The following is a 41,788-nucleotide window of genomic DNA, read 5'->3' on the forward strand; positions in this document are numbered from 1 at the left end:
GCGGGGGAGGGAACGGTGTCAGCGGCGGAGACGGCGGCGGGGGAGGTTTTGCCGCCAACCATGGAACGGGATCAACCACCGCAGGCGCCGGCGGAGCAGGTGGCAACGGCACCACCGGCACCGGCGGCAAGGGCGGTGCCGGCGGCGCCGCGACCAACGCCGGAACGGGAGCAGCCACCAGCGGCGACGGCGGAGCCGGCGGCGATGGTGCCAGCGGCGGGGCCGGCGGAGCCGGCGGCAACGCGGCCGTCAACAACGACACCGCGAATGCCGCTGTCACCGGCGGCGCCGGGGGCGCCGGCGGGCACGGCAGTACCGGCGCCGGCGGTAAGGGCGGCGACGGCGGTAGCGCGTTCACCATCGGAACCGGTGCTGCCACCGCCGGCGGCGGCGGCGCCGGCGGCGGCGGCAGCACCGGAGGCACCGGCGGCCAGGGCGGCAACGGTCAGATCGGCAATGTCACGTCTGCGGCTAACGCCACCGGCGGCGCCGGCGGGGCCGGCGGCGCCGGTGGCACCGGCGGGCTCGGCGGCCGGGGCGGTGAGGGCATCACCAGCGGACCCGGGTTCAGTTTCGGCGGTAAGGGCGGCGTCGGCGGTGATAGCTCGACAGCGGGTGTCACCGGCGGCAACGGCGGCAATGGCGGCGACGCCCACGTACAAGATCTGGTCAAAGCAAAACCGGGCTTGGGTGGAGCAGGTGGTGCTGGCGGCGCGGGCGCCGGCGCGGGCGCAACCGGCATCGACGGTCACGCGCTGTCCCCGTAGCGGGCGCTTAGCCGCGTAGTCGGGTCGGCTGTCCCGCTTAGCGGGCTGGCGCGATTAGCTGCGTTGTCCCGCTTGGCGGGCTGGCGCGATTAGCTGCGTTGTCCGGATTAGCCGGGTTGGCCCGGCGCACCGTCGTTGCCTTGGATGCCGATGTTTCCCGCGGAACCGTTCAGATTGCCGCTGCCACCGCCGCCCGCGGCTCCGTAGGCGCCGCCCGCGCCGCCGAAACCACCGGCACCGCCGGAGCCGGCGCCGCCGTCGGCCCCCAGCGACCCGATCATTCCCGCCGCGCCACCTGTTCCGGCCGCGCCGGCCGCGCCGCCATTACCGCCGTTACCCCCGGCTCCCCCGTTACCGCCGTCGCCTCCGTTGCCACCGAGGACAAAAATGCCGCTTTCGGCATTGCCTCCGTTCCCACCGGCGCCGGCCGCTCCCCCGGCGCCGCCGGTACCACCGGCCCCGCCGATGCCCGCATCACCACCAGCCCCGCCATTGCCGATGAATCGCGCGCCGGCGCCGCCATGCCCGCCCGCACCACCGTCGCCGCCGCTACCGCCAGGACTCCGCGCATCAGCTCCGTTACCCCCGTGACCACCGGAAACGGTGGAAGCATTGGGATCGGTGCTGTATGGATAGCCATAGGAGTTGAAGCCGCCGGCGGCGGTGCCGCCGGCTCCGCCGTCGCCACCGGCACCGCCCGGGGCGCCGGCACCACCCGCGCCGCCATACCCGCCCTGGCCGCCGGCACCCCCGTCGCCGAACAGCAGCCCGGCGTTGCCGCCATTGCCGCCCGCGCCTCCGGCTCCCCCGTTGCCACCCGCAATTCCGCTGGGGGCGCCGTCGCCGCCATTTCCACCGACTCCGGCATACGCGTCGCCCTGCGACGCGTTGCTTGAGCCGCCCGCGCCTCCAGCCCCGCCCGATCCGCCGGGGCCACCACCGTTGCCGCCATTACCCCCGTTGCCGCCGAAGGCGTTGACCCCGAATTGGGTGGGGGTATTGCCGGTGATATTCCCGACGCCGCCGGCTCCGCCCGCTCCACCGGCGCCGCCACCGGCACCGCCGGAGCCCCCATCGGCGCCGTTGCCGCCAGTCGGCGAGGCGCCGCTGGTGTAAACACTGCCGCCGGCGCCACCGGCGGCCCCGTCCTGACCATTGGCGGCAACCGCCCCCGGCTGGCCGTTACCGCCGGTTAGGGAGGGGGCATCCTGACCGTCGGGATTACCCGGGGTGCCATAACCGGTTCCGGTCTGGCCCGCCGAGCCGTTCGGGGTCGCAACGGGATTGACGCCGTCGGCGCCGGCCAGGCCGTTGCCCCCGTGCCCTCCGCTCCCGCCGGCACCGATCAGATAGGCCGCGTCGCCGCCGTCGCCGCCGTTGCCGGGGTTACCGCCGTTGACGCCGGCAACCGCCGCTCCGCCTTGACCCCCGTTGCCGCCGTTGCCGTACCACCACCCACCATTGCCGCCGTGGCCACCGGTCGCGCCCGTGCCGCCGGACCCGCCGTCTCCGCCGTTACCCCACCATGGTCCGGCGCTGCCGCCATGACCGCCGGGGCCGCCATGACCGCCGGGAATTCCCAGCCCACCCTGGCCGCCGGTCCCGCCATTGCCCCACAGCCAGCCACCGTTGCCGCCGATACCGCCCGCCGCGCCGGCTCCGCCGGCGCCGCCCACCCCGCCGCTGCCTAGGAAGCCGGCGCTTCCGCCGTTGCCGCCGGCCTGGCCGGCCGTGCCGGACCCACCGTTGCCACCGTTGCCGAACAGCAATCCGCCGGGCCCGCCGTCGGCTCCACTGCCTGGTGCGCCGTTGACGCCGTTGCCGAACAGTGGTCGTCCCAGCAGCGCCTGGGCGGGCGCATTCACTAGGTTGAGGAGCTGTTGGTTGCCGGCTTCCGCGCCGGCATATGTGCCGGCGCCGGCGTGCAAGGCCGCGGCAAACCGCTGATGAAACAGGTTGGCCTGAGCGCTGAGCGCTTGATATTCGTGCGCATGCGCGCGAAAAAACGCGGCTACTGCGGCCGATACTTCATCGCCGCCGGCGGCCAGCAGCGTGCTGGTCGGCGCCGCGGCGGCAGCGTTCGCCTCGCTTATCGACGCGCCGAGGCCCTTCAGATCACGTGCCGCCGCTATCACCGCTTCCGTCGACACGTTTACCGACGACATCTGTGTTCCTTCCACGGCGGTGCAAAGTCCATGCGCTGCTGAGTTACAACGGCACGTTAGGCCGGGCCTATACCGGCGTCTAGTAGAAATTTCGGAACAAATCGTTGTCTCTAACGCAAGCAAGAGCTGCAGGTGACCGGCCGCAAACTCGCCGGAACGCTCCCGAAAAGCGGCTCCGCAGGCTTATCGTGTGAGCTCAGGACCCTTGTCCCCCGGAGACCGATTGACGATGTCAACCACCACAGCACGCCGGCTGGTGTTCGGCGTCACGATGGCAAGGCTTCCGCTCGCGCTTGCGTTCTTGGTCTGCTCGCAGGTCCCCGACGGCCGCGCGCGCTGGTCGATGGTCGTGCTTGCCGTGCTCGTCGAACTCAGCGACGTTCTCGACGGCCAGCTTGCGCGGCGGCTCGGCGTGGCGACGCCACTGGGTGCGATGGCCGACAGCACGGTGGATCACGTGGCGCGCACGACGGAGGCGGTGGCCCTGCTCGGCGTCGATGTATTTCCCGCGCCCCTACTCGCGGTGATGATCGCGCGCGATGCCGCCGTCTCGACCGTGCGGCAGCTCTCTCTCCGCCGGTCGGGCTGTGACGGCGGAACGCGGTGGAGCGGCAAGTTGAAGGGAATTGCTCAGGGTCTTTGCATCGTGACCTTGACGCTCTACTACGCCGCCGCGCCGCCGCCATCGGTCGGCTGGCGTGCGGTGACGTCGGTGGTCATCGCGCTGGCTCTGCTCGTCACGTCGATTTCGCTGCTCGACTATGCCGGTGCGTATTGGCGATCGAAGGAATCTTTGCATCGGCTCGCGCAGCTGCCGGAGCCCGCGCTGCCGGTTCGCCACCGGGTCCGGCCCGCCGACATCGTGGGCGATCCGGCCACCCACTGAACACCGCAACGGCCCATCAGCGCTGGCCAACCGGAAACGCCGCCACCGGCATTTCCGCCGATCCGCCACACGGGCCGCCGGAGATGTCGGTGTGCCAGGTGCCCCTTAGCGACCCGTCCGGCTGCGGCGTGTAGAACGCCCACGAGCGCGCCGGCGCCCACACCTTCGAAACCCCTTCGCCCATATAGCAATCCCATTGAAAATCGAAATGCTCGACCCATTTCGTCCCGTCCCAGGCGTAGTGCGATGGAACCGGCAGTGTCGGGTTCTTCGGCGTGGGTCCGTTGGTCGCGGTGGCGACACACTGGCCTGACGTACACGCGGTGACGAAAACGTAGTCGGCACTGAACGTCGGCTCGGCCTGGCTTGCGGCCACGCTGCTGCCAGATTTGTCGACGGCATACCTCACCAGCGAGTACTTACCAGTCCACGCCGGACTCGCCGCCTGCACGCACACCGTGGGACCGCCGAACGCCGCGACGGCAAGCGCGCCGAGCATGACAGCCACTCGCATGTTCATCGTCTTCATGGTGTTGGTTCGACGACGCGACGAGATATCGGCGCGGCTACGATCCGCGCGCAAGGTTTCTTCAAGAATTCACCAAGCGGCCCGCGGATAGTGAGTTTCGTGCGGTTGTTCTGCTTTCATCACGCCGGAGGCGGTGGGCTGGCATTCAACGCCTGGGGCAAGGCGTTGCGGCCGGCCTTCGACGTGATCGCGGTAGAAGTCGCCAACCGCGAACGGTTCACCACCCTGCGCCACCTCGTCGACGAGGTGAACGATCAGCTGGGATCCGGGCTGGACGAGCCGCACATGTTCTTCGGCCACAGCTTCGGCGCGCTGCTGGCATACCGGTTGACCTGTCTGCGGGCGACGGCGGGTTCGGCCCTGCCGCGGGCGGTTTTCCTATCCGCTTACGCGCCACCACATCTGCGGCCGCCGATCCACGTCGTGGATCTGCTCGACGACCATCAGCTCGCCGCTTTCCTGTCCGATCTGGGCGGGATGCCGTCGGGACTGCGGCGATGGCCCACCCTGCACGAGCGGGCCGTCGCGGCTACCCGCCACGACCTGCGGCTCTGCCTAACCGACGAGGAAACCAACACACCGGAGCTGCCCTGCCCGATCCATGTCTTCGGCGGCAGCGAAGACCCGCTGGTCAGCGAATCCGACTTGCACCAATGGCGTTCCCGGACAACGGCCGACTTCTCGGTGCAGATGCTGCGCGGTGGCCACTTCTATCTGCGGGACCGCCACCGGCTATTCGAAACGCTTCGCCCGCTGATGGCCACCATCACATGACAAGCCGGGTTCATCGCCTCCGCAGAAGGAACAGCCCGTAGGCAGCGATCGACTGCGAGTCGACTATCACTTGCGTGCGCATCATCTCCTCGACATCTTCCCGCGCGAACCACGCACTGCGCATGTCCTGCTCCTCATGCTCGCGCTGGGCTGCGCCCTCGGCGATGCCCGTCGCCAAGAACACCCACCCACGCTGACTGGTCAGCCCGGGCGCGGTGTCGATCTGGCCCAGCGCCTCGAACGAAGTCGCGCGTAGCCCGGTCTCCTCACGCAACTCGCGCCTGGCCAGCTCAACCGGCTCGGCATCGGCCAGCCCGGGCGCGGTGCCCTGCGGAAACTCCCAACGGCGCGCGCCGACGGGATACCTAAACTGCTCGACCAACCGAAAACGCTGCCCGTCGTACGGCATCACCAGGGCATACGTCGGCTTGTCCACCACCCCGTAGATCCCGGGGCTGCCGTCCGGGCGGCGGATGTCGTCCTCGCGCAGAACCATCCACTGGCTCCGGTAGATCTCGCGGGAGGCGATGCGTTCGATAAAAGGCACGCCGCCAGTATCGGCCCGTGTTTCACTAACGACATGCCGGATGCTGTTGAACCTGGCCTATCACCAGAGGAAGTACACGACTGGTCGGTGCACACTCGCAGCGCCGCGGCGCTGGGGCAAAGCGACGGCAGTCTCTACCACTACACCGACGTCAGAGGCCTCAAGGGCATTCTCGACTCAGCCCACATCTGGGGCACTCACGTCGCCTACCTCAACGACTCGCAGGAATTCTCCTACGGCATGGAAGCCATCTGCGCGATGATCGAACAGCATGGCCAGGAGGTGGAGTCCCCCGTGCGATCCTCGACAATCCTCGGGCTGTGCCGAAATGTGTTGCGCACCAAGGACGTCCTGGAAGAAGACGTCGGCCCATTCGTGACTTGCTTCTCGATGTTCGGCGACGAATTGTCCCAATGGCGCGGATACGCCAACGGCGGCTACGCGATTCGCTTCGACAGCGCGGTCATGGAGGACTCCGTCCGGCAGGCCACGGTTGCCGGCGACCTGCCGATCTCGGCGGCCGCGCCGACGCCCGAGCTGCACCCGGTGGAGTACCTGCCGGCAAAACAAGGCGCCCGAGTGGCACAGCTGGTGGACGAACACGTCGAGGAGTTGATCGACGCGGCCAAGATCGGCGCCGCAGTCGACCTCCGGCCCGCTCATCAGCGCCTGCTGCGACACATCATTCCGCTGGCGGCTTCGATGAAGCACCGCAAGTTCGTCGGCGAAGCAGAACAGCGGCTCATCTCGCACACGTCGGAGACGTTCTATTCCGCCTCACGCATCGGCCTGGTCCCCCGCGTCAGATTCGAGTTCGACCGCAGCGCCGTCACCGGGGTGTTGGTGGGGCCGAGCGAGCACTGCGACGTCAAGGAGCTGTCGCTGTATCGCTATCTGCGGCGTAACTATCCCGGCGCCGAGGTGATTCGCTCCAACGTCCCCTATCGCGACATCTGATCCGGCGTTTCGGCGGCCGCTTTGATGCGGCGCAGTGTCTGCTCGATGCCGCGATTCACCTGTCGTCCCCGCGGGATCAAGACTTCGGCCAGTCTGTTGGGCACCGAGCACCACAGGAATTCAAACGACTCGGTGAGCAACGTGCCCGACGGCGACTGCGCCATGGTGTAGCGCCACCGGGTTTCCGCCCGGTCGGCGTCGTCATTGACTGTCGTGAAAGCGAATTCGCGACCGCGTTCGGCGGTGTCGATCACCACGGTTCGCTGCCAGCGCATCGGGCCGAGCCGGTTGTACCCGCGAAACCGCTTACCGGGGGCCGCAGCAGTGGCGCCGTCGAGCCACTCGCAGCGGTAACACTCCGGACTCCATTCACCCATCCGGCTGATGTCGGTGATGAGGTCGTATACGAGTTCGGGGGCTGCGACGATGTCGATGCTGTGTCGGCCGTGCCGGGCGGTGGGCATGCCGCGAGTATTGCACTGGCACATCTGGGTACGGTGCCCGATAGTCATAACAGCCAGCGGCGGCACTAAGGGGTGGGCATGCCGGATAACCGGGACGCATGACCATGCGTCGTCACATTGTGGTCAGCGGCGACGACGCACTGGCGACGACCATCGTCGATGAGCTGCAGGCCGGCGGCGAGGACATCGTCAAGCTGTCCGGCGACGAGCTGGTCGACGCCGACCTGGCTCCCGCGAGCGCCATCATCTGCGTTGGGGACGACGATGCACAAAACCTCGAAATCGCTTTGCTGGCAAGGAAAGTCAACTCTCGGGTGCGGGTGGTGGCGCGACTGGCCAACGACGTGCTACGCGAAGCGATGGCCGCCGACAACGGGCCCGGCGCCATTCTGGACGTCGCCGACCTGGCGGCGCCCTCGGTCGTCGAGGCCTGCCTGTCGGACAACACCCACCCATTCGAGGCGGCCGGAATCCAGTTCGTGGTCTGGGGCGCGGAGGCGCCGCGCGACGCCACCCTGCGCGAGATCTATGGCGACCTGGCCCCGGTGGCGGTGATTCACGGCAAGAATTCCCCTCGTCCCGGCGAGGTGGTGACCTGCCCGGGGCGCGATCTGGCGGTGCATGCCGGCGACTGGACGGCGATGATCGGCACCAAAGACGAGTTGTCCGCGCGCGGCATCAAGCTGCCCCGGCCGGCGGCCAAGCGCTACCACCGTCCCCGGCTGCGGCGCGTATTCGATTCCGTTCGCACCGTGCGCGACGACGTCAACCCGATGTTCTATCGCGCGCTGGCCGCCATGATCATCCTGCTGATCGGATCGACGATCCTGCTGCGCGTCTGCTATCAGCTGCCCGGCATGACGTGGATCGACGCGCTGTACTTCAGCACCGAGACGATCGCGACGGTGGGCTACGGGGACTTCAGTTTCATCCACCAGCCCACCTGGCTGCGATTGTTTTCCATCTCGCTGATGTTCGCGGGCGTGATCACCACCGCGGTGCTGGTCGCCTTCGTCGCCGACCTGTTGCTGTCGCGCCGCTTCGCGAACTCGGCCGGTCGCCGGCGGGCACGTCATCTGCGCAACCACGTCATCGTCGTCGGGATGGGCTCGTTCGGCATCCGGGTGGTCAGCGATTTGATCGCCGCCGGCTACGACGTCGCGGTGATCGAGCGCGACGAGAACAACCGCTACCTGTCTTCGGCCGCCGAACTCGACGTCCCGGTCATCTTCGGCGACGCGACAATACGCCAGACGCTGGAATCGGCCCGCGTCGTGCACGCCCGCGCCATCGCGGTGCTCACCCAGGACGACATGGTCAACATCGAGACCGGGATCGTGCTTCGCGAAATGTTGAGCGGCAACTCACGCCCGCATGTTCCGGTGGTGCTGCGGATCTACGACCGCAGGCTCGGCAGTGCGGTGGCACAGCGTTTCGGTTTCGACAATGTGCGCTCGACCGTGGAGCTTTCGGCGCCGTGGTTCATCGGCGCCGCGATGGGCTTGCAGGTGCTCGGGACGTTCTCCGTCGGGCAACAGTCGTTCATGGTCGGCGGAATGCACGTGGCGGCCGGCAGCGAACTGGACGGGCTGCCGATGCTCGAGCTGTCGACCCAGACCCGCGTCATTGCGATCACCCGGCCGGACGCGCCCGTGCGGCTGCACCCGCGCCGCGATGCCCGGTTGGCGGCCGGCGACACCGCCTACCTGGTCGGCCCGCACCGCGAGCTGCTGGCGACGCTGCGCAAGGGACAGCCGGCGCACAGCTAGAACTCGGCGGCCACCTCGGCGGCTCCGTGCAGCTGACCGATGTCGGAACTGGTCGGGATCAGGTGCACTTCGTCGGTGCCGATCTCTTCGAAGCGCCGCAGCACCGCCTTTAGCTCCGCTGTACTGCCGGCCCAGCCGGTCATCGGCGCCATCGCGTCGACGTACTCGGCGGGAATCCAGTTCATATACCGCCGCAGATGGGCATGCACCTGGGCGCGAGCCTCGTCCGGGGATCCGATGGCGAACCAGAAGGACGTCGCCAGGTGAGGTTTGGGTTTGCCGGCCTCGGCCCACGCCGTCCGCGCCACGTCGTACAGCTCGTTCTGCTTGGCGACGTCGAGGTCCAGCGTGGTGCCGGCCATGCCGTCGGCCCACGCCGCGGCGCTGCGCACGGTCTTGGGTCCGATGGTGCCCACCAGCAGCTGCGGCCCGCCGGCCTGCACCGGCATCGGGCCCACCGGGCGCACCGAGTCGGTGGTCTTCTCGCCGGCCCACACCCGCTTCATCACCGCCACGCGCTGCGCCATGGCGCGCATCGTCTGGGTCTTGGGGTCAGCGCCGACGGCGTGGTAATCCTCATGCCTGCCGCCCACGCCGATGCCGACGGTCAACCGGCCGCGAGACAGTAGATCACCCGTTGCCAGCGCCTTGGCCAGCATTACCGGGTCGTGCAACTGCGGCACGATCACCGTCGTGACCAGCCGCACCCGCTCGGTCCAGGAAGCCAGCGCGCCGAGCAGCGTCAGGCTGTCGGGATTGTCGAACGCGATGCGCTCACCCCAGCACAGTGACGAGAACGGCCCCGTGTCGATTGCCCGCGCCCAGTCATGCAGCATGGCCGCGTCGACGTCTGGCTCCATTACCGGCAAAGTCATCCCAATCCGCACGAACCGATTCTGGCAGCATGGAGTGGATGGCCCTGATCAGCACGTCCATTGCCCATGTCCGGCTGACCGTTACCGACATCGAGCGCTCGCGCGCGTTCTACGAGAGCGTGTTCGACTGGCCGGTGCTCATCGAGCTTCCGGAGAACGCCGACGAGGCAACGCGGCGCCAGCTGGGCTTCCTGTTCGGCGGCGTCATCTACGACCTGGGCGGCGCGCTGCTGGGACTGCGGCCGGTGAGCGCCGACCGTTTCGACGAAAACCGCACCGGCTTGGACCACATCGCGTTCCGGATGGGCAGCAAAGCCGAATTGGACTCGGCCGCAATGCATCTCGAAGATCTCGGTATCGCGCACGAACCGGTCAAAGACATTGGGCCGTCCTACATTCTGGAGTTCCGCGACCCCGACAACATCGCCCTGGAGCTGACCGCCCCGAAGTAAGCGCGGCCCGCTTCGGTGCGCTCGCGTGCAAGCTCTGCCGGGCAGAAGGGAAGCAGATGGGTATCAGTTTCAACCACACCATCGTCGCGTCGCACGACAAGCGGGAGTCCGCTCAGTTTCTGGCCGAGATCATCGGCCTGCCCAGCCCGCAACCGTTCGGGCATTTCATGGTCGTGACGCTCGAGCATGGCGCCAGCCTGGATTACGCCGACGCCCGCGACGGCGACGAGATCAGGCCGCAGCATTACGCGTTCCTGGTTTCCGACGAAGAGTTCGACGCGATCTACGGCAAGATCAGCGCGCGCGGCCTGCCGCATTGGGCGGACCCGCGGGCCGAACGCGCCGGCGAGATCAACACCAGAGACGGCGGCCGCGGCGTGTATTTCCGCGATCCGGGTGGGCGCCGGCTTCGCGCGAGCGTGCACAAAATGACAGCCGCAGCGGCGTGTCACCGTACAGACACGCCCGCTCGCGCAACAAAAAGTTAGTCGCCGCGGGCGGGGCCGTGGCGTTTGCTCTCTTGATCGCGGTAGGCATCGGCCAGCTGCGCCACGTGTTCGGGTAAGGCCCCGCCGGCGACGTCAGCCAAGGTGGTTTCCTCCAGCACCGACCGCATGCTGGCCCGCAGCGCCCGCCACACGTCGGTCAGCGCCACGGTCGGCCCGGAATAAGGCAGGTCGCCCAATCCGATGTCGCGGACACTGGCCAGCGGCCCGTCGATGCAGCGCAGCACATCGGCGATGCTGATCTCGTGCCCCGGCCGGGCCAGCTCATAGCCGCCCTCGCGGCCGCGGTGGCTGCGCACCAGCCGATCGGTGCGCAGATTGGTCAGGATGTCGACCAGAAACTGCGGGGGGATGCCTTGCGCCTGCGCCAAATCATCGGTCTTGACCAGGGTGCCGCTGTCGGCGGTGGCCAGCTGGATCATCGCCCGCACCGCGTACTCCGCTTTGGCCGACATCCGCATGGACACCGATTGTGCCACCCCACCCCTGCGAGTTTGCTGTGGCCAGACCGCTACGACCGCGGCCCCAGCAGGTCGATGACGGCCGCCGCCTGCTCGTCCAACGACAGCTCGGGGGTGAGTCGCAGATCTGGATTCTTGGGCCGCTGATACGGGCTGTCGATACCGGTGAAGTGGGTGATTTCGCCTTTGCGCGCTTTTGCATACAGCCCCTTGGGATCACGCCGCTCACACTCCTGCAGCGGCGTATCACAGAACACCTCGAAGAACTCAAATCCGGCGTCCGCGTTTACCTTTCGGGCCATCTCCCGGTGCTCGTCGAGCGGACTGATGGCCGGTACCAAAACGATTTGGCCGGAGTCGGCGAGCAGCGTCGCCACATGCGCCAGACGGCGCAGGTTCTCCGCACGGTCGGCCATGCTGAACCCGAGATCGGCGTTCAGGCCGTGCCGAAGGTTGTCGCCGTCGAGAACGTATGCGGGAGTGCCGCTTTCGAGCAGCTTCTGCTCCACCAGCATGGCCACCGACGACTTGCCGGCACCGGAAAGGCCGGTGAGCCAGATGGTCCGGCCCCGGCACGCCCGATCCGCGGCGGTCACAAGTGACTTGTGCCGCACCGTGTTCGGGCTTGCGGTGCGGGCTGTGCCGTCGCGCAGCACCATGCCCGCCGCCACCGTTCCGTTGGTGTCGGGGTCGATGAGGATGAACGAGCCGGTGCTGGCGTTGCGGGTGTACTCGTCGAGTAGCAGCGGCACCTGGGTGCGCAACGAGATGCGGCCAAGTTCGTTGAGTTTCAACGCCGTTGCGCTCTTGTCGCGGTGCAGGGTGTTGACATCGAGCCGGTAGTCGAGCGCGGTCACTCGGGCGCGGGTGGTGCGGGTGGTGTGCTTGATGACGTAGTCGCGGCCTGGCTCCAGCGCAGCGGAATCGGCCATCCAGCACACGGTCGCGTCGAATTCCTGGGTGACCCGGGGCTGGTTGTTGGTGCGGGCGATCATGTCGCCGCGGGATATGTCGATCTCATCGGCCAGGCTCACCGAAACGGCCATCGGTGGAAACGCTTCTGCCACAGGGCCGGTCGCGCCCTCGATGGCGGTGATCTTGGTGGTCTTGCCGATCGGCAACACCACCACCTCGTCACCCGGACGCATCACACCGCTGGACACCGTGCCCGCGTAGCTGCGATGGTCCTGGTGCTCCAAGGTGTGTGGCCGGATCACGTACTGCACCGGGAACCGCACGTCGACCAGGTTGCGGTCACCGGCGATGTACACCTCTTCGAGGTGAGTCAGCAGCGCTGGACCCTCGTACCACGGCGTCACGTCGGACTTGGTCACCACATTGTCGCCGTTGAGTGCGGAAAGCGGGATGGAGGTGACGTCCTGCACGTCGAGGCGGGCGGCGAAGGCATGGAACTCGTCGCGAATCTCTTCGAATTTCGTTTGGTCCCAATCGATCAGGTCCATCTTGTTGACAGCGAGCACCAAGTGGCGGATGCCCAGCAGCGACGCCAGGAAGGCGTGCCGGCGGGACTGCTCGAGCAAGCCGTGCCGGGCGTCGACGAGAACGATCACCAGCTGGGCGGTGGACGCACCGGTCACCATGTTGCGGGTGTACTGGATGTGCCCTGGGGTGTCGGCAATGATGAATTTCCGCTTGGGAGTGGCGAAATAGCGATAGGCGACATCGATGGTGATGCCCTGCTCGCGTTCGGCCCGCAGCCCGTCGGTGACCAGAGCCAGGTCGGTGTACTCATGACCGCGCTCTTTCGACGTCTGCTCCACCGACGCCCACTGGTCCTCCATCACCGCCTTGGAGTCGTAGAGCAGCCGCCCGATCAAAGTGGACTTGCCGTCGTCGACGGAGCCGGCCGTCGCGAGGCGGAGGAGCGTAGCGGACAAAGTCATCAGAAGTACCCCTGCCGTTTGCGGTCTTCCATCCCGGCCTCCGAGATGCGGTCGTCGGCCCGGGTCGCGCCGCGTTCGGTCAGCCGCGACACCGCGGTCTCGGCGATGACTTCGGCGACGGTGGCGGCGTCGGACTCCACGCAACCGGTACACGTCACGTCGCCGACGGTGCGGAACCGCACCGTAGTCTCGAACACCTCCTCGCCGGCCCGCGGCTGCATGTGCCGGTGCACGGCCAGCAACATCCCGTCGCGTTCAAACACCTTGCGCCGGTGGGCGAAATAGATTGAGGGCAACGGAACCTTCTCGGCTCCGATGTAGGACCAGATGTCGAACTCCGTCCAGTTAGAGAGCGGGAACACCCGGATGTGCTCACCCTTGTGGTGGCGGCCGTTGTAGAGGTTCCACAGCTCGGGCCGCTGCGCCTTGGGGTCCCATTGCCCGAACTCGTCGCGGAAGCTGAACACCCGCTCCTTGGCCCGCGCCTTCTCCTCGTCGCGCCGCGCTCCCCCAAAGGCCGCGTCGAACCTGTTCTCGCCGATGGCGCGCAGCAATGTCACGGTCTGGATCGGGTTTCGCGACGGGATCGTCTCGACCACCCGGCCGGCGTCGATGTCGTCCTGCACCGAGGCCACCACCAGCCGCACGCCCGATTCGGCCACCAACTCGTCGCGCGTGGCGATCACCTCATCGAAATTGTGACCGGTGTCCACATGCATCACCGGGAACGGCAGCCGCCCCGGCCGAAACGCCTTGAGCGCCAAGTGCAGCATGACAATCGAGTCCTTGCCGCCGGAGAACAACAACACCGGCCGCTCGAATTCGGCGGCCACCTCGCGGATGATGTGGATCGCCTCGGCTTCCAGCGAGCGCAGATGGCTCAGCTCGTATTGCCCGGCCGCCGGGCCGACTGTCACAGTGCCGGTCATGTACTTCCTTAAGATTTCTCAGTAAAGTTGGCCGAACTGACCAAGTTTGTCACCATTACCTGTCATAGAACCAGCCGGGAACGGCCCTGTCAATGACGGTTCGATTGCGAAACCGTTGGCGAAGATGCTACCTGTCAAGGTGGGCTGACAGACATCGCGACACAGCAGCCAGGCACACGACACGCCGCGGCGGATGTACCTGGCTGCTGTCTCGTCGATGCCAGAAGAACTACGTCGCCAGAAGAACTACAGCGTGACCTCTTCGAGTTTGCCGGTGGCGACGTCGAAGATGAACCCGCGCAAGGACACATGCTTGGTCACGAACGGGCTGTTTTCGATGCGCCGCAACGACTGGCGGACGTCCTCGGCGATATCGGGGAACGCCTCGGCCGCCCACGGCGGCTTGACTCCGGTCTCGTCCTGGATGGTGCGCTTGAAGTCGTCGTCGGTGAACGTCAGCATCCCGCAGTCGGTGTGGTGAATCAGGATGATCTCCTGGGTGCCCAGCAACCGCTGGCTGATGGCCAGCGAGCGTATGGCGTCGTCGGTGGCCACGCCGCCGGCATTGCGGATCACATGGGACTCGCCCTCTTTGATGCCGAGCACACGGTAGACGTCGATACGGGCATCCATGCACGCCAACACCGCGATGTGCTTGCTTGGCGGCAGCGGCAACGGTCCTTGGAAGCCGCCGGCATATTCGGCGTTGTTGGCCAGGTAGTCATCGGTAACCGTCACACCAGTCTCCTCGGGTTTCGCGGTATGGAATTTGCTGCCCAGATCCGAAATCGTCGTGGATCTTAACAACCGGCGAGCCGCACTACACCGGTGCGAATCACCCGGATTACAAAGGATTACTGGGCCACCCGGCCCGGCCTCGCTACCCTGTCCCAATGCGACATCGTGGTCGGACATGACACGCTTTCTGGCTCGCCGGTTGCTCAACTACCTCATCCTGTTGGCGCTGGCCTCCTTCTTGACGTATTGCCTGACGTCGCTCGCGTTCTCGCCGCTGGAAAGCCTGATGCAGCGCAGCCCCCGCCCGCCGCAAGCAGTCATCGACGCCAAGGCCCACGATCTGGGCTTGGACAAGCCGATCCCGCTTCGCTACGCCAACTGGGTTTCCCATGCCGTGCACGGCGACTTCGGAAAGACCATCACCGGCCAGCCCGTCGGCACTGAACTGGGGCGGCGAATCGGAGTCAGCCTGCGGCTACTGGTGGTCGGCTCGGTGGTCGGCACGGTGCTGGGCGTGGTGCTCGGGGCGTGGGGCGCCATCCGCCAGTATCGGCTCAGCGACCGGGTCGTCACCATGTTGGCCTTGCTGGTGTTGAGCACGCCGACGTTCGTGATCGCCAACCTGCTGATCCTGGCCGCGCTACGGGTCAACTGGGGACTGGGCGTTCAGCTCTTCGACTACACCGGGGAGACCTCGCCGGGCGTGACCGGCGGGTTCTGGGACCACTGGGGCGACCGGCTGCAGCACCTGGTGCTGCCCTCACTCACGCTGGCACTCGGCGCTGCCGCCGGATTCAGCCGCTATCAGCGCAACGCCATGCTCGACGTCCTCGGCCAGGATTTCATTCGCACCGCACGCGCCAAGGGACTCACCCGGCGGCGCGCCCTGGTCAAGCACGGACTGCGCACGGCGCTGATACCGATGGCCACGCTGTTCGCCTACGGGGTGGCCGGACTGGTCACCGGCGCGGTGTTCGTCGAGAAGATCTTCGGTTGGCATGGCATGGGCGAGTGGGCGATTCGCGGCATCTCGACGCAGGACACCAACATCGTTGCCGCGATCACGGTATTCTCCGGCGCGGTGGTCTTGCTCGCCGGCCTGCTGTCCGACGTCTTCTATGCCGCGCTTGACCCCAGGGTGCGGGTGTCATGAGCGCCGTAACCTCAACGGACACCGTCGAATTCAAGTCCCGGCGCACCCTGGTGCTGCGGCGGTTCCTGCGCAACCGGACGGCGGTGGCATCGCTCGGGCTGCTGGTGCTGCTGTTCGTCGGCTGCTACGCGTTGCCTTCGGTGCTCCCCTACTCCTATGAAGACCTCGATTTCGACGCGCTGCTGCAGCCGCCCAACACCCGGCACTGGTTCGGGACCAACGCGCTGGGCCAGGACCTGTTGGCCCAGATCCTGCGGGGCATGCAGAAGTCGATGCTGATCGGTGTGTGCGTTGCGGTGATATCGACCGGAATAGCCGCCACCGTCGGGGCGGTCTCCGGCTATTTCGGCGGCTGGCGGGATCGTGCCCTGATGTGGGTGGTGGACCTGCTGCTGGTGGTGCCCAGCTTCATCCTGATCGCGATCGTGACGCCGCGCACCAAGAGCTCGGCCAACATCATGTTCCTGGTGCTGCTGCTGGCCGGGTTCGGCTGGATGGTCAGCTCCCGCATGGTGCGGGGCATGACGATGAGCCTGCGTGACCGCGAATTCATCCGGGCCGCAAGGTATATGGGTGTATCCAGCCGCCGGATCATCGTCGGCCACGTGGTGCCCAATGTGGCGTCCATCCTGATCATCGACGCCGCCCTCAATGTCGCCTTCGCCATCCTGGCCGAAACCGGCTTGAGCTTCCTGGGTTTCGGCATCCAGCCGCCGGACGTCTCACTGGGCACCCTGATCGCCGACGGCACCGCGTCCGCGACCACGTTCCCCTGGGTGTTCCTGTTCCCCGCCGGCGTTCTGGTGCTGATTCTGGTGTGCGCCAACGTAACCGGTGACGGCCTGCGCGACGCGCTGGATCCGGGCAGCAGAACCCTGCGACGCGGTGGCCGATGAGCCCGCTGCTCGAGGTGAGCGACCTCGCCGTCGCCTTCCCCACCGACGGAGATCCGGTGACCGCGGTGCGCGGCATCAGCTATCGCGTCGACCCGGGCGAAGTGGTGGCCATGGTCGGCGAGTCGGGATCGGGCAAGTCCGCCGCGGCGATGGCCGTGGTCGGGCTGCTGCCGGAGTACGCGCAGGTGCGCGGCTCCGTGCGGCTGGCCGGCACCGAGCTGCTGGGGCTGGCCGATAACGAGATGTCACGCTATCGCGGCCGGATGATCGGCACGGTGTTCCAGGATCCGATGTCGGCGCTGACCCCGGTCTACACCGTCGGAGACCAGATCGCCGAGGCGATCCGGGTGCATCAGCCCGCGGTCGGCAGGAAAGCGGCGCGCGCTCGCGCGGTGGAATTGCTTGAGCTGGTGGGGATCTCACAACCGGAACGGCGTGCCCGCGCCTTTCCGCACGAGCTGTCCGGAGGCGAACGGCAACGGGTGGTGATCGCGATCGCGATAGCCAATGATCCCGACCTGTTGATCTGTGACGAACCCACCACCGCACTCGACGTCACCGTGCAGGCGCAGATCCTGGAAGTGCTCAAGAAGGCGCGCGACGTAACCGGCGCCGGTGTGCTGATCATCACCCACGACCTGGGAGTGGTCGCCGAATTCGCCGATCGGGCGCTGGTGATGTACGCCGGCCGCGTCATCGAATCCGCCGGAGTGGACGACCTTTACCGGGACCGCAGGATGCCCTACACCGTCGGACTGTTGGGTTCGGTTCCCCGGTTGACCGCCGCGCAGGGCACCCGCCTGGTGCCCATCCCCGGCGCACCGCCGTCGCTGGCCGGGCTGGATCCCGGATGCCCATTCGCGCCCCGCTGCCCGCTGGCGATCGACGAATGCCGTGCTGCCGAGCCACCTTTGATCGAGGTGGCCGCCGACCACCGGGCGGCGTGCATACGCACCGACCAGGTCACCGGCCGCAGCGCGGCCGACATCTACGGCGTCAGCACCGAACGGCTCGCCGCCGAGCCGGACGACTCGTCCGTGGTGGTGAGAGTGCAAGACCTGGTCAAGACCTACCCGCTGACCAAGGGGGTGCTGCTGCGCCGGTCGGTCGGCGAGCTGCGCGCCGTCGACGGCGTCAGCTTCGAGCTGCAGCGCGGCCGCACCCTGGGCATCGTCGGCGAATCCGGTTCGGGCAAGTCGACCACCTTGCATCAGATCCTGGAACTCGTTGCCCCACAGTCAGGTTCGATCGAAGTGCTCGGAAACGACGTCGCCGCCCTGGATGTCGGCAGCCGGCGGGCGCTGCGACGAGACATTCAGGTCGTCTTCCAGGACCCGGTGGCCTCGCTGGACCCGCGGCTACCCGTTTTCGATCTAATCGCAGAACCATTGCAGGCCAACGGTTTCAGCAAGGACGACATCCATGCCAGGGTCGACGAGTTGCTGGGCATCGTGGGCCTGCGCCGTGCCGACGCCAGCCGCTATCCCGCCGAGTTCTCCGGCGGGCAGAAGCAGCGCATCGGTATCGCACGAGCGTTGGCGTTGCAGCCCAAGATACTTGCCCTCGACGAACCGGTGTCCGCGCTCGACGTGTCCATCCAGGCCGGCATCATCAACCTGCTACTCGACCTACAAGAACGGTTCATGTTGTCGTATCTGTTCGTCTCCCATGATCTTTCGGTGGTGAAGCACCTTGCGCACCAGGTGGTGGTGATGTTTCGCGGAACCGTCGTCGAGCACGGCGACAGCCAGGGGGTCTTCGGCAATCCACAGCACGAGTACACGCGCCGGCTGCTGGGCGCGGTACCCCAACCCGATCCGGGCAGAAATGTCTAGCCGGGCGAGGCTTTTCATCGCGATGCTGCTCGGCGCCCTGGTGTTGTCGGGATGCTCGGCGGTACAGGTGACGCCCCCCGCCGCCGGACACACCAGCCTGGGCACCAGCAGCGACATCAATCCGCAGAATCCGGCCACCCTGCGCGACGGTGGCAATCTGCGGCTGGCAATGAGCAACTTCCCGGCCAACTTCAACGTCTTGAACATCGACGGGAACGAGGCCGAAGTCGCCGGGATGATGAAGGCCACCTTGCCGCGGGCCTTCCGCATCGGCCCGGACGGCTCTACGACGGTGGACACCGACTTCTTCACCAGCGTGGAACTCACCGGCACCAACCCCCAGGTGATTACCTACACCATCAACCCCAAGGCATTCTGGTCCGACGACACCCCGATCACCTGGCACGACATCGCCAACCAGATCCATGCCACCAGCGGCGTGGACAAGGCATTCGAGTTCGCCTCTCCCAACGGCGCCGACCGCGTCGCCTCGGTGACCCGCGGCGTCGATGACCGGCAGGCCATCGTCACTTTCGCCAAGCCTTACGCCGAGTGGCGGGGCATGTTCGCCGGCAACGGCATGCTGCTGCCCAGCGCCGTCACCGCCACACCCGAAGCATTCAACAAGGGCGCGATCGACGCCCCCGGCCCGTCCGCCGGACCGTTCATCGTGTCCACCCTCGATCGGGCCACGCAGCGAATCACCTTGACCCGCAACCCGAAATGGTGGGGCAAGCAGCCACGGCTGGACACCATCACCTATCTGGTCCTCGACGATGCGGCACGGTTGCCGGCGTTGCAGAACAATACGATCGACGCGACCGGGATCGGCTCCCTGGACCAGCTCGCCATTGCCGAGCGCACCAAAGGCATCTCCATCCGCCGCGCGCCCGCGCCCAGCTGGAGCCATTTCACCTTCAACGGCGCTGCCGGGTCGATCCTTGCTGACACCGCCCTGCGGCTGGCGGTATGCAAGGGCATCGACCGACGAACGATCGCGAAGGTCGCCCTGTACGGGCTGGCCAGTGATCCAAAGCCGTTGAGTAACCACATCTTCGTCGCCGGCCAGGAGGGCTATCAGGACAACGGCAACGTCCTGCCCTACGACCCCGAGCAAGCCGAACGCGATCTCGATGCCCTGGGCTGGAAGCTCAACGGCAGATTCCGGGAGAAGGATGGCCACCAACTGGTCGTGCGGCTGTTGTTCTACGACTCGCAGGGCAGCAAGCAGTTCGCGCAGATCGCTCAGCACAGCCTCGCCGATGTGGGCGTCAAGCTCGAGCTTCAATCGCGCTCCGGCAGCGGCTTTTTCAGCAACTACGTCAACGTCGGAGCGTTCGACATCGCATTGTTCGGCTGGTCTGGCGACGCGTTCCCGCTGTCCGGGCTCACCCAGATTTACGCGTCCGACGGGGAGAGCAACTTCGGCAAGATCGGCAGCCCGGAAATCGACGCGGCCATCGAGCGAACGCTCGCGGAGCTTGATCCGGGCAAGGCCCGGGCGTTGGCCAATGACGTCGACAAACTCATTTGGGCGGAGGGATTCAGCCTGCCGCTGACTCAGTCGCCCGGCGACGTGGCGGTGCGCAGCACGCTGGCCAACTTCGGTGCGACGGGCCTGGCCGATTTGGAGTACACCGACATCGGGTTCATGCGTACTTGACGGGGTGCGGTAGCGGCCGTCCTCGGCGGCCGGCCGACAACGCCGACAGCGCCGACTCGAGCGTGGCCGCCAGCTGAATTGCCTTCCACAGCAGGCGCAGATAAAGACGCGGCGGCAGCGCGTCCAGTTGCCGCGCCCGCTCGACAAGCCCGTCGATGTCGCCACGACATACCGCCGCGGCGATGGCCAATGCGGCCGGTTCCCGGAAGTCCACCGCGCTGTGCGACATGGTCGGCAAGCGCAGCAGGGTCGCGCCCGGCACCAGTGCCGCCACCCGCTCGGACACCGCGGACGGCGTGACGAGGTCACGGCCACCGGCTACCACCACCGTGGGCCAGTGAAATTTCGGCATCTCGACGGATAGGTCGAATGGTTCTGCGACGAAATGATCTGTCACTTTTAGTGTTTCGCGGAAGGCCAGAGCGGGGTCGATCGGGAGTCCGTCGGGTTCGGCGGCGTAGTCGAGTTCGCGGAATGCGATGCGGCCTACCAGGTCGAGTTCGAGGCGGTACGGAACTTTGCGCGAGACTATCGCGCCGACCCGGGATAGCGCTGTCCACAACAGCATTCGGCCTTGGAGCAACAGATCGAGTTGGCGTTCGAGTAAATCGGGCCCGCCGTGGCCGTAGACCGTCGCCGCGATCTGGCCCGCGGAGGCTGTCATGATCCCGGCATCGACCAGTCGGCGCATCTTAGGTGCCAAAGCGGCCGTTTCCGCGGTGTCGCCCTCCAACAGCCGGCCGCGAATGGCGTCACGAACAATCGCGATGTCCTGGTGGGACAGCACCGGTGAGTCCAGGATCATCGCGGCCACCAGTCGGGGATGCCGGACGCCCAGCCCGGCAGCGACATAGGTGCCATACGACGTGCCGTAGATGACGGCCGACTCCACGTGCGCGTCGTCGAGCACCGCCGCGACGTCGTCGATCACCTGATCGACGGTGATCGCTTCCGGCGGTAGATCCACGCCGCAGTCGTCGTGGCGCGACATGCCCACCCCGCGGTGCTCGATCATGATGACGTCAAGGCCGGCTGCGGCCGCGCGGCGCCGCAACCCCCGGTAAGGGAGTACCGAGGCCATGCCCGGTCCGCCCGGGATGAGCACCAGCGGTTGTCTGGACTTGCGGCCGGCGCGCACGTAGTACAGGTCGAACTCTTCGTCGTCGCCCGGTGACACCGGCCGGCGCACCGTTCCCACCCCGGGCAGCTTCGCCAGCCTCGCGTGCACCCGGCGCCGCTTCGCGTTCATGGTCATTGCCGTCGGACCGCCATTGCCCCATTCTGCCGGTGACTGGCTCAACCGCGGATCAGATCAGCCGCCTTCTCCCCGATCAGCACCGAGGGCGCGTGCGTGTGCCCGCGGATCGTGCTGGGCATCACCGATGCGTCGGCGATCCGCAGGCCGTCGACTCCGCGCACCCGCAGCTGCGGATCCACCACGCTGGCCTCGTCGTTGCCCATCCGGCAGGTACCGAGCGGGTGATAGAGGGTGTGCGAGCAGTTTGTGAGCGCCAGCTCGAGGGTCTCCTCGTTCAATTCAGTGCGGTTGCGGGGCCGCGCGATGGGCCCCAGGAAGGGCTTGAGCGCGGGAGCTTCGGCGATCTGGGCGCATATCCGCAGGCCCGCCATCATCGCAGCGCGATCCACGCCACCGGGATCGGACAGATAACGCGGTTCGATGATCGGCTTGGCCGCCGGGTCGGCCGAGCGCAGCGTGATCTGGCCGCGGCTTTCCGGCGCCACCAGAATCGGCCCGAACACCACCCCGTGTCCCGGCGACTGCACCAGCAGGCCCTCGTCGTAGAACGGCGCCGGGGCGAAGATCAGCTCGATATCGGGCAGCTCGAGGTCGGGCCGGCTGCGGAGAAAGCCGTAGGCCTCCCCGACATTGGAGGTGAGCATGCCGCGGCGCCTGGTCAGGTAGTTGATCAGCTGCTTGGGCGTTTGCGCGGCCGCCAAGCTGCCCTTCTCGACGGCGAAACCCAGCGGTGTGACGAGATGGTCGAGCAGGTTTCGGCCCACCTCGGGAGCGTGGTGGACGGTGTCGATGCCGTGCTCGGTGAGATGGTCGCGGTCGCCGATGCCGGAGAGCATCAGCAGCTGCGGGCTGTTGACGGCGCCGCCGCACAGGATGACCTCGCGGCGGGCGTAGGCGACGGTGGTCTGGCCCTTGCTCCGGTATTCCACGCCGACGGCGCGGGTCCCGTCGAACACGATTCGCGTCGCGGTGGCCTCGGTGAGCACGGTGAGGTTTTTGCGTTGCATCACCGGCTTCAGGTAGCCGTCGGCGGTACTGAACCGAGCGCCGCGACGCTGGGTAACGACGGTCTCGCAGAACCCTTCCGGGGCAACGGAATTCGGTTGCGCGGCGGGTAATCCGCATTCCCGGGTGGCTTGCAGCCAGGCGGCGGTCAGCCCGTTGGGGCTGCGCTGACGGGACAGGTGCAGGGGACCGCTGACGCCACTATCGTCGCCGCTGACGAAATGCCAGGCATCGGTGACATTCTCGATGCGCCGGAAGTAGCCGAGCGCTTCGGCGTACGACCAGTCCGGACCGGCCCGCGATGCCCATTCGTCGTAGTCCGCGCCGAATCCGCGGACCCACATCATCGCGTTCATCGACGAGGACCCGCCGAGCACTTTGCCTCGCGGCCAATAGATTTCGCGCCCACCGAGCTCCGGCTGCGGTTCGGTCAGGTAATCCCAGTCGACCTCGCTGCGGAACAGTTTGGAAAACGCCGCCGGAATGCCGATGAATCTGTTCTTATTGCGCGGGCCTGCCTCCAAAGCCAGCACCGAAACAGCCGGGTCGGCGCTAAGCCGATTGGCCACCACCGCCCCGGCCGAGCCGGTACCGACTACCAGGTAGTCGCATTGAATGTCCATGGTCTTGGTGGTGAGTGTATGACGCGGAGTTGCTAAACGGCGAGATCGATGCGATGCGCGCTCTTCACCCCCTCGTACCGGTCGGGGCTGCAGGTCAGCACGATCACCTGCCCGCTAGCGCCCACGTCGTCGAATACCTCTCCCATCCTGGCCAGCCGGCCGGGATCGCTGAACCCCAGCGCGTCGTCGATGACAACCGGCACGGTGTCCTCCTTGGCGACCAGCACCGCCCCTGCCAGCCTGGCCAGGATGGCGAGCTGTTCCTTGGCGCCTCCCGACAAGGACTCGTAGGGCACGGTGATGCCGTCCACGGTTCGGCTGCGGATCCGCAGATCACTGTCGACGTCCACCTCGAAGGTGGCCCCGAACACCGGCCGGCCGAGCCGCTGCAGTTCGGCGCGGTACGGCTCGACATAGCGCAAGCGGGTGGTGTCGCGATGACGCGCCATCACCGAACGCAACAGTTGCACGGCCCGGGCCCGGCCGCCGACCCGGTCGTGCTGGACGCGCGCGTGCTCACGCGCGGTCTCGGCGTCGTCGAGTTTGCCTTTGCGGCCCTGGGTGCCGAACACCGAAAGTTCAACGGCGACTTCGCGCAGCGCGTGCACGGCGTCGTCGTGGCGTTCGCGCAGCGACTGGACCACTGCGGCGGCCTCTTTCAATTCCGCGGCCACGGTGTCGGGCGCGGTCGCGTTCAGCGCCCTGGCCAGCTCTGCCACTCGTTGCTCGGCGGCCTGTTGGGCTGTCTGGTCGGCCTGCGCCTTGGCGGCCAGATCTGCGTCGCCGACCGACGCCCGTTCGCTGGCCAGCCGGGCGGCGGCCGCATCGAGCTCGCTGCGCTGTGCCACCACCTGGTTTTCTAAAACCGTTGCTCGCGTGGCTGTTTCGGCGAGGTTCGCAGCGGCGTCGGCCGCGATCCGGCGTCGCGTATCACATTCGGCTTGCGCGGCCGTGCGCGCCACCTCGGCCGCGTCGAGTTCGGCGCGTGCCGTTGCGGCATCCGTCCCGAACAGATCGGGCGCTTCGGGTTGCGCCGCAACCAACTGCGCCAGCCGGGTGCGCAGCTGGTCCACCTGCTCGTCGCCGCACAATCCCGAGTGGGTGGCGGCCAGCTGGTCGCGGCTGCTCTGCAGTTCGCGGCGTTTCTTGTCAGCTGCTTTGGCTGATGTCAGGTCGCTGACACCGGCAGCTGCCAGCACTTTGGCGAGTTCATCTTGCGCCGCAACGTATTTCGTCTGCACATCGAGCGCGGAGGCGCCGGGCGTGAGCCGGGCCGTCAATACACCGGGAACCTGCACTTCGGTGGGACCGGTAGCGGTGATCGCCCAGCTCTGGCCCGCCGCCAGCACCACCCGCTGATCGCCCACCGCCAGCTCGATATCGGCCGCGGCGGTGAATTCCACGGCTGTGGACATCAACGTCAGCTGCCCACTCGCGCGATCGGCCGCGGCTGCGGCGGCTTCGATTCGCTGCAGCAGCTCCTCGGTCACCGTGATCTCGCGTAGCCTTTCGTCGATTCGGTCGCACTCGGCATGGATCGCGTCGACTTTGGCCAGCCGGGCGCCCAGCCGGTCGGCCTCGTCGCGAGCGGCGATCTGATCTACAGCCCGCCGGGCCGATTCGGCCCGGCACTGGACGGCGGGCAGCTGCTGGGCCGCCCCCTCGACGGCGGCATCGGCGGCTGCGGCATCGGCTTTGGCCGTCGCGAGCTGGCCGGCGGCTTCGTGTGCCGCCGCTTCGGAGTCGGCGATCGATGCTGTGCGAGAGCCTATTTCGGCCAGCAGTCTTAGCCTCGCGGTGTGCGCTGCGGTGGACGCGACGCTGGTAGCGGCGACCGCGGTTGCCACCAGTTCGGCTTCGCGCGCTTCGTCGGCAAGGGCGGCGATCTGTTCGGCGGCCGCCTTGGCGGCGACCAGCCTCGGACCGGCAGCGACACGCTGCCGCGACAATTCGGCCACCTGCTCGGTCAGGTCGGCGTGACGACGCACCCGGTCATCGACCTCGGCTACCGCGAGGGCACACTCCACCACCCTCGCCTCGGCGTCGGCCAGCCGCGAGATGGCGGCGGCCCACTCGCCGGTGGGGCGACCGGTCGCGGTGAAGTAGCGCGCGAATTCGGCGTCGATGCGCTCGATGAGTAGCGGCTCGGTGCCCGACAGGGTTCCGTTGTCACCGGCGGCGATGTCGAGCGCACGTGACAACGCGTCACAACCGGACAGATCCACCGCCTCCGTCGAGGCAGCCTGCAGCACGCGCTGGGCACGCCACAGCTCGGTGTCCACCGTCTCGGCCAACATCGCCCGGACGCGATCATGGGCCTCGTCGCCGGTCAGCTGCTCACGACGTGGCGCCAGCACCGTCAACTCCGTCTCACACTTCTTGTGGAAGCGCTTGCGATAGACGAAACGGTAAGGGCCGCTGCTGAACTCGGCCGTCACTTCGGAGGATGCATCGGCGTGCGTGGGTTTGACTTGCTTGACTTCTTTCTTGGTCGACCGATCCTTGAATTCCAGCAACAGGTCCAGCGCTTCGATCATGGACGTCTTGCCGATCTCGTTGTCGCCGCACACCACGACCACGCCGTGATCGGGGAACTCGATGTCCCGGTGAGCGATGCCGCGGTAGTTCGTCAAGACCAGCCGGTGCAGTTTCATGCCGCGCCCCGATCCGCGAGCCGCAGTAAAAGTGCCAGTGCCGCTTGGGCATCCACCGCGGACTCGTCTCCCGCGCGCGCCGTTGCGACCAGCTCGTCGACCGCGGCCGCGGCGAAACCGCCGATGCCGAGGCCGGTGAACTCGCCGTCGGCGGGCACCACGGCAAGCTCGGTGTGCCGTTCCCACAGCCCCAGCCAGGCGAACAGCCGCGCGTACTTGTCCAGACACGCATCGAGTGCCGCGCGGTCGGTGACGGTCAACGAACCCGTCAGCGCCAGCCGCACCACCGTGCGTTCCTTATCGGGCAGCTGGTCCAAGTTCAGGTCCAGGTCGGCGATCTCGCGGTTATCGTCCACCTGCCGATGCAGCGTGGTAAACCGCCAACGCCCAACACTTTTGGGCTCGACCCGGACCGGCCGGTGCGGGTCTTCTTCGTCGATTTCCACGACCAGCACATGACCCGGGTCGGACTCGACATCATCGAAGTTGGTCACTTCCGGTGAGCCCGAGTACCACACTCGTCCGCTGCTGCCGACCTGGGTGAGGGAATGCTTATCGCCCAGTGCCACATAGTGAATCACGCTGTCGGACAGCGCCTTATCTATGCCAGCCAGTCGAATCAGCGAGGGCTTGTCACGATCGGGATCCAAGACGTCCACGCCGCCGTGGGCGACCACCACCCGGGTGACGTCGGTCGGGCACAGGCCGTTGAGCGCCTCGGCGACGAGGTCGCTGGTGGGCGCCTTGGACCGCCAGGGTGCCGCGATGATCTCCAGGCCCGGCCTTATGTGATGCACCCCGGCACGGTCGAGCACGATGACGTTGTCCGGGCATTCGGCGGTGAACAGCGCGCTGGTGTAGACCGATGATGCATCCAGCGGATCATGATTGCCCGGCAGCAGGTAGACCGGAATCCCGATGGCGCGCATGGCTTCTAACGACTGCGCGATCACCTGCGGTGCGAGCTGGTTGTGCTCGAAGACATCGCCGGCGACCACGGCGAATTCGGCGCCCACTTCGACGGCCAGCGCGCCCAGGCCGGCTACCGCGTCGCGGCGGGCCGCCGAATAGCGGGGCTGGGCGTCACCGGCGAGGAAGTGCCGGGTCATGCCTAGCTGCCAGTCGGCGGTATGCAGGAATTTCATCCTGGCGCCCTCCTCCCGAACTGCGTTTCTTTCCAAGGCATTGCGAGTGTAGGACTGGGCTCTGACAAGTTCGGGGACGTGCGTCGGCAGGTCATTCTTGTCGGGAGTGCGGTGTAGTGTTCCGAACATGTGTTCGAGTGCTCGGGAAGCCGTCGTGACGGCATTCGACGCGTTGCGTGCCGCGGTGTCCGGTGTGCTCGAGCTGTCGTTTGATGCGTCGACGACGCCGGAACGGTTACGGGCGTTGGAGCGCCTGGAGGAGGAGACGCAGCGGTTGCCTGCGGCGCGGCATGCGTTGATCAATCAGATCGCCGAGCAGTCCGACGAAGCCGAACTGGGTGGCAAGCTGGACAAGGCGCTGGCCAATCGATTGCGCATTACCCGCAGGGAGGCCAGACGGCGTATCGCTGAAGCCGAGGATCTGGGTGAGCGCCGGGCTTTGACCGGCGAACCGCTGCCACCGCAGCTGACGGCCACCGCTAAAGCCCAACGCCAGGGCCTGCTCGGCGACGAGCATGTGCAGCTGATCCGCCGCTTCTGCACCCGGCTGCCCGAAGCGGTGGACCTGTTCACCAGAGACGCCGCCGAGGCTGACCTTGCCGACAAGGCCTCCCAGTATCGCCCCGACCAGCTCGCCGACTACGCCAAGGTGCTGGCAGACTGCCTCAACCCCGACGGCAACTACAGCGATGCTGACCGCGCTCGGCGGCGCGGGATCACGCTGGGCAACCAGGAATTCGACGGCATGTCGCGCATCAGCGGCCTGGTGGACCCGCAGTTGCGGGCCGCTATCGAAGCGACGCTGGCCAAGCTGGCCGCCCCGGGCATGTGCAATCCGGAGGACGAGATGCCGGTGCTTGACGGGCAGGCCTCGCCGGAGGCGACGCGGCGCGACCTCCGCAGCGCGGCGCAACGCAATCACGATGGACTGCTGGCCGGGCTGCGAGGTCTGTTGTCCTCCGGAAAATTGGGTCAGCACAACGGATTACCCGCTTCGATCATCGTGACCACGACGCTCAAAGACCTCGAAGCCGCCGCGGGCCGCGGCTTAACGGGCGGCGGCACCCTGCTGCCTATGTCCGAGGTGATCCGACTGGGCCGGCACGCGAACCACTATCTCGCCATCTTCGACAAAGGCAAACCCCTGGCGCTTTACCACGCGAAAAGACTCGCCTCACCCGGGCAGCGAATTGTGTTGTACGCGAAGGAACGTGGCTGCACAGCGCCCGGCTGCGAGGTGAAGGGCTACTACTGCGAAGTGCACCACACCAAAGAGTGGGCGACCACTCATCGCACCGACATAGACGAACTCACCTTTGCCTGTGGAGCCGACCACAAACTCCCCGAACAGGGCTGGACCACCCGCAAGAACTCCAAAGGCGAAACCGAGTGGATACCTCCGCCCCATCTCGACTACGGGCAACCCCGCGTCAACACGTTTCACCACCCGGAGATGCTCCTGTACCAGGCGGATGACGATGACGACGCGGCGTAGCCGAGGGCCTCCACTAACGTGTGTCCGATGAACGAGCAGCAGCGCACGCTAGTGCTGATGCGGCATGCGAAGTCGGCCTACCCCGAAGATGTTGCCGATCACGAGCGGCCGTTGGCGCCCCGCGGTACCCGCGAGGCGGGCCTGGCCGGGGACTGGCTGCGCGCCAATCTGTCCCCGATCGACCTGGTGCTGTGCTCGACGGCAACACGTGCACGGGAAACCCTGGCGTGCAGCGGTATCGACGCTCCGCTGCGATACGTCCAGCGGCTTTACGGCGCGGCGCCCGGAACCGTGATCGAAGAGATCAACGGTGTGCCCGACGAGGTGAAGACGCTGCTGGTCATCGGACATGAGCCGACGATGTCGTCGGTGGCGATCATCCTGGCCGGTGCCGAAGGCACCGACACCGCCGCCGTCGACCGGATTGCGCGCAAGTTCCCGACGTCAGGGCTGGCCGTACTCCGCGTCAGCGGCGGCTGGGAGGAGCTCGAACCCAGCACCGCGGCGCTCGTCGAGTTCCATGTGCCGCGCGAAGAGTAGGAGCGGGTTGCCCAGCTAGGCGCCCCAGCTAGGCGCCCCAGCTAGGCGTTGGTCGCCAGGGTCAGCTCCATCAGCTTGATGGCCTGGCCGCAGGCGTCGATGCCGGGCGCTTGCGGGTTGACCCACCAGCCGACCACTCCAGCCGCGTCGCTGGCCACACCGCAGGCACCGTTGGGATCGTTCGGGCGCATCACAATGGAGTCGATGCCCTGGATCGAGCGGTTCTCGATCTGGTATTTCAGCCCCTCGGCGACCTTGCGCTCGTTGCTCAGGCTGCCCTGCTCGAACCAGAACCGGGTGATGTCGATCAGCCCGGCCGGGTTGGCCGCCTGCCAGCGGCAGATCGCGCCGACGAACGTGCTCTGAATGTCCAGCGGATCCGCACCGACGGTCTTGGCCAGGATGTCGGTGGTCAGCACCTCACATTCCTTGAGCAGGTTCGGATACTGCCGTTCGGAATTGTCGTTGCGGGGCACGCCGCCGCTACCGGCCTTTACGGCGGTGCCGCCCACCGATCTCGAGCAGCCCGTCAGCACCACCAGCACGCTGAGCACCGCCGCAACCACCGCGACCACGCCACGCGTCCGCCGGTTCATTTCGAGTTCGCAATCGACTGGCGGGTCAGCTCTTTAGCGATGTCGCACGGCGGCGGGAATGGCTTCTGACTGAAGCTCACCGACCATTCGATGAAGTCGTCCTGAAATTGGATCCCGATTTCACACAGCGAGTCCCCCAGGCTGGGCTCGTTGCCGACCGCGATGAAGCCGCTGTGGCCATTGATGTTGATGTCCTCGACGCTGGCGCGCGACAGCTCCTCAGTTTTACGTTCGCGCCCGATCGGGCTGCCGCGATACCAGGAGAAAGAGAAGTGCGGGCCCGAGATGCCGCCGCCCGCCAGCCATTGGCAGCCCACCGAGTTCTTGGCGGTGTTGATCAGCCCGGTCATCCTGGTCTGCTCGGCGACCGTCTGATCGCTGACGCCGCCGCATTGCGGGAAAAACGGCCCGTGGTGGCCCTCCGAGTTCCCCTGCGACGACGAGATCGTCGCACCTGGCTTGTCGCCACCGGCACTCGAGCACCCGGCAATGACCGGGCCCAACGCCACTAGGGCCGAGACCGCCACCGCCAGCTTCGTCACGTTACGCCGCACCGGTACCTCTTCTGCTGGTCACAGGATGCAGTGTAGGGGCAGCACCACAGGTCAACCACCGACACGCCATCTGATCAGGCATTTCCGGCTTACCGGTAGACCCGGCGCGGGTGCCCAACCACTGTGCGACAGTTACCCAATGCTGCGGGCACTGCTGCGCCAGTACATCCGGCCGTACCGCCGGCTGGTCGCGGTGCTGATGGTACTGCAGCTGATCAGCACCCTGGCTTCGCTGTACCTGCCGACGGTCAATGCGGCGATCATCGACGACGGCATCGCCAAGGGCGACACCGAAAAGATCATCCGGCTGGGCTTGCTGATGCTGGCAGTCACCGGTCTACAGGCGCTGTGCGCAGTGGGAGCCATCTACTTCGGCTCCCGGACCGGGACGGGTTTCGGCCGCGACCTGCGCGCGGCCATGTTCGAGCACATCATCACGTTCTCCGAGCGGGAGACGGCCCGATTCGGCGCCCCGACGCTATTGACCCGCAGTACCAACGACGTGCGCCAGATCGTGTTCCTGGTCCAAACCGGCGCCAACATATTGGTCACCGCCCCGCTCATGTGCGTCGGCGGAGTCATCATGGCCATCCACCAGGAAGCCGCCCTGACGTGGCTGCTGCTGGTCAGCGTTCCCACCCTGGCCATCGCCAACTACCTGATCATGACTCGGATGCTGCCGCTGTTTCGGCGCATGCAGGCCCTGATCGACGGCATCAACCGGGTTATGCGCGACCAGCTCTCCGGTGTGCGAGTGGTCCGCGCATTCACCCGCGAAAGCTATGAGCGAAACCGGTTCGCCCAAGCCAACACCGCGTTGTCGAATACCGCCCTCAGGTCGGGGAACTACCAGGCGCTGATGCTGCCGGTCACCACCTTGACCATCAACCTGTCCAGCGTCGCGGTGATCTGGTTCGGCGGTTTGCGCATCGACAAAGGCCAGATGCAGGTCGGCTCGCTGAGCGCCTTCTTGTCCTACTTCGCCCAGATCCTGATGGCGGTGCTGATGGCGACCATGACGCTGGTCGTGCTGCCGCGCGCGTCGGTATGCGCCGAACGCATCACCGAGGTGCTGGGCACCCGCACCGCCGTCGACAACCCGCCCGACCCCAAGTTCCCGCCGCTCGGCATCAGCGGGGCACTGCGTCTGGATAACGTGACGTTCACCTATCCCGGTGCCGATTGCCCGGTGCTGCAAGATATTTCGCTGACGGCACGCCCGGGCACCACCACGGCCATCGTCGGCAGCACCGGCTCGGGCAAGTCGACGCTGGTGTCACTGATCTGCCGACTCTACGACGTCACAGCCGGCGCGGTCCTGCTCGACGGAATCGACGTGCGCGACTACCACACCGAGCGGCTCTGGTCGGCGATCGGCCTGGTGCCCCAGCGCGGCCACCTGTTCTCCGGCACGGTCGCCGACAACCTCAGATACGGCAAGGCCGAGGCAACCGAACAAGAAATGTGGGAAGCGCTGCGGGTGGCCGCGGCCGAGGAATTCGTCAGGGCACACGGGCTGCACATGCGCGTGGCTCAAGCAGGCGTCAATTTCTCCGGCGGCCAGCGCCAACGGCTGGCGATCGCCCGGGCCGTCATCCGCCGGCCGGCCCTCTACCTCTTCGACGACGCGTTCTCCGCGCTGGACGTACACACCGACGCCCGGGTGCGCGCCGCAGTGCGCGAAACGGCCCGCGATGCCACGATTATCGTCGTCACCCAACGGGTTTCGACCGCCGCCCAGGCCGACCAGATCGTCGTCGTCGACAACGGCGGGATCGTCGGCACCGGCACCCATGAATCACTGGTAACCGACTGCGCCGCCTACGCGGAGTTCGCCGCTTCCCAGTCGGTGGGCGCCGGCATCGGGGGCCCACGGTGAGCGCGCCGGTGGGCGCCCGCCCCCGCGGCGCCGCGCCGGATCCCAAGGCCCGGTCGCGCGACTTCTGGGGAACGGCGACGAGGCTGGTGAAACGGCTTGCGCCGCAACGCCGGCTGAGTCTGGCGGTGATCGCCCTGGGCATCACCGGCACCGCGATCGGAGTCGTGGTCCCGCGGATCCTCGGCCACGCCACCGACCTGTTGTTCAACGGCGTGATCGGCCGGGGCCTACCTAAGGGCATCACCAAGGCCCAGGCCGTCGCCGCGGCCCGGGCTCGCGGGGACACCACCTTCGCCGACCTGCTGTCCCGAATGAACGTGGTGCCGGGGCAGGGCGTGGACTTCGACGCCGTGGCGCGCACGCTGGCGCTGGCGCTGGCCATGTATTTGGTTGCCGCGCTGTTGATTTGGTCTCAGGCGCGGCTGCTCAACCTCACCGTGCAGCGGACTATCAGCGCGTTGCGTTCCGACGTCGAAGACAAACTGCACCGGCTGCCGCTGGCCTACTTCGACAACCGGCAGCGCGGTGAGCTGCTGAGCCGAGTCACCAATGACATCGACAACGTTCAGTCCTCGCTGTCGATGACGATCAGTCAGCTGGTCACTGCGGTCCTGACGGTGGTGGCCGTGCTGGCGATGATGGTGTCCATCTCTCCGCTGCTGGCACTGATTACCGTGCTCACCGTTCCACTTTCCCTGTTGGCGACGCGCGCGATCACCAAACGTTCGCAGCGGCTCTTCGTGGCGCACTGGACCAGCACCGGCCGCCTCAACGCCCATATCGAAGAGACCTACAGCGGGTTCACCGTCGTCAAGACGTTCGGCCACCAGGCCGCCGCGCGAGAACAGTTCCGCAAGCTCAACGACGACGTCTATCAGGCCAGCTTCGGCGCGCAGTTCTTCTCCGGGCTGGTCGGCCCGGCGACGACGTTCATCGGCAATCTCGGCTATGTCGCGGTCGCGGTGATCGGCGGCCTGCAGGTGGCTACCGGCCAGATCACCCTGGGCAGCATCCAGGCGTTCATCCAGTACGTCCGCCAGTTCAACCAGCCCATCGGCCAGGTGGCCGGCATGTACAACAGCCTGCAGTCCGGCGTCGCCAGTGCCGAGCGGGTGTTCGATCTGCTCGACGAGCCGGAGGAATCCCCCGACCCCGAGCCCGGCCTGAAACCTGAGCCGGACACGCAGCCGGGACGCGTCGAGTTCAGGCACGTGAACTTCGCCTACCGCCCGGGCATCCCGGTGATCCGCGACCTGTCCCTGCTGGCCGAACCCGGCAGCACGGTGGCGATCGTCGGCCCGACCGGCGCCGGCAAGACCACCCTGGTGAACCTGCTGATGCGGTTCTACGAGGTCGACTCCGGCGAAATCCTGCTCGACGGCATCAACATCGCCGCGCTGAGCCGGCATTCGCTGCGATCGCGCATCGGCATGGTGCTACAGGACACCTGGCTGTTCGACGGGACCATCGAGGACAACATCGCCTACGGGCGGCCCGACGCCGGCACCGAAGAAATAGTGGCAGCGGCCAGGGCCGCCTACGTCGACCGGTTCGTCCACACCCTCCCGGCCGGCTACCAGACCCGGATCAGCGGCGACGGCGGCAACGTCAGCGCCGGCGAAAAGCAGCTCATCACGATCGCCCGCGCTTTCCTGGCGCGTCCGCAGCTGTTGATCCTGGACGAGGCCACCAGCTCGGTCGATACCCGCACCGAATTGCTCATCCAGCGCGCGATGTGCGAACTGCGCCGGGACCGGACGAGCTTCGTTATCGCCCACCGGCTTTCGACGATTCGCGATGCCGACCAGATCCTGGTCGTCCAGGACGGTCGGATCGTCGAGCAAGGCGATCACGCCGAGCTGCTGGCCCGGCAGGGGGCGTACTACGCGATGACCCAGGCTTCGATTTAGCCGGCCCGCGGCGTTACCAAGAAGTTATAGAGAATCCGCCAAGCGCCGGCCCCGATTCTGAGGTCACCCAGCCAGGAGACCACCTCAGCAAGGAGCCAAAAATGTTCTCACCCCGCATCACCGCAGCCCTCACCACCGCAGTCGGCGCCGCGGCCGTCGGGCTTGCCGTCGCCACCGCGGGCGCCGCCTCGGCCAGCTCCGCCGACGACACATTCATCTCCCAGATGCAATCGATCGGCGTCAGCTTCTCCTCCCCGCAGGCCGCCGTGCAGCAAGGCCACCAGGTGTGCAAGGAACTCGCCGCCGGCAAGACCGGCACCGAGATCGCCAACGAGGTGCTGAGCCAGACCAACCTGACCTCCAAGCAAGCCGCCTACTTCGTCGTCTACGCCACCAAGGACTACTGCCCGCAGTACGCCGGCCAGCTCGCCTAATCGCCGCACCCGCAAGTGGGGATCCCGTGCACCGGGATCCCCACTTGCTCGTTTGCCCTCATTAAGCTCGGTGTCCGGGGTAGCCGGCTGTCGGCCAACACAAGGACCAAGATAGGGAGAAGTCGATGAAGCTTCCGACTCGTGCCAACCGGACCCGTGTCGCCGCCGCGGTTGCCGCGCTCGCCCTGTTCGCCGCCGTCCCCGCCGTCGGCGGCTGCGGGCAGCACGGCGGCTCGAACGCCAAATCGTCGTCCACTGCACCCAATGGAACGGGCAACGGAACCAGCGGCGAGGCCGCCACACTGCTCAAGCAGGCCGCCGATGTGATGCGGAAAGTCACCGGAATGCATCTGACCCTCTCCGTGCAGGGCGACGTGCCCAACCTGCGGGTGACCAAACTCGAGGGCGATATCTCCAACACGCCGCAGACAGTCGCCACCGGCAGCGCCACCATGCTCGTCGGCAACAACCCCCAGGACGCACAGTTCGTCTACGTCGACGGGCATCTCTACTCCGACCTCGGGCAGCCGGGCACGTATACCGACTTCGGCAACGGCGCCTCGATCTACAACGTGTCGATCCTGCTGGACCCGAACAAGGGCTTGGCCAACCTGCTGGCCAACCTCAAGAACGCTGCGGTGGCCGGTACCCAACAGCTCAATGGTGTTGCCACCACGAAGATCACCGGAGACTCCAGCGCCGACGACGTCGCAACGCTGGCCGGATCCCGCCTGACCGACGAGAACGTCGCGACGGTGCCGACTACCGTCTGGACCGCCTCGGACGGGTCCTCCCACCTGGTCCAGCTGCAGATCGCCCCGACCTCGAACACTTCGGTGACGCTGACCATGTCCGATTGGGGCAAGCAGGTCACCGCAACCAAACCGGTCTAGCAACCTCCCGCCCTGGCGAAAGGACTTCACTACATGACGACGAGACGGCTGGCGGTGGTTGTCGCCCGCCTAATGATTGTCACCGCGATGCCCCTCACCCTGGCCCCGGCGATGGTCCCGACGGCACAAGCCGCCGACTCTTACGGCGCAATCGCCTACTCCGCCAACGGTTCCTGGGGCCGGTCGTATGCATACCCGACGCGGGCGGCGGCCGAAGCTACCGCGGTCAAGCATTGCGGCTACTCCGATTGCAAGGTGCTGACCACCTTCACCCAGTGCGGTGCGGTGGCCGCCAAAGATCACGACTACAAGGGCGGAGTAGGCACCGATTTGAGTGCCGCGATGAAGGACGCGCTGAGCAAGCTCGCCGGCGGCTATATCGACACCTGGGCGTGCAACTAGTAGACACGCACACCAATCACTCCAAGGATTCGTCGAGATAACAGATAGGTCTTGATCCGAGCCTTTTCTCAACAGCCCGAGAAAAGGACAACCATGAAGATCTCCCCCGCCATCAAGACCTCTTTCAAGACCGCGTTGCAGACCGCCCTGTTGGCCGTCGCCGCCGGTGCCGTCGCGCTCGGCGTGGCCGGTCCGGCCGACGCATCCGCGGCCACCATGTACGGGGATCCCGCTGCGGCCGCAAAGTGGTGGCGCCACCAGAAATACGACGACTGCTTGCTGATGGCCAGCGCCGACGTGGTCGGTCAGATGACCGGCAAGGAGCCCTCGGAGGCGGCCATTATCAAGCTGGCTCAGAACACCCCGAGCACCGTGCACCCCGGCTCCATTTACGTCAAGCCCGCCGACAAGAAGCACCCGAACTCGGGCCAGGGCACGAGTTTCGGGGACTTGCCGGCGCTGCTGGGACACTACGGCGTCGAGGTCCAGATGACCGATCAGAGTCACAGCCCGAAGACCGGTGTCGCCACGGGCATCGAGGCGCTCGAGCAATACCTGGGCAGTGGCCGCAAGGTGATCGTCGACGTGAACGCCGAAATGATCTGGGGCCAGCCCGTTGAGACCAAGGACAGCGACGGCAACCCGGTGGGCGACCACGCCGTGGTGGTGACCGGTATCGACACCGCCAACGGCGTGGTGCACCTCAACGACAGCGGCAACGAGAAGGGCCGCGACGAGCAGATCCCGATGGAGCTGTTCACCAAGGCTTGGGCCACCAGCGACTACTTCGTGGTCGTCACCACGGACAAGTGATACAAGACAACTCCTAAAGCGGTCAGGCGCCCGGTTTCTCCGCCGGACGGCTGACCGCTTTGTTGCATTGCCTGCCAATGCAATTCAGCTTCGACAGATCACTCCAAGAATTCGAGGAGATAACAAAAAGGCCACCCCGCGAACCTTTTCTCAACGCCCCTTCCGCAACGGCGGATCGAGACCCGAGAAAAGGACCACCAGTGAAAATCTCCACCGCGTTCAAGACCGCCATCTTCGCCACCGCCGCCAGCGCGCTCGCGCTCGGATTGGCCAGCCCGGCCGAAGCGTCGTCGGGCACCATGTACGGCGACCCGACGGCGGCCGCGAAGTACTGGCGCCACCAGAACTACGACGACTGCGCGATCATGTCCAGCGCCGACGTGGTCGGCGAGCTGACCGGCAAGCTGCCCTCGGAGCGGGCCATCATCAAGGTTGCCCAGAACACCCCCAGCACCACCCACCCGGGGTCGATCTACCTCAAGCCGGCCGACAAGAACAACCCCAACTCCGGCATGGGCACCGACCCCGACGACCTGCCTACCCTGCTGGCGCACTACGGAATCCACGCGGTCAACACCGACGCGGACACCGCCGGCAAGACCGGCGTCGCCACCGGCATGGAGGCACTCGAGCAGTACCTGGGCAGCGGCCACAAGGTGATCGTCGGAGTCAACGCCGAAATGATCTGGAACCAGCCGGTCGAGAGCAAGGGCAGCGACGGCCAGCCGCGCGCCGACCACGCCGTGGTGGTCACCGGCGTCGACACCGCCAACGGAGTGGTGCACCTCAACGACAGCGGTAACCCCAACGGCCGCGACGAGCAGATCCGGATGGACATCTTCGTCAAGGCCTGGGCCACCAGCCACAACTTCATGAGCGTCACCCAAGAAACCAAGTGACCACTGCCCCAAAACAATTGGGACACCCGCACGGTTCCGGCACCGGGACCTGCGGGTGTCTCTTAGGTGGATCGGGAACTTCGTACCACAATGACAGGGATTGAGACCATGTTGCCAACACGGAATGGCTGGTAGCGCGATGGAGGACAGACGCCTCGAATTCGGTCTGCTGGGACCGTTGGAGATGAGCATTGACGGCGCCCTGGTGCCGCTGGGCACCCCGAAACAGCGGGCGGTGCTGGCCATGCTGGTCATCAACCGCAACCGGCCCGTCGGGGTCGACGCGCTCATCACCGCCCTGTGGGAGGAGTGGCCGCCGTCGGGAGCCCGGGCCAGCATCCACTCCTACGTGTCCAATCTGCGCAAGCTGCTCAGCAATGGCGGCATCGATCCGAAGACCGTATTGGCCGCGGCGCCGCCGGGTTACCGGCTCAGCATCCCGGACAACACCTGCGATCTGGGCCGCTTCATCGCCGAGAAGACCGCGGGTGTGCACGCCGCCGCCGCCGGCCGGTTCGAGGAGGCCAGCCGTTACCTTTCGGCCGCACTGAAGGAATGGCGCGGCCCCGTGCTCGACGACCTACGGGACTTCCAGTTCGTCGATTCCTTTGCCACCGCTCTGGTCGAGGACAAGATTCTGGCCCACACCGCCAAGGCCGAAGCCGAAATCGCTTGCGGACGAGCGTCCGCGGTGATCACCGAGCTCGAGGCCCTCGTCGTCGAGCATCCGTACCGCGAGCCGCTGTGGACACAGCTGATCACCGCCTACTACCTCACCGACCGTCAATCCGACGCCCTGAACGCGTATCGGCGGGTGAAGACGACCCTGGCTGATGATCTCGGCATCGACCCCGGCCCGACGCTGCGGGCTCTCAACGAACGGATCCTGCGGCAGGAACCACTGGACGCCAAAAAGACCGCGAAGACCACCGCTGCCGGCACCGTCACCGTCCTCGACCAGCGCACCATGGTCACCGGCCAGCGGGCCATCGCCTCGTTGCACGACATAGCCTCCGGCCACAAATACCCATTGCAGTCCGCGGCGACCCGGATCGGTCGTCTCAGCGACAACGACATCGTGCTGGACAGCGCGAACGTGAGCCGCCATCACGCCGTCATCGTGGACACGGGCACCAACTACATCATCAACGATCTGCGCTCCTCGAACGGCGTACACGTGCAGCACCAACGGATCCGCGCCGCAGCCACCCTCAACGACGGCGACCACATCCGTATCTGCGACTACGAATTCACGTTTCAGATCGCCGGCCCGCCCCAGGGCTAACAGGCAATCGCGGCAGAAGCGGTGGTGCTGGCGGAGCCTTACCGTCATGATTACCGTCATGGGTTGCTGGGCCCTGCCGGGCTCGGGGGCCGTTGGTTGTTGGGCCGAGCCGGGTCCAGCGTCCGGTTGATAGGGTCGTCGGGATTCGGAGCGGGCTGAGGAGGATCGGCGATGAGCGAGGCGTCAGACTCGCGGGTGGGGTCAATGTTCGGCCCTTACCACCTCAAACGGCTGCTGGGCCGCGGCGGGATGGGTGAGGTCTACGAGGCCGAACACACCGTCAAAGAGTGGACCGTCGCGGTCAAGCTGATGACCGCGGAGTTCAGCAAAGACCCGGTGTTTCGCGAGCGGATGAAGCGCGAGGCGCGCATCGCCGGCCGGTTACAGGAACCGCACGTGGTGCCCATCCACGACTACGGCGAGATCGACGGCCAGATGTACTTGGAAATGCGCATGATCGAGGGCACCGACCTCGACAGTGTGCTCAAGCGATTCGGCCCGCTGACCCCGCCGCGCGCCGTCGCCATCATCACCCAGATCGCCTCGGCCCTGGACGCCGCGCACGCCGCCGGCGTGATGCACCGCGACGTCAAGCCGCCCAACATCCTGGTCACCCGTGAGGATTTCGCGTACCTGGTCGACTTCGGGATCGCCAGCGCCACCACCGACGAGAAGCTGACGCAGTTGGGTACGGCGGTGGGCACCTGGAAATACATGGCGCCCGAACGGTTCTCCAACGACGAGGTGACCTACCGCGCCGACATCTACGCGCTGGCCTGTGTGCTCTACGAGTGCCTGACCGGCTCGCCGCCCTACCGCGCCGACAGTGCGACGACGCTGGTGACCGCGCACCTGATGGACCCCGTCCCGCAGGTGAGCGCCGCCCGTTCGGGCATTCCGAAGTCGTTCGACGCGGTGATCGCGCGCGGCATGGCAAAGAAGCCCGAGGAGCGCTACGCCAGCGCCGGTGATCTGGCGCGAGCCGCGAAGGAAGCGCTGAGCGACCCCGATCAGGACCACGCCGAAGACATCCTGCGCCGCAGCCGCGAATCCACCATGCTCGGCACCGGGCTGGCCGAGCAGCCGCCGACGGTTGCCGCCGGCACGCCGCCGCCCGGCCCGGCGCCGGCGCCGCCGCCACCGCCATATGGCGACCCGCTCAGTTCGGGACCCATGCAGCGGCCCGCCCCGGCCGGCCAGCCGCAGTGGTCCAGTGGTCCGGTCCCGGCCGCCGCTCCGACCCCCCAGTACTTCCAGGGCAGCAGCTGGGGCGGCACACCGCCGGGCACCCCACCGCCCCAGCAGCCGGGTGGACCGTGGAGCCAATCGCCGGCACCCCGCAAGCGCAACCCGTGGCCGATCGTCGCCGGCGCGGCCGCGGCCGTCGTGGTGCTCGTGCTTGCCGGCATCGGCATCTGGATAGCCACCCAGCCCGACGACAAGCAGCCGATCGCCGACAACTCGTCGACGCCGGTCACCACCCCTAGCTCCAGCAAGCCGCTGTCGACGCCGCCGACTTCGACCACTCCGGCCGACCCGCAAAGCAGGCTGCTCAGCTTCCTGCCGGCCGGCTACTCCAGCGGCACCTGCACAGCGACCACGCCCAAGCCGAACAGCGTGTGGACCGGCGCGGTGGCCATGGTCGACTGCGGGCAGAACTCCAACCAGGGCGGCCCGAGCCGCGCCGTCTACGGATTGTTCCCCAGCCTTGACGCGCTCAAGCAAGCCTTCAACGACGACATCGGAGCGGGCGAGCTGTCCAATTGCCCCGGCGAAGGACCGTCGCCGGACACCTGGCACTACGCCAAGTCGCCCAATGTCGTCGCTGGGATGATCGCGTGTGGCACTTACAAGAACCACCCCAACGTGATCTGGAGCAACGAGTCCAAACTCATGCTCAGCGACGTCTTCGGGGACCCGGCCACCCTGGAGGACCTGCACAGCTGGTGGGCCAAGTACGGCTGATCAACGGTCCCCGGGCCCGGAGTGCGGTTGGTTTGGAGGGGCAGCGATGAGCGAGGCGCGTGGCTCTCGGGCGGGGCAGACGTTCGGGCCCTACCTTCTCAAACGACCGCTGGGCCGCGGCGGTATGGGCGAGGTCTACGAGGCCGAGCACACCGTCAAGGGATGGACGGTCGCGGTAAAGCTGATGTCCGAATCCGTCAGCAGCGACCCGGTTTTCCGCGAACGGATGAAGCGCGAAGCCCGCATCGCCGGCCGACTGCAGGAACCCCACGTGGTGCCCATTCACGACTACGGCGAAGTCGACGGGCTGATGTTCCTGGAGATGCGTCTCATCGAGGGCACCGACCTGGACACCATGCTCAAACGCTTCGGTCCGCTGCCGCCGCCGCGGGCGGTGGCCATCGTCACCCAGATCGCCACGGCCCTGGACGCCGCCCATGCCGCCGGGGTGATGCACCGCGACGTCAAGCCGCCCAACATCCTGGTCACTCGCGACGACTTCGCCTACCTGGTCGACTTCGGAATCGCCAGCGCCACCACCGACGAGAAGCTCACCCAGATGGGCACCGCGGTGGGCACCTGGAAATACATGGCGCCCGAACGGTTTACCAACGACGAGGTGAGCTTCCGCGCCGATATCTATGCGTTGGCGTGCGTACTCTACGAGTGCCTGACCGGCGTCGCGCCGTACCCGTCCGACAGCGCCGGAATGCTGGTCAGTGCCCATATGATGGACCCGATCCCGCGGCCCAGTGCCGCCCACTCGGGTATCCCCCGGGCCTTCGACGACGTGATCGCTCGCGGCATGGCCAAACGGCCGCTGGACCGCTACGCCAGCGCCGGTGACCTGGGGCGGGCCGCACACCAGGCGCTGAGCACTCCCGACCAGAACCGGGCCAAGACCATCCTGCGCCGCAGCCGGGAAGCCACCCTGCCGGCTGGACCGGCTGGACCGGCTGGGCAGGCTGGGCCGGCTGGGCAGGCTGGGCCGGCTGGGCCGGCTGGACCGGCTGGGCCGGCTGGGCAGCAAACCGTCCAGCACCCGCCGGCGCCGACGACGCCGATCGCGGCGCCAACCACGCCAGTGGGCCCGCCGAGTTATCCGTCCTGGCCGGCAGTGCCGGTCATGCCGAACGCCGGCCCGCCCCCGATGGGCCCGCCACCCCAC

37 protein-coding genes and 1 pseudogene are annotated in these 41,788 nt (G+C 66.9%); 23 read left to right on the top strand and 15 right to left on the bottom strand.

Going from position 1 to position 41,788, the window contains the following annotated elements; genetic code table 11:
- Positions 1-767, top strand: a pseudogene (locus BST12_RS33610) (PE family protein); the annotation flags it as partial.
- 107 nt (positions 768-874) lie between these two features.
- Here the strand turns inward: BST12_RS33610 and BST12_RS21375 are convergent.
- Positions 875-2,932, bottom strand: coding sequence for a PE family protein (locus tag BST12_RS21375; protein ID WP_083115185.1), 2,058 nt, complete (start codon positions 2,930-2,932; stop codon positions 875-877).
- Between the two features lie 229 nt (positions 2,933-3,161).
- Between BST12_RS21375 and BST12_RS21380 the strand changes: the two genes are divergently transcribed.
- Entirely contained in the window at positions 3,162-3,818 is a 657-nt protein-coding gene (locus tag BST12_RS21380) for a CDP-alcohol phosphatidyltransferase family protein (RefSeq protein WP_083115187.1), read from the top strand.
- A gap of 16 nt (positions 3,819-3,834) precedes the next feature.
- On the opposite strand, the gene BST12_RS21385 is transcribed toward BST12_RS21380, so the two are convergent.
- On the bottom strand, positions 3,835-4,332 hold the full coding sequence (locus tag BST12_RS21385) for an Rv2253 family sensor-like surface protein (protein ID WP_483869190.1): 498 nt from the start codon (positions 4,330-4,332) through the stop codon (positions 3,835-3,837).
- A 105-nt stretch (positions 4,333-4,437) separates the two neighbouring features.
- Here BST12_RS21385 and BST12_RS21390 point away from each other — a divergent pair, with 105 nt between their 5' ends.
- Positions 4,438-5,121: a thioesterase II family protein gene (locus tag BST12_RS21390; protein ID WP_170062173.1), complete on the top strand. Its 684-nt coding sequence runs from the start codon at positions 4,438-4,440 to the stop codon at positions 5,119-5,121.
- A gap of 10 nt (positions 5,122-5,131) precedes the next feature.
- On the opposite strand, the gene BST12_RS21395 is transcribed toward BST12_RS21390, so the two are convergent.
- The gene (locus tag BST12_RS21395) at positions 5,132-5,617 is read right to left on the bottom strand and encodes an NUDIX domain-containing protein (protein WP_211281325.1); all 486 of its coding nucleotides are present in this window, start codon (positions 5,615-5,617) and stop codon (positions 5,132-5,134) included.
- A gap of 84 nt (positions 5,618-5,701) precedes the next feature.
- On the opposite strand from BST12_RS21395, the gene BST12_RS21400 reads away from it, so the two are divergent.
- Positions 5,702-6,625: a DUF2971 domain-containing protein gene (locus BST12_RS21400; protein ID WP_211281322.1), complete on the top strand. Its 924-nt coding sequence runs from the start codon at positions 5,702-5,704 to the stop codon at positions 6,623-6,625.
- Here BST12_RS21400 and BST12_RS21405 read toward each other — a convergent pair.
- A complete protein-coding gene (locus BST12_RS21405) occupies positions 6,610-7,089 on the bottom strand; it encodes an SRPBCC family protein (RefSeq protein ID WP_170062174.1) in 480 nt (159 codons plus the stop codon). The genes BST12_RS21400 and BST12_RS21405 overlap by 16 nt on opposite strands.
- 98 nt (positions 7,090-7,187) lie before the next feature.
- On the opposite strand from BST12_RS21405, the gene BST12_RS21410 reads away from it, so the two are divergent.
- A complete protein-coding gene (locus tag BST12_RS21410; RefSeq protein WP_211281323.1) occupies positions 7,188-8,858 on the top strand; it encodes an NAD-binding protein in 1,671 nt (556 codons plus the stop codon).
- Here BST12_RS21410 and BST12_RS21415 read toward each other — a convergent pair.
- Entirely contained in the window at positions 8,855-9,733 is an 879-nt protein-coding gene (locus tag BST12_RS21415) for an LLM class flavin-dependent oxidoreductase (protein WP_083115195.1), read from the bottom strand. The two genes, BST12_RS21410 and BST12_RS21415, sit on opposite strands and share 4 nt — an antisense overlap.
- A 38-nt stretch (positions 9,734-9,771) precedes the next feature.
- Between BST12_RS21415 and BST12_RS21420 the strand changes: the two genes are divergently transcribed.
- A complete protein-coding gene (locus BST12_RS21420) occupies positions 9,772-10,185 on the top strand; it encodes a VOC family protein (RefSeq protein ID WP_083115243.1) in 414 nt (137 codons plus the stop codon).
- A 56-nt stretch (positions 10,186-10,241) separates the two neighbouring features.
- Positions 10,242-10,673, top strand: coding sequence for a VOC family protein (locus BST12_RS21425; protein ID WP_245850472.1), 432 nt, complete (start codon positions 10,242-10,244; stop codon positions 10,671-10,673).
- On the opposite strand, the gene BST12_RS21430 is transcribed toward BST12_RS21425, so the two are convergent.
- From BST12_RS21430 to BST12_RS21445, 4 genes are all read right to left on the bottom strand, one after another.
- Positions 10,670-11,152, bottom strand: a complete 483-nt coding sequence (locus BST12_RS21430; protein ID WP_083115197.1) for an Rrf2 family transcriptional regulator — start codon at positions 11,150-11,152, stop codon at positions 10,670-10,672. The two genes, BST12_RS21425 and BST12_RS21430, sit on opposite strands and share 4 nt — an antisense overlap.
- 50 nt (positions 11,153-11,202) lie before the next feature.
- The gene (gene cysC / locus BST12_RS21435) at positions 11,203-13,056 is read right to left on the bottom strand and encodes an adenylyl-sulfate kinase (RefSeq protein ID WP_083115198.1); all 1,854 of its coding nucleotides are present in this window, start codon (positions 13,054-13,056) and stop codon (positions 11,203-11,205) included.
- Positions 13,056-13,985, bottom strand: coding sequence for a sulfate adenylyltransferase subunit CysD (gene cysD, locus BST12_RS21440; RefSeq protein ID WP_083115200.1), 930 nt, complete (start codon positions 13,983-13,985; stop codon positions 13,056-13,058). Before cysD ends, cysC begins: the two co-directional genes overlap by 1 nt.
- Positions 13,986-14,231: 246 nt before the next feature.
- Entirely contained in the window at positions 14,232-14,723 is a 492-nt protein-coding gene (locus BST12_RS21445; protein WP_083115202.1) for a beta-class carbonic anhydrase, read from the bottom strand.
- Positions 14,724-14,898: 175 nt separating this feature from the next.
- On the opposite strand from BST12_RS21445, the gene BST12_RS21450 reads away from it, so the two are divergent.
- From BST12_RS21450 to BST12_RS21465, 4 genes are read left to right on the top strand one after another with little or no spacing between them, the layout of a single operon-like run.
- Positions 14,899-15,876: an ABC transporter permease gene (locus BST12_RS21450; protein WP_083115204.1), complete on the top strand. Its 978-nt coding sequence runs from the start codon at positions 14,899-14,901 to the stop codon at positions 15,874-15,876.
- Positions 15,873-16,772 carry an ABC transporter permease gene (locus tag BST12_RS21455; protein WP_083115205.1) on the top strand — a complete coding sequence of 300 codons (900 nt, stop codon included), beginning with the start codon at positions 15,873-15,875 and terminating at the stop codon, positions 16,770-16,772. Before BST12_RS21450 ends, BST12_RS21455 begins: the two co-directional genes overlap by 4 nt.
- A complete protein-coding gene (locus tag BST12_RS21460) occupies positions 16,769-18,607 on the top strand; it encodes a dipeptide ABC transporter ATP-binding protein (protein WP_083115207.1) in 1,839 nt (612 codons plus the stop codon). Before BST12_RS21455 ends, BST12_RS21460 begins: the two co-directional genes overlap by 4 nt.
- On the top strand, positions 18,600-20,270 hold the full coding sequence (locus BST12_RS21465) for an ABC transporter family substrate-binding protein (RefSeq protein WP_211281324.1): 1,671 nt from the start codon (positions 18,600-18,602) through the stop codon (positions 20,268-20,270). Before BST12_RS21460 ends, BST12_RS21465 begins: the two co-directional genes overlap by 8 nt.
- Here the strand turns inward: BST12_RS21465 and BST12_RS21470 are convergent.
- The 4 genes from BST12_RS21470 to BST12_RS21485 are packed head-to-tail and all read right to left on the bottom strand — an operon-like array spanning position 20,257 to position 26,955.
- Positions 20,257-21,525, bottom strand: coding sequence for an alpha/beta hydrolase (locus BST12_RS21470; protein WP_083115210.1), 1,269 nt, complete (start codon positions 21,523-21,525; stop codon positions 20,257-20,259). The genes BST12_RS21465 and BST12_RS21470 overlap by 14 nt on opposite strands.
- 41 nt (positions 21,526-21,566) lie before the next feature.
- Positions 21,567-23,156: a GMC family oxidoreductase gene (locus BST12_RS21475; protein WP_083115212.1), complete on the bottom strand. Its 1,590-nt coding sequence runs from the start codon at positions 23,154-23,156 to the stop codon at positions 21,567-21,569.
- Between the two features lie 32 nt (positions 23,157-23,188).
- Positions 23,189-25,810, bottom strand: a complete 2,622-nt coding sequence (locus BST12_RS21480) for an AAA family ATPase (RefSeq protein WP_083115214.1) — start codon at positions 25,808-25,810, stop codon at positions 23,189-23,191.
- Positions 25,807-26,955, bottom strand: a complete 1,149-nt coding sequence (locus BST12_RS21485) for a metallophosphoesterase family protein (protein WP_083115215.1) — start codon at positions 26,953-26,955, stop codon at positions 25,807-25,809. The genes BST12_RS21480 and BST12_RS21485 overlap by 4 nt, the downstream gene beginning before the upstream one ends.
- 127 nt (positions 26,956-27,082) lie before the next feature.
- Between BST12_RS21485 and BST12_RS21490 the strand changes: the two genes are divergently transcribed.
- Both BST12_RS21490 and BST12_RS21495 read left to right on the top strand, forming a co-directional pair.
- Positions 27,083-28,450, top strand: coding sequence for an HNH endonuclease signature motif containing protein (locus BST12_RS21490; RefSeq protein WP_083115217.1), 1,368 nt, complete (start codon positions 27,083-27,085; stop codon positions 28,448-28,450).
- A 27-nt stretch (positions 28,451-28,477) separates the two neighbouring features.
- A complete protein-coding gene (locus BST12_RS21495) occupies positions 28,478-28,990 on the top strand; it encodes a SixA phosphatase family protein (RefSeq protein ID WP_083115219.1) in 513 nt (170 codons plus the stop codon).
- 41 nt (positions 28,991-29,031) lie between these two features.
- On the opposite strand, the gene BST12_RS21500 is transcribed toward BST12_RS21495, so the two are convergent.
- Both BST12_RS21500 and BST12_RS21505 read right to left on the bottom strand, forming a co-directional pair.
- Positions 29,032-29,586 carry a DUF3558 domain-containing protein gene (locus tag BST12_RS21500; RefSeq protein ID WP_083115221.1) on the bottom strand — a complete coding sequence of 185 codons (555 nt, stop codon included), beginning with the start codon at positions 29,584-29,586 and terminating at the stop codon, positions 29,032-29,034.
- Positions 29,583-30,140, bottom strand: coding sequence for a DUF3558 domain-containing protein (locus BST12_RS21505; protein WP_083115222.1), 558 nt, complete (start codon positions 30,138-30,140; stop codon positions 29,583-29,585). Before BST12_RS21505 ends, BST12_RS21500 begins: the two co-directional genes overlap by 4 nt.
- 139 nt (positions 30,141-30,279) lie before the next feature.
- Here BST12_RS21505 and BST12_RS21510 point away from each other — a divergent pair, with 139 nt between their 5' ends.
- From BST12_RS21510 to BST12_RS21555, 10 genes are all read left to right on the top strand, one after another.
- Positions 30,280-32,019 (top strand): ABC transporter ATP-binding protein, encoded by a 1,740-nt coding sequence (locus BST12_RS21510; RefSeq protein ID WP_083115224.1) that lies wholly within the window; start codon positions 30,280-30,282, stop codon positions 32,017-32,019.
- The gene (locus BST12_RS21515; protein WP_083115225.1) at positions 32,016-33,929 is read left to right on the top strand and encodes an ABC transporter ATP-binding protein; all 1,914 of its coding nucleotides are present in this window, start codon (positions 32,016-32,018) and stop codon (positions 33,927-33,929) included. Before BST12_RS21510 ends, BST12_RS21515 begins: the two co-directional genes overlap by 4 nt.
- Positions 33,930-34,030: 101 nt before the next feature.
- Positions 34,031-34,363 carry a DUF732 domain-containing protein gene (locus BST12_RS21520; protein WP_083115227.1) on the top strand — a complete coding sequence of 111 codons (333 nt, stop codon included), beginning with the start codon at positions 34,031-34,033 and terminating at the stop codon, positions 34,361-34,363.
- A gap of 125 nt (positions 34,364-34,488) precedes the next feature.
- Entirely contained in the window at positions 34,489-35,256 is a 768-nt protein-coding gene (locus BST12_RS21525) for an LppX_LprAFG lipoprotein (protein ID WP_083115228.1), read from the top strand.
- Between the two features lie 33 nt (positions 35,257-35,289).
- Entirely contained in the window at positions 35,290-35,658 is a 369-nt protein-coding gene (locus tag BST12_RS21530) for a DUF4189 domain-containing protein (protein ID WP_083115230.1), read from the top strand.
- Positions 35,659-35,751: 93 nt separating this feature from the next.
- Complete coding sequence (locus tag BST12_RS21535; RefSeq protein ID WP_083115232.1) at positions 35,752-36,471, top strand: C39 family peptidase; 720 nt, start codon at positions 35,752-35,754, stop codon at positions 36,469-36,471.
- Between the two features lie 200 nt (positions 36,472-36,671).
- On the top strand, positions 36,672-37,370 hold the full coding sequence (locus tag BST12_RS21540) for a cysteine peptidase family C39 domain-containing protein (protein WP_083115233.1): 699 nt from the start codon (positions 36,672-36,674) through the stop codon (positions 37,368-37,370).
- Between the two features lie 124 nt (positions 37,371-37,494).
- Positions 37,495-38,655, top strand: coding sequence for an ATPase/transcriptional regulator EmbR (gene embR, locus BST12_RS21545; protein ID WP_083115235.1), 1,161 nt, complete (start codon positions 37,495-37,497; stop codon positions 38,653-38,655).
- Between the two features lie 171 nt (positions 38,656-38,826).
- Positions 38,827-40,620 (top strand): serine/threonine-protein kinase, encoded by a 1,794-nt coding sequence (locus BST12_RS21550; RefSeq protein WP_083115237.1) that lies wholly within the window; start codon positions 38,827-38,829, stop codon positions 40,618-40,620.
- A gap of 46 nt (positions 40,621-40,666) precedes the next feature.
- A partial coding sequence (locus BST12_RS21555; protein WP_139801821.1) for a serine/threonine-protein kinase occupies positions 40,667-41,788 on the top strand: 1,122 nt, incomplete at its 3' end.

The sequence above is a fragment of the Mycobacterium angelicum genome, assembly GCF_002086155.1.
Classification (GTDB): Bacteria; Actinomycetota; Actinomycetes; order Mycobacteriales; family Mycobacteriaceae; genus Mycobacterium; species Mycobacterium angelicum.

Excerpts from the sequence above, each read along its gene's own strand:
- BST12_RS21520 (WP_083115227.1), top strand. The coding sequence starts at position 34,031 with ATGTTCTCACCCCGCATCACCGCAGCCCTCACCACCGCAGTCGGCGCC.
- BST12_RS21450 (WP_083115204.1), top strand. The coding sequence starts at position 14,899 with ATGACACGCTTTCTGGCTCGCCGGTTGCTCAACTACCTCATCCTGTTG.
- cysD (WP_083115200.1), bottom strand. The coding sequence starts at position 13,985 with ATGACCGGCACTGTGACAGTCGGCCCGGCGGCCGGGCAATACGAGCTG.
- BST12_RS21415 (WP_083115195.1), bottom strand. The coding sequence starts at position 9,733 with ATGACTTTGCCGGTAATGGAGCCAGACGTCGACGCGGCCATGCTGCAT.
- BST12_RS21405 (WP_170062174.1), bottom strand. The coding sequence starts at position 7,089 with ATGCCCACCGCCCGGCACGGCCGACACAGCATCGACATCGTCGCAGCC.
- BST12_RS21550 (WP_083115237.1), top strand. The coding sequence starts at position 38,827 with ATGAGCGAGGCGTCAGACTCGCGGGTGGGGTCAATGTTCGGCCCTTAC.
- BST12_RS21400 (WP_211281322.1), top strand. The coding sequence starts at position 5,702 with ATGCCGGATGCTGTTGAACCTGGCCTATCACCAGAGGAAGTACACGAC.
- BST12_RS21455 (WP_083115205.1), top strand. The coding sequence starts at position 15,873 with ATGAGCGCCGTAACCTCAACGGACACCGTCGAATTCAAGTCCCGGCGC.
- BST12_RS21465 (WP_211281324.1), top strand. The coding sequence starts at position 18,600 with ATGTCTAGCCGGGCGAGGCTTTTCATCGCGATGCTGCTCGGCGCCCTG.
- BST12_RS21380 (WP_083115187.1), top strand. The coding sequence starts at position 3,162 with ATGTCAACCACCACAGCACGCCGGCTGGTGTTCGGCGTCACGATGGCA.
- BST12_RS21395 (WP_211281325.1), bottom strand. The coding sequence starts at position 5,617 with ATGGTTCTGCGCGAGGACGACATCCGCCGCCCGGACGGCAGCCCCGGG.
- BST12_RS21490 (WP_083115217.1), top strand. The coding sequence starts at position 27,083 with ATGTGTTCGAGTGCTCGGGAAGCCGTCGTGACGGCATTCGACGCGTTG.
- cysC (WP_083115198.1), bottom strand. The coding sequence starts at position 13,056 with ATGACTTTGTCCGCTACGCTCCTCCGCCTCGCGACGGCCGGCTCCGTC.
- BST12_RS21385 (WP_483869190.1), bottom strand. The coding sequence starts at position 4,332 with ATGCGAGTGGCTGTCATGCTCGGCGCGCTTGCCGTCGCGGCGTTCGGC.
- BST12_RS21485 (WP_083115215.1), bottom strand. The coding sequence starts at position 26,955 with ATGAAATTCCTGCATACCGCCGACTGGCAGCTAGGCATGACCCGGCAC.
- BST12_RS21480 (WP_083115214.1), bottom strand. The coding sequence starts at position 25,810 with ATGAAACTGCACCGGCTGGTCTTGACGAACTACCGCGGCATCGCTCAC.
- BST12_RS21500 (WP_083115221.1), bottom strand. The coding sequence starts at position 29,586 with ATGAACCGGCGGACGCGTGGCGTGGTCGCGGTGGTTGCGGCGGTGCTC.
- BST12_RS21460 (WP_083115207.1), top strand. The coding sequence starts at position 16,769 with ATGAGCCCGCTGCTCGAGGTGAGCGACCTCGCCGTCGCCTTCCCCACC.
- BST12_RS21420 (WP_083115243.1), top strand. The coding sequence starts at position 9,772 with ATGGCCCTGATCAGCACGTCCATTGCCCATGTCCGGCTGACCGTTACC.
- BST12_RS21410 (WP_211281323.1), top strand. The coding sequence starts at position 7,188 with ATGACCATGCGTCGTCACATTGTGGTCAGCGGCGACGACGCACTGGCG.
- BST12_RS21530 (WP_083115230.1), top strand. The coding sequence starts at position 35,290 with ATGACGACGAGACGGCTGGCGGTGGTTGTCGCCCGCCTAATGATTGTC.
- embR (WP_083115235.1), top strand. The coding sequence starts at position 37,495 with ATGGCTGGTAGCGCGATGGAGGACAGACGCCTCGAATTCGGTCTGCTG.
- BST12_RS21495 (WP_083115219.1), top strand. The coding sequence starts at position 28,478 with ATGAACGAGCAGCAGCGCACGCTAGTGCTGATGCGGCATGCGAAGTCG.
- BST12_RS21475 (WP_083115212.1), bottom strand. The coding sequence starts at position 23,156 with ATGGACATTCAATGCGACTACCTGGTAGTCGGTACCGGCTCGGCCGGG.
- BST12_RS21430 (WP_083115197.1), bottom strand. The coding sequence starts at position 11,152 with ATGCGGATGTCGGCCAAAGCGGAGTACGCGGTGCGGGCGATGATCCAG.
- BST12_RS21470 (WP_083115210.1), bottom strand. The coding sequence starts at position 21,525 with ATGACCATGAACGCGAAGCGGCGCCGGGTGCACGCGAGGCTGGCGAAG.
- BST12_RS21535 (WP_083115232.1), top strand. The coding sequence starts at position 35,752 with ATGAAGATCTCCCCCGCCATCAAGACCTCTTTCAAGACCGCGTTGCAG.
- BST12_RS21375 (WP_083115185.1), bottom strand. The coding sequence starts at position 2,932 with ATGTCGTCGGTAAACGTGTCGACGGAAGCGGTGATAGCGGCGGCACGT.
- BST12_RS21525 (WP_083115228.1), top strand. The coding sequence starts at position 34,489 with ATGAAGCTTCCGACTCGTGCCAACCGGACCCGTGTCGCCGCCGCGGTT.
- BST12_RS21510 (WP_083115224.1), top strand. The coding sequence starts at position 30,280 with ATGCTGCGGGCACTGCTGCGCCAGTACATCCGGCCGTACCGCCGGCTG.
- BST12_RS21425 (WP_245850472.1), top strand. The coding sequence starts at position 10,242 with ATGGGTATCAGTTTCAACCACACCATCGTCGCGTCGCACGACAAGCGG.